Raw genomic sequence first — 57,671 nt, 5'->3', positions numbered from 1 at the left:
ATAAGGTCATCATTATCAGCCGATTGTGTAATTCCCCCAGGAAAACCACCACCATCGCCCGCACCTGGCGCACTATCACCTTCTACAGGCACATAGTTAACTAAATCAAAAGTTTTACCTAAGTTAACAACAAATGGGTCTTTGCGCTGACCAACAAACACTTTGGCCATATTGTCACAGCCCGGTACAGACACTTGGTAAACAAACTGATCGGCATAAGTTTGGTAATCAGCCATTGAACCAAATGTTTTATCGCCTACATAATCTAGCGGTTTGTTGAACGTGGTTGAGCTGGTGGTTGTATTGCTTAGTGTGGTACTGGTACCTGTGCGTTGTGGGCCGTTAATCATGCTTAGTGTATATGACTCACTAAAATTTGCAGCGCTATCATCACCAGCTGCAACGCCACCAACATTTTTAAGCGGTACAGATACAGTGCGTTGATTACCTTCTGGGCCAACAGTTAACTGAACACCCTGGTTATCGTTTGGCAGCATACTGGTAAAATTAAAGGCAAAAGTAATATCTTCTACTGCATCACCATCATTATCAATATGAATACTGTAGGTTGCATCTGGGTCCATAGCGAAGTAGTTAGGGCCGCCATAGGCATCTTGTAATGGAATATAATTGGCAATAAACGTAACGTAATCGTTTCTGCCTGCTTCATAACTATTAAATACGTAAAAGTCGGTAGAGTCTAAGGTTGGAAAGCGGCTAATATTTGGCGCTTCACGATGACTTGATGCCTCGATAGAGGTGCTTACTAAGGTACTGCATACTACTACTGCGAGTATAGATGGAGTTAAAGCTTTCATGACTTTTTCCTTTAGTTTTGATTGGAGTCATAACTAATAACGAAGCAAAAAGCACATTAGATGCAAAAAAGTTAAAATATTTTTAAGTTTGTTAAAAAGGTAGGGTGGGTTGGCCTAAATAGATAAGCCAACCTAATGCGATTATTGAGTTATAAAACCACTAAATCTGTAGTATATAACACTTGGGTTGGTAGGCCGTTGGGCGAGCCACCTAACGGCTCTAAACTTACTGCAAGTAGAGCAATATTTAGGGCATTAAAACGAGCGTCTTTTATTAAAAGCTTTTCACCTTGTTTAGGTAATAAACCAAGCGAAATAGGCGTGTCCTGTCCTTGTAAAATCATCCACAGCTCGTAGTCTTTATCTGTTTGCGCAACCAATTTGGAACTAGCTTTAATTGATAATGCTTGCTCGTCCACATTAATAATCCACAGTGATTGCTTATCTTGGTTTTGTACAAGCGCAATCTGCTGGCTATCTTGCAGTTGTGTTACTGGTTTAATAACTACAAATGCTAAAATAATACAGGCCGCTGTGGCTATAAACGACCAAGTACGCCATACCGATGGCGCCGGTTTTATAACTGTTTTAATAGGCTGAGCATTGCTTTCTATTTTATCTAAAATGTGCTGCCAAACATGCTCATCGGGTGCTTGTGGTGTAATTGCACTGGCTAAGCCATTTAAATTTTGCTCCCACATCATAGTGGCTTCTCGGGCTTGCGGTAAACTGAGCATTAAGCGTTGAAAACGCTTTCGTGCAAGGCCATTTAGAGTACCTAGCACATATTGCCCTGCTAAAGCATCAAGTAGTTCTGGTTTGTTATAGTTCATAATGTTAAACACCTCTGCAATTGCTGCAAACCACGCCTTATCCAGCTTTTAACTGTGCCTAAAGGCGTTTCTATATGATTGACCAACTCACCATGGCTTAAGCCTTTGTAATACGCTAGGTGAATGGCTTGTTTTTGCTGTGGGTCGAGTTGCTCAATGCAATTTACAAGTTCGGTTTGATCATCGTAGTTAATGTCTAAGTCTTGTTCATCATATTCCTCATCGCCTATGGCTTGTTCTTTTCTGACCTTATGATAGCGCAGCGCATCTAAGCTTCTGTACCGTACTATGCTTATCATCCAACTTATTACGGTGCCTTTAGTCGGGTTGTATTCTGACGCGTTATGCCAAATTTTTATAAATGCTTCTTGCAATACCTCTTCAGCGTGCGCTCGATTTGAGAGCATATTTAAACTTATTGCAAATAACTTAGCGCTTGTTTGCCGGTATAAATCGGCAAACGCAGCTTTATTACCTTGTGCTGTTTTACACAAAAGAGGAAGTAGATTGTCGTTTTCCATAGGGTTCCTGTTATTTTTATTATTATTGAGGCGCATTGCGCTGTATTAATTAAATTTTTACCTAGAAACATATTAAGTCTCGCGTGATAAACACTTATCGACTAGATATAAATGTAACTAAAATATAAACACACTCTCAATAAACGTGTGAGAAGGGCGATTGGATGCAAAATGTTGAACTGTTATTTATCTTAGCTGCTCTTAACTAAGAGACAAGTTTTAGCCATAAAACAAACGCATAGGGCGAGTGAGAAAAAATGACCCAGAACTGTGTAAAAAACGGCTAATATGGCCAATTTCTTTAAAGTTGAAGATTTTAACCTGTTTAATATCAACCAGTTATATTTATTTTCAAGTTCTAAATACAATTTTTGTTGGCCTGTAAATTGCAACTACACTTATAAACAGCTGTAAAAATTTGCCAAAACAGTAAAAATAAAGGAGAAAATATGTGGGCTGCAACGAGTTATTTAATTTTAGCGTTAATTTTTATATGGATAGGCTGGGAGGTTAACTCGGTTTACTTTGCAGTGGTGTTTTATTGGAGTGCCTTGTCGTTAATACTTGTCAGTGGCGCTTATATTTTTAATTTGGCAAAAATTTTTAGAAAGCGCGAAAATGGCATCATTCCTTTTTATATTCGTTGGGCTTTTGTGCCCTTTTTATTAGGTGCCCAAATTTACAATGCGTATTCTCGCAAGCACGATAAAGTCCCTCCCATTCAAAAAATTAACGAGCATTTATTTTTAGCATGTCGATTGTTTCCCTCTGATATTGATACGTTAAAAGAAAACGGCATAACAGCAATATTAGATGTAACGTGTGAGTTTGATGGCTTGGAGTGGAGCTCAACCCAAGAAAATATTAGCTATTTAAATATCCCGGTGCTTGATCATAGTGTGCCAACTCATTCGCAATTAAACCAAGCCATTAACTGGATACATCATCATATTAAAGAAGACCGCCGAGTGGTCGTTCATTGCGCACTAGGAAGAGGGCGCTCAGTATTTGTGATGGCTGCATATTTGTTGAGCCAAGATAAAAATGCAGATGTACATCAAATACTTGCACAAATTAAAGAGACACGTGAAACCGCAAACCTTAATAAACACCAACTTCGCCATTTGGCTAAACGACATAAAAAAGGGGAGCTTGTTATAAAAAACAAAGCGGTATTAATAGCAAACCCAGTGTCGGGCACCAAAATGTGGCAAGATAAAGAGCCCTTAATAGTGGCTAGGCTGTCGGAATATTATGATTTAAACGTTTTAACTACCTCTAAAGAAGTAAATGGAATTGAACTTGCTAAACAAGCTATTAAAAATAAGCCAGACATAATAATTGCCTGTGGCGGTGATGGAACCGTGACAGAAGTAGCTAGTGTGTTGGTAAACACTCAGTGCAAGCTGGGTATTATCCCAATGGGTACAGCCAATGCTTTAGCCCATGTGCTTATGGGTATTAGCTCTAAAATAATTCCTGTTGAACAGGCCTGCGAATTAATTATAGATGGGCAAACTCATACAATAGATACCGCCTACTGTAATGACGAGCTCATGCTGTTGTTAGCGGGAATTGGTTATGAGCAATCGATGATTGAAAAAGCCGACAGAGATTCAAAAAATAAATCGGGTCAGCTTGCTTACTTAAACGGCTTTTTTCAGGCATTTAGTGAGCAAAAAGCGCAAACACTCTATGTAACTCTTGATGATAACCAAACCCAAGAGGTGCACACAAATAGCTTTATTGTTGCTAACGCAGCCCCTTTTACCACGTTGTTAGCGCAAGGGGGAGGACAGCCTAATCACGAAGATGGTTTATTGGACATAAATTGGCTGATACCGAGCGAAGAAAACACAACCAGTGTGCTTAGTATTGCTGAGTTGATGTTTAGTAGTATTACACAAACGCAATTAGCTATTAGTTCGCATCATACCAACGCTAAAAAAGTAACGATTACTGCAGATGAAGAAATCAAGTATGTATTAGATGGTGAAATAAAAACAGCTGATACGCTTACTATTACAATTGACCCTGCCTCATTAAATGTAATTAGTAAGGAATTATAAAATACAAAATGCACGTATTTAACGTGCATTTTTGTGTATTACTTTTTAATGCTTGGCCAAACAAAACCGCTGCTATTGCTTGAGCTAGTAGGCTTAGAGCGCAGAGCGCTTTTGGGTTTACGCAGCGGTTTGTTACTTAGCGTATGTAAGTAGAGAGCTTCAACTTTATCGCGTGCCCAAGGGGTTTTACGTAAAAATTTTAAGCTTGATTTAATGCTTGGCGAGTCGGTAAAACATTTAATGTTTACTTGCTCGCCCATGGCTTTAAAACCTAAACGTTGTTCAAGCTCTACTAAAATTTGTTCTAATGTTACCCCGTGAAGAGGATTCTTTGGTTGATTATCCATAGCCATACTACTTATTTAAACTGTGCGCATTGTAGCGTAAATCCGCATATAGCGCTAATTGACCCTAATGGTTTTAGGTTTTATGGGGTAAACAAGATTGCCTTTTTTATCTAATTTTAACCAAATGAGCTTACTGTTATTATGCTGAGGGTTACTAGCCGCACATACTAAGGTAAAAGAATGTACTTGTATCAGCGCACCTTCACTATAACGTTTGTTATCGTACCAACAAATATTACCAGCGTTAATAACCTCGTTAGCGTCAATAATAGAATGTGTTTTAACTGTTTTAGCATCGCTACTAGGGGAAAGAGTTAACGCAATTGTAAAAATAAATAAAACCATAATATGGCGCATGAGCCACCTCGAATTTTGATAGTTTAAAAATAGTACACACGATTAAAAAACATGCTAGGGTAAGTAATAGCGTTATACAACACTGACTTAAACACACAACTATAAAAAGGTGAAGACATGCGATTTAATCAAATAATGATAGATGAATTTACGTTATTAGCTAAGTTTCCTAGGGATAGCAAAATGCAGGGGATAAAGTTACATTCTGACGCAGAGCCTAATTTATTAAGTGCGGCGCAACGCTTATTTGATAAAGGCGTAATAGATAGCCCAGATGGTGGCTATTTGACCGATCTGGGCTTAGATTTAATAGAGCATGTAAGTGTTATTCACAGCGCTTTAAAAAGTTAAACTGCATCGCGTTGATTTTGCGGCGCTGCTTCATTAAAAGCGGGCAGTGCATTACAGCGTGCATAAATGGCTGCAATTTTTGGATACGCAGCCATATCTACATTAAAACGCAACGCATTAAATACCTGTGGCACTAGACAAATATCAGCCAGTGATGGTTTATCGCCTACACAAAAATCACAGTCTTCGCTTAGCATTGATTCAATTTTTTCAAACCCGACCTCAACCCAATGTCTGTACCATTTATTTTTCGCCTCGTCATTAACGTTCAGTTCATTTGATAAATACTTTAAAACACGTAAATTATTTACAGGGTGAATATCACACGCTACGGCATAACTTATGTTACGAATCTGCGCTTTTTGCCATGCATTCCCATAAACCAGAGGCGTTTGCGGATAACTTTCATCTAACCATTCTAATATAGCAAGTGATTGCGCTAATACACCGTCCTCTGTTTCAATAGCGGGTAATAAACCTTGCACGTTTTTATCTAAGTAAGGCTGAGCTAACTGCTCAGATTTAAGTAAATTAACAAATTGTATATCGTGTTCAATGCCTTTTAAATTAAGTGCTATGCGAACACGGTATGCAGCAGATGAGCGAAAGTAGCTGTAGAGTTTCATTGTCATTATTCCTCGCCTGTAAAGTGTTTAGTGATACTACGCCAACATTGAGTGTAATTAGATTGGCGCTCTTTTCCTTCAAGGGCATATTTAGTGGGCGATATTATGTAACGAGACTCAAACATAAAGGCCAGCGTGTTCTCGTATTTTTGTGGTGTGAGCTCAGCATTAGATGCTTTTTCGAATACCTCGGCTTCAGGCCCATGTGGCGACATGCAATTATGCAAACTAGCGCCTCCTGGTACAAACCCGTGCTCTTTTGCATCGTAAACCCCTTCTATTAAGCCCATAAACTCACTCATAATATTGCGATGATAATAAGGAGGCCTAAACGTATTCTCTGCTACCATCCAACGTGGTGGAAAAATTACAAAATCCACATTTGCCATGCCCTCAGTGGCTGAGGGAGAGGTAAGTACAGTAAATATTGAAGGATCTGGGTGATCAAAACTTACAGTGTTAATAACATTAAAACGGGCTAAATCGTATTTGTACGGGGCGCTGTTACCAGTCCATGCAACCACATCAAAAGGCGAATGAGTGACCGAGCAACTAAAGAGATTACCATTAAATTTAGTCACTAATTCAAAGTCACCTTCTTTGTCTTCAAATGACGCAACGGGGTATTTAAAGTCTCTGTCGTTCGCGTAGCCATTTGCACCAACGGGGCCGCGCTCGGCGAGCTCAAACGCATGGCCATAGTTTTCACAAATGTAACCACGTGCAGTTTCATCTATTAAATCAACCGAGAATTTAATCCCGCGAGGAATGACGGCAATTTCCCCCGGTTTTACAGTCAGCTTTCCGCACTCAGTGTGTAATAGCAACTCGCCATGCTGAGGCACAAACAACATCTCACCATCGGCATTACAAAAGTAGCGCCCTTGCATAGAATTATTAGCCACATAAACATGAATACCAATACCCGATTGACCATTGGCATTGCCATTTGCAGCCATTGTAATTAACCCATCAATAAAATCAGTAGGCTTTGAGGGAATATCAATCGGGCTCCAGCGCATCATCGTAGGGGGCGTAATTGCTTCAGTTATAGGTGCTGTTCTGATTAGTGCATTATCTATTGCAGTATAGTCACCTTGTACCACCGATGGACGAAGGCGGTACAGCCACGTACGACGATTAGCGGCACGCGGCGCCGTAAAGGCCGTGCTGCTAAATTGCTCGGTGTATAAATTATATTTAACTTTTTGTGGGGTAAATTGCCCAACAGGCAGTGCGCCGGGAAGCGCTTCGGTTTCAAACTCATTGCCAAAACCGCTCATGTAGTTTATTTCGCTGGCCATAATATGATCCTGTAAAAGTGACAGTGTTTTATCTTTCTAGGGCCGTTTATCTTTCGAGGTTGAATTTGCAGCAGTCTGTTTGGTAATTAGGCAAGGCAGAGCCTATGCAGTGTGGTTGTTCCCCATAAATAGGCGATAATGTAGCATAAATGCCAAACAGGCGCTGCCCGAAGGGTTCTGCCTAGGGGTCATTTACTCTTTGTTGCTCGGTTTTTACTTAGCCCACTAGGTTACAAACCTCGCGCCGCGATTAAATGGCCCCTAGATTGAACAAATTTCAATCCTGAAAGGTCAACAGACCCTAATTAGTTTAAAGTACTCTCATGTGAGAGTAATTTCAAATGGGCGCATGTTTTAGCCTGTAAATTAAAATGCACAGTTTTCATGGTGTGTAAATGTGATGAGAAAGCAATAATGAAAATAGATTTAGAGCACTTTTTGCCCTATCAGTTAAACCAAATGGCAAATCACATAAGCGATGATTTTGCGCGTGTTTATCAGCAAAAATACGACTTAACGATTCCTCAATGGCGGGTGTTGGCAAACTTGGCGCAATATGGCAAAAGTAGTGCTAAAGATTTATGTACACAAGCCAATATGGACAAGTCAACGGTTTCGCGAGCTATTAAATCATTGCTACAAAGAGGGTATATAGAAGCTGAATTAAATCAGCAAGATAAGCGAGTAACTCAGGTTATGTTAAATGAGCAAGGCAATGCAATTTACAAGCTGATAGCGCATGATGCACAAAACTGGGAAGCGCAATTAGCTAAAAAATTTACCAAGCAACAACAAGCACAATTGCTAAATTTACTAAAAGAGCTAAAAGGGGCTTTATAATCCCAACCCTTAAATTCGATCAGTTAATTAGGCGGATTGGTATAAAAAAAGCCCATCAGTTGATGGGCTTTAATAAACATTTAGTCTTTATACTAATGAGATTAGAAGGTGTAACGTACACCTACACGCATTTGCCATAAAGACGCATCAGTTTGTACTGATGTATTTGCATTGTTTTCGTTAAAGCCAGAGTATACGTAACGGCCTTGCTCATCAATTGATGTTGAAATCATGCTAGCGCCAACGAAAGGACCTTTTTTAAGTACGCCCCAATCATCGTTTAATAGGTTAGTTAAGTTATCAATTACGAAGAACGCTTCACCTTTATGGCCATCCATAAAGCCTGGTAATTCTTGAGTAACTTTAAAGTTAAATTTAACAAACCAATCTGAGTTTTCAGCATTACGGCCAGTGATTTCACCGCGCTCTAAACCGTTAGACGCGATAAAGTCGTTAAACGCGTTAATTTCATCAGCGCTCATGTCGTAAACAACGTTAGGATCGTTTTCAAGTGGTACGTAAAGTAATTGACGATCGCCATTCCAGTTAGCATCGCCCCATACATTTTCGTCGCTCCCATCAAATGTGTAGCTGTATGGTAAGCCTTTGTATGCTTCACCGTATAGGTTAAAGCGAGTAGCAAAACCATCAACAAACTCATGCGTGTAGCCAAGCGTCATAGTAAAACGATGTGGGATTTCGTAATCTGATGATGCAACACCAGGGTTACCAGGATCCGTTAGCGCAATATTACCGTAGTTTGAGCCCGCAACAGAGCTTGTCATTGGGTTAACATCGTCTGAATCTGTGTACGCGTAACCAAAGTTAACGCTTACGCCATTGTCAAACATTTTGCTTACAGCTAATGAAATAACCGATGAATCACCGCTATCACCACTTACATTTGTAAGAAGGTATTCACCATCACGGCCTTCGATTGACTCGTAAATAGGACGACCATCAAATGTAGTTTCGCCCGAATCCTGAAGTGCGATGTCGCGCATTAAGGCAGCATCTTTCTTCTTAGAGTATAAGTAATCAAGTGAAATTACATACTCGTTTTCAGTTGTGTATGTTGCACCGATTGAGTATTTCCACTCAGAAGGGATTTCAAAGTCTGGGTCAACTGCATTTACTGTAGCATCACCTGAGCCAATTACAGTGTTAGCAACTTCATCAAACATCTCTTGCGGTACTTCAAAACCAGGCGTGCCGCCATTTACGTTTGGCGTGTTGAATAAATCAACCGAGCTGCGGAATGTACCGATGTTTGTAATACCATCGTTAGAGTAAGAGTTAGATAACCACACATTTGGGTTACCACCAGAGAATAAGCCAACACCAGCACGAACTTCTAACTCGTCTGTTGCATACCACTGGAAGCCAACACGTGGTTGAAGTAAATCAATACCATCAAACGTGCTTTGGTTACTAAAACCATAGCGGTCAGTATAGTTTTGGTTAAAGTTTGGTACGTCATCACTTGTGTATTTATCGTAGCGTAAACCAAACGTGATGTTTGCATCTAAGTCTGTAAATGCGTATTCGTCTTGAACATAAAACGTATGCTGAGCGTATGAGAAACTTGCAGCCGCATCGTTAGGATCATTAGTACCGGCAGCATTGTTGTAGTAAACAGCGTTTGCGATACCTTGCTCAAATAAATCAATACCCGTTACGTCTGAATCTCTTTCGTTATAGAAACGGTACTCGCCTTCAGTATGCTGTACGAATAAGTTAAATACTTCTAACTCTTCAAACTCATAGCCAGCTGTAATGGTATGTTGGTCAAGGTAGTAAGTACCCGCTACTTTAAATGTAGTGGTATCGTAATCTAGATCATTTGATTGACGAGAGTCATCTGGGCCAATGTAAACTGTACCACCGTTACCTGTGCTTATTTGCATTTCACCAAAGCTGCTTGCAGCATCAAGTGATTGTACCGTTGCATCTAGTTCTGATTTACCAATACGAACTTCAGTTGAAAAATCATCTGACCAATCTGAGTATACTGAAGCAATGATTGAAGTAAATTCTGCACTTTGGTCGTAAAAGTGGTTTGATAGTGAAACACGGCTAGAACCAGTGTCTGACTGTGAAACTGTATTACCGTCGTTGTAGTTGTAGATTAAGTTTGCACGGTGATCTTCGTTGATGTTCCAATCTAATTTAACTAAGATTTTTTCATCTTCAACAGGCATACTTGAAGGCATACCGCCTACGTCATAGCCATATACAGTTTGAGCAATGTTTGTAATACGAGCAATATCATCTGCAGTTACACTGCCGCTGCTTAAACCGTCGTAGTTAAACTGTTGTACACCTTCAAGCTTTTCGTATGAAGTGAATAAAAACAGTTTATCTTCGATTAACGGTAAACCAACGTTAAAGCCGTAACGTTTTTCGGTGTAGTTACCGTTATCAACGTCTTCGCCTTCGATTTTATCGCCTTTTAATGAATCGCTTGTGTAATCATAGAAGATGCCACCGTGAACTTCATTTCCACCTGACTTAGTTACCGCATTGATGTTACACGAAGTAAAGCCACCGTACTGTACGTCAAATGGTGCTAGCTCAGCTGAAACCTGTTCAATTGAATCAAAAGAGAAAGGTGCACGAATAGTTGGGTAACCGTTAGAGCTTAAACCAAAGTTATCGTTCATACGAACGCCATCAAGCGTTAAGCTGTTGTAACGAGGGTTACCACCACCACAGTTAATTGAACCACGGCTATCGTCAATTGTGATACGCGGGTCAATACGAATGATATCTTTTAAATCACGGTTAATAGCAGGCGTGTTTTCAAGATCAGTTAATGTAAATGTAGATGCTGGACCAGTTCCACCAGACATAGAGCTGATAGGCGCGCCAGTAACAACAATTTGCTCCATGCTTGATTGTGGCTCAAGTGAAGCATTTACTGGGTAATCGTTACCGATATTAAGGATAATGTTATTGAATTCTTGGTCAGCATAGACATCAGAATCAACAATTACCTTGTACGGACCACCAACACGAAGGCCTTTAGCAGTAAAGTAACCCGCATCATTCGCTTCAGTTGTTTTAACTGAACCAGACGGTACGTGTAAAATTGTTATTTTAGTACCTGGAGCAGGGTTACCATTTGGACCAGTAATTTGCCCTTTAATCGCAGAGGTGGTTTCGTTGGCGAATGCAGCGCCACTTACACTAACACATGCAGCGATAGCAAGTGAGAGTGCTGTTTTTTGAAGTTTAGTCTTCATTTTCATTTCCCGTGAAAGTTATAATTAAATTGTTATTTTAAGTCGTATAACCCCAGCGTTTTTCACTAAGGGTATACTCTTGTAATATGCAAAATTAATTTGCACAATTTATACTTGTATACTTAACTAAATATGGATTAATTACTTATTGTTATGTTACCGACATTATATGACAGTATTATGAAATGTAACTTATATAACTCCCTCTATAGTTAATTACACTTTGTAATCAATGCATTTTCAGCTTTATTATTTTAGCTATACTCTAAACCGTGTATAAACATAAATTAATTCCCGTGTGTAGGTTTTTATTTATAGGTTGATTGTTATTTTATCGTTATTTTTAAGTTTTTATTATCTTCTGATGAATCAAATAAATAGTTTAATACACCCGCAAGTCTAATGCCTGCTTTTTGTAAACGCTGCTTAACAAGAGGATTGTATTTGAAAACATAACTATAGCTCACTTCGTCATCGGTTGAGTTATAAATTTCTTCAGCCAGTTTGTGAGACTCCATAAGCCACGTAGTAGGGCTACTCTGCAAGTAGGTTTTAATGAGTGATGTATCGTTTGTATCTATAAATTTAGCGTATTCAGTATAAGCTAGATTCTCATTTTCTATTAATCCAGTGTCCCAAAGGCTATGCAAATTGGTCTCGTTATCAAAAAAATCGACCTTAATTAAATTGCCGCCTCTATCTTCACTTCGCCCAGCATGAAATGGTTGATGGCTGTCGCCAACCAAGTGAACTAAAAACTTTAAAGCAAACTGTTTTTCTTGAAGTGAAGTAGTCGATGACTGGAGTGTATTAATAGAGAAGTAGATACCTTCTAGAATGTTTGTAACATCATCTTTGCTGTGTGTGTGTGCGTGATTTAGGGAAAGCGTTTTATTTTTGGGAAGATTTATGTAATGCCAGCGAGAAGATTTTTTACGCCAAAATAGCTCAGGGTTAGATCGCATTTCATCAGCCCAAGTCGCTATTTTAGCTAATGATTGACCTTCCAAAAGTGGTGCTAAATTATGAACGGCTTGGTTGGTTAAGTGTTGCTCAGCAATATAACCAACGATACGGTGGCCATTTTGGCCCCATGCATACGATTTACTTGTTGTAAAAACAGCACTAATTATTAACGTTGTTGCTACGAGAGTAGCAATTTTAATGCGCATTAATGTTTTCTGCATTTATTTTTATTCACCTATATAGCTGGTATGAGCATTGTGATTGTTTTTACTTAATATAGGAAGGAGTCAAGAGTATTCATTATTTCTTATTCATAACCCTTTAATTTCAGCTAGTTATGATATATGGGTAAAATTACCTATTGTAATAAGTAAGAAATATTGTTCAAATATAGCCTTTGCATTGTTAGGTACACCTTATTGGTGGGGTTTATAGAGGTCATGTTACATAAACTGTCGTTTGTTACACTTTTGTTTCTGGTTATGGTTGCTGCGTGGTCTGTAGGAAATGTAAGCGTAAACAGTGACGAAATTACTTTTCCAGAATTAATAAAAACGTCAACACAATGTTATACCACGGCAAGTGAGAACAAAAATCAGCTCATTGTATTTACGCCCTCGCAAAGTGTTGCAGAGCGACTTACTGAGTCGCTTTGCGTTGATTCAGTAGTAACTAAGCAATATGGTTCTGTTAAAGGTTATTGGGGCGATAGCACAACTGAAAGCTTTGACTTTGTGGGTAAAGGGATAGCGGATCTGGTACTTGCAAAAAATAATATAATGAACGCTTTTAATGCTGAGCTTACCTACAACTACCAAGCCGTTGTGGGCTTTTCTGATTATACAGCGTACTTTATTTCTTCAAAGGAAAAACCTCGCTTAACAAAACAGTACTTTTTAGATAAGCGCATAGGCTTGTTGGATTACCCTACAAGCCGCTCTGGCCATATATTACCCAAAAAGGTGTTTAAAGATTTAAATATAAACCAAGGCAACTTAGACATTACTTATGCAAGTTCACACAGCGAGCTTCGTGATTTATTAGCTAATGGGCAGGTAGATATTATTGCATCTTTTTGGAAAGAGAGTGACGCCGAGCGTTTTTCAAAAAATTATATAACGCCCTTAAGTAACAAAATTTCAGGTTCACGTTGGTATTTAAAAATGCAGCAAAATAATACTGACCTATTATGCGCTGTGCAGCGTCATATTCTTGATATGTCTAAAGAACAAACATTAAGCTATTACAAAGAAGCACAATCATACTGGGATTGCACCTCAGAACACGTAACAGCAAAAGATGAGAGCATTAAAAATGGATAAGTATAAATATGTTGTTTTTGGCTGTGCTGTTTTTTTTATTAATTGCTTTGTATTCTATGTCTCTGTCATTAGCGAGCAGAATCACGTCATTAAACACCAGGTTATCGAAACGGAAAAACAAGTAGCCCTAGACTTGCCGTTAATTGCGCTTTCTAACGCTCTTTTAAAGCACTCGGGTAATCAGCATGCAGTGCAAGACTATTTAATAAAGCTTAACGATTATTTAGGCAACAACTTACGTTTAGTTAAAATTGTGCCAAAGTCTGCAAAGCCTTTAGTTTTAAAACCAAATCAATTTGTAAGAACACTTAAGTCGAGTACCACGCATGTCTCTTTAGTATTCGAGAAAAACGCACAATTTTGGTCAGAAACTCGGTTTTTGATTTGTTTGTTATTCTTAGTCTTGAGTGTTTTATTCAGTAAATGGTTAAAATCTATTACGGAAATGCCTGCTGAGGTAAAAGGTACGCCACAAAACGCCAATACAGAGGTAAGCACGCCTAAAGAGCTTGTACTGATTATTGATTTAAACACTAAAACGCTCAGCAATAATTACTTTCCAGAAAATACGGTGTGTTTAGCAAACAAGCCGCTATGCTTTTATTTAGCCTTGATAGAGTTTTGCAGAGATAACCGTGATGTTGTGCTAAATCAAAATAAATATGTGCCAGATGAGCTTATAGAGTTGGCTAATAAGTACTTTTACAGGTTGATTGAGCTTGGGCACACTATACGCAAGCGCCCAAATTTTAATAGCAGTTTAGAAAAAACATTAAGCGAGATACGTGCAGCTTTAGATGAGGTATTATCAGAGCACCCTGATATGAAAGATATTTACTATCCGCCTAAAGCCTATGGCGAAGGTTCGAGGTCTCGATTACATAGCTATGCGTTAATAAATATTGCAAAGGGAAATATCGAAATAAAAGGAAAGTAGCCAGCTACTTTCCTTTTTAAAAACTTTTTTATTTAGGTGCAAACTCCGCAGCTTTAAGTGGGCTATGTTGCATGATAAACGTTTTAAGTGCCTGTGCATCGGTTTCGTCTGTGCTCACAAAGCCTTTAAGTTTATTTATTGCGGGGTAACCATCACCACCTGATGCGTTATAACTATTCAAACTCATTCGATAGGTTTTATTTTTATCAAGCGGTTTACCGTTAATAAATACACTGACTAATTTGCCATTTTTACGAGTGAATGCCAATTTGTGATATTGCAAATAGGCCCCCGCATCAACAGGGAAGCCAGTGACTGTCTCTAAGTAATCCCATAGATCATTTCCTTGCCAGTCCATATAGGTAATGCGATTTTTAAACGGGTGCACTTTTAAAATATCTTTATAGCTAATATCACCGGCTTCAATTGAACTTCTGATCCCGCCACCACTAATAAGGCCGAAATCGGCACCGACTACATTCATTTGTGCTTGAATTATCACGCGTGCTAAGTTGGTTTGTTGGTAACGTACTTTGTTTCTATCGCCCTCTAAGCGCGCATCAACACTGCCAATTTTTCCAGCAATTTGTTTTGCGCCTTTGGCTTGGTACGTAGCCAAAAAAGCTTTTAAAGTAGGATCAGGCTCAATGTATTGATTTGCTAATACTTGTTTACTTGACCCATCGGCTTGAACTTCATCTACATATAAATTAACTGGCATTAATTTGTAATCTAGTAAGGTCAGCGTACCATTTTCTAGTTTGAACTCTGCTTTACCTACATATTTACCCCATTCATGCGCTTGCATAATCCATGTGCCGTTTTGCTGATCAGGCTTACATGCAAGTCCAGGTTTAAAATTGTCGTCATTTTTATTTTTTCCAGCCATACAAACAGGCTCTTGCGAATGACCGCCAATAATCATATCTAAAGTATTTGTAGGTAGAGAGCGCGCAAGCGTCACATCACCTGGCGCATTAATACCAAAGTTTGCATCTACATAATGGCCCATGTGTGTCACTGCAATCATAATATCGGGGTTATATTGCGCCTTAATTTTTTTAGCAAGGGATGCGGTGACCTCAGCAGGGTCTTTAAATTCTAAATGCCCAATATATTGAGGGTTAGCTATTTTAGCTGTGTCTGTGGTAGTAAGCCCAATAACCGCGATTTTTAAGCCATTTTTTTCGAAAATTTGATAAGCTTGAAAAGCGTTTTCTCCGGTTGCTTTATCAAAAATATTTGCAGACAGTAATGGAAAGTTAGCCCATTGTTGCTGCTTAGCTAAAACGCTAAGCGGGTTGTCAAATTCATGGTTACCAATAGCCATAGCATCGTATCCCAGTAATGACATACCCTTAAAATCAGGCTCAGCATGCTGCAAGTCTGACTCAGGTATACCGGTGTTTATATCACCCCCTGATAGCAGTAGAACTGCATGGCCTTGCTGTTGTGCTTTGTTGCGTAAAGCGTCAATTAGCGTTTTACGCGCTGCCATACCGTACTCGCCTTTTTCGTTATGCCAAAAGCGCCCATGATTATCGTTAGTATGTAATACAGTAATATACTGTGGGGAAGGGGCCGTGTTTAAAGGCGCGCTTGTACAACCTATGACAGATAAAATAACTGAAAATAAAATAATTATACGCATGAAATACCCGTTTATTATGCTGTGCTTAATTTATTAGACGGTTAGTTTAAACTAATTTTACGATAAATAACGTACTTATTTTATCCTTTTTTATTTGCAGCTAATAAAAGTAATATTAAATTATTAATAACTTTTTATTAAGCAAATAAAGTGAGTGTTATTTAAAATAATATGTAATGAAATGTAACTAAAGCGGTGCTATTTGTAGTTGCGCTCCATTAATGCTCTAGCATGGCGTATAGTGTTGTTTAGTATTAACACTTACTTTAAATAACAATAACAAAAGGACTCATAATGAAAAAGTGCTTGATTGGCTCGCTACTTGCGTTTTCGTGCTTTACTAGCCAAGCCACAATTGTTGAAATGCAAACCTCGCACGGTGTAATACAAATTAACTTGTTTGATCAACAAGCCCCCAATACGGTTGCTAACTTTTTAAGTTATATTGAAGATGACGCATATAACCAAACTGTTATACACCGCTCAGCCAGCGACTTTGTAATACAAGGCGGTGGCTTTACATTTACCGACGAATTAGTGCCAATAACTACTAAACCTGCTGTTGTTAATGAGCCTGTTTTATCTAATGTGAAGGGCACAATCGCGATGGCTAAATTAGCCAACGATGAAAACAGCGCAACGAGCCAGTGGTTCTTTAATATGGTTGATAATAGCGAAGCGCTTGATACTCAAAATGGCGGTTTTACAGTATTTGGACAAATTACAGCGCAAGGCCAAGCGACGCTCGATAGTATTGCAGGGTTGGTACACTGTGGTGATATTCCGTTAGTTGATATAACCAGTGAGCAATGCTCAAGTAGCGATGTCGCTCTGAGCAGCGCTAACTTTGTAACTATTAATAGTGTGGTGGTATTAGATGACGACCCGCTTTCATCTGCCGGCTTAAACCCAATAGCTAATACATTAATAAGCCAAGAGGATTCACCCTCTGAGGCTGGTTCGGTAAGTAGCTCGGGTGGGAGTATGGGGGTTGGCTTTTGCTTAATTGCACTGCTTGGAGTGGGTACACGCTTAAATCGCGCCAAATATTAGGGCCTGTTGACCTTTCAGGATTAAAGTTTGTTCAATCTAGGGGCGTTTAATCGCGGCGCGAGGTTTGTAACCTAGTGGGCTAAGTAAAAACCGAGCAACAAAGAGTAAATGCCCCCTAGGCAGAACCCTTTCGGGCAGCGCCTGTTTGGCATTTATGCTACGTTATCGCCTATTTATGGGGAGCAACCACACTACATAGGCTCTGCTTTGCCTAATTACCAAACAGACTGCTGCAAATTTAACCTCGAAAGATAAACAGGCCCTAACAATGCATTAAACAATAAATAAAAAGCGGCTAATAAAGCCGCTTTTGCTAAAATGCTAAAATTCGCCAAACAATCGCAAGCCATAAAGCAAACACGCTGGCGCAGCCAAGTAAAAAAACATTAAAGCGCATTCTTACATTATTACTGCCAATATGAATAACCGTATGCACAACACGCGAAATAACAAATAAGCACGCAAGCGCAGTTATTAAATAGCTGGCGCTGTTAAGTTGCAGTGCAACAATACAACCGATATAAAAAAGCACAGGTATTTCAAACTGATTAGTAAAGTTTCTATCGGCTACGCGTACGGTATCGCCTGCGTTATCAAGGCGCATGGTTTTAAAATCATTCAACTGTAATTGTTTGTTTTTTGCAGCCGCAAAGCGTCGTTTGCCCATAATTAACATTACAATTAGCGATAACGTTACTTGTGCAAACATGGCGAGTATTATTATTTTTTCCATCCTATTTCCTTCGTTATTATTTTACTGACTTTAAGTATGCAGGTGTTTTTCACAATGTGTTACATAAATTAGTATTATTTTGTGGTAAACCCTTAATTGTTAGTGTTAATTTAGTCCTGTTATGTTGTTTTTAGCGCATCCTAAGCGCAATTTTAATGGAAAAACAAAATGAAAAAAATTCTTGGTTTTAGCGCCATCGCTTTAGCAGTTTTAAGTGGCTGTACAAATACATCATCTACCTCACCGGTTGCTAGTTCTTCGCAGAGCACCTTACTCTCAGACACATTAGTTGTAAGCCCAAATGACACGCGTGAATATAAAACCCTAAAGCTTGAAAACGAAATAGAAGTTATTTTAGTCTCTGATCCAAGCGCTGAAAAATCAGCTGCATCGTTAAGTGTAGGTGTAGGTTTACTGCACGACCCTATGATGCAGCAAGGTATGGCACATTACTTAGAGCATATGCTTTTTTTAGGCACAGAGCGCTACCCAGATACCAAAGGCTACTCCGACTTTATGACTAAAAATGGCGGGGTAAATAATGCGTATACTTGGCTGGATATTACCAACTACATGTTTAAAATTAATAACGACGCTTTTGATGAAGCGCTAGACCGTTTTGCTGACTTTTTTAAAGCCCCTAAGCTTTACCCAGAGTATGCAGATAAAGAAAAAAACGCTGTGAATGCCGAGTGGTCTATGCGCCGAGAAATGGACTTTTTTGGCCAATTTAAACTCGCCCGTAAAATGATGGGGGATCACCCAGCTAACCGCTTTTTAATTGGTAATCTAGAAACGTTAGGAGACAAAGAAGGTAGCAAATTACACAAAGAAACAGTCGATTTTTACAATAAATACTATTCATCTAACATTATGAAAGTGGCGCTTATCTCTAACTTGCCAATTGAGCAAATGGAGCAAAAAGCGAGAACTTATTTTGCCGATATTGAAAATAAACACATTGAAAAACCATCTGTTACCGCAGAGCTTGATTTTGATAAAGCCGGTGGCAAAAAAGTGTACTATTCACCAAATGAAGATGTAAAACAGCTGCAACTTGAGTTTACTATTAATAACAATAGCAGCGACTTTGCGGTTAAACCTAATCGTTATGTTACTTATTTATTGAGTAATGAAATGCCAGGTAGCCCTGCACAATTACTGCGTGACAAAGGCTGGGTATCGCAATTAACCGCGTCACCGTCGCCTAGTCAGTATGGCAATTACGGCGCGCTGACTATTTCGCTAGAATTAACCGATGAAGGCATGAAAAACCGCGAAACAATTGTCGCAACTATTATGCAATACATTGAACTGATTAAAAAAGAAGGTGTAGACGCTAAGTACTTTAACGAAATTCGTACATCGCTTAGCAATCAATTTAAGTTTTTAGAAAAAGGCGATGAGTTTAGTTATGTCAGCGCGCTTACTGGCAGCATGCAAGATTATCCATTAAATCATGCCATTGATGCGCCTTATTATTATGCCAAATTTGACGCAGAGGCGATAAACGCAGTACTTAAACAATTAAATCCCGATACGCTGCGCGTATGGTATATTTCGCAACAAGAAGAAACCGACTCGCAACTGCATTTTTATGACGGTAAATACCGTATTGAAGATATTAGCGATGCCGAAATTGCCAGTTGGAAAACATCAAGCGAGTTTAAGCTTGCTTTACCCAGTGTAAATAACTTACTACCAGAAAGCTTTGCCATTAAAACAGCCAAGTTTAAAGAGCAAGAACACCCTGAATTGGCTTACGACAAAAACGGCGTAAAAGTATGGCGCCAAGCAAGCCAAAAATTTGCAGCCCAGCCCAAGGGGCTGGTTGAGGTATATATTAATACTCAACCTGGCTTAAACGATATTAAGGCTGAAGTACTATACGCAGTATGGGCTGACTTATATAACATGCAACAAAGCCAATTAAGCACCGAAGCCGCCATTGCCGGCATGAGCGTAAACCTTGCGCCAAGTAATGGTTTAGTTTTATCAATGAGTGGCTTTACCGATAAGCAAGATGTACTTTTAAAACAAGCGCTAAGCGGGTTAAAAGCCGAGGTAACAGCACAAGCATTTAACCAAGCAATTGATCGCTACAAACGTGGCTTGTTAAATCAGCAAAAGCAATTTCCGTATGCACAGGCATTTGGCGCTTACTCTAAACTTACCCGCACAGGCAGCTTTGATACAGAGGCACTGATAAAAGCGGCAGAAGCGTTAAGCGTTGCCGATTTAAACAAGCTAAAAACAGCCACGTTTGCCACCAACGATTTACGTGTATTTAGCTACGGTAATTACAACCAACAAGATATAGAATCGATAGCCAATGAATTAAGTGCCACTTTACCAAGCAATCATACATCGAGTGAGTTTGCGCGCAGTAAAGCATGGTTACCGCAGCCTGGCGAAACATGGGTACTTCAAAAAGATATTGATGTAGCTGATGTAGCTGTTGTAGATATGAGCGTACACCCAATAGCCGGCTATAAACAAAAAGCACAAGCTGCAGTACTACAAAGTCACTTTAGAACGGTTGCGTTTGACAAAATGCGTACCGAAGAGCAACTTGCATATGCTGTAGGTGCGTTGGCTCGCCCAATAGAGGATTACTCGGCAATCGGCTTGTTCATACAAACGCCGGTTAAAGGGCCAAAAGAAATTCAGGCACGTTTTGATCAATTCAAAAAAGAGTACGCGGTAGAGCTTGATAATATGAGTTTAGATACCTTTACCCAACTTAAAAACGCTACGCTTGTATCTCTCAAAGAGCAACCTAAAAACTTAAGCGATGAGATGGGGCCTCTCATTACAGATTGGTACCGCGAAAACTTTAATTTTGACTCCAAACAAAAACTAATTGATGAAGTCGAAAAAGTAACGCTTGAAGATATTAAGCAGTATTACAAACAAACTATGTTAAACCCGCAAGCTGCACGTTTAAATGTGCAACTACGTGGTACTAAGTTTACAGAAAGCGACTTTGCAGATTTGCCAAATCAAACGAAAATTAAATCGCTGGAAACCTATTACAAAGGAATAAAATTACAAAAATAATTTTGTATAGATTATGTATTTAACGCAAAACCCAGTGCAAATATGTACTGGGTTTTTTATATTTTCTTTAGGCTATACGCATCAATTAGCTGACAACTTATACCCATGCGCAATAATACGTAATCATTTTATGGGGCTAAACATGTCGCTATATGCGTTATTAATTCTCTTTTATCACAAATGATTAGAATTTTTGGCCAGCTACCAATACGTTCTAAACGCTTCAAAATGGTTCACTTAATTAAGCAAATTGGCATTAATACGAATGTTAGAATGATAATAGCTTGAGCATCGGTAGCAAAATTGGCTGCATTTTGCTCTGTTTAAATAAATAGGGGAGGAGGGCGATTTTTAGTGACCATAAAACCGCCCTATAGTTAGTGTTTAAATACGTGCTTTCTCTATCGCTTTTGCCACATCTAAATTTATGTTGTACCAGGTTTGCTCAAGGGTGGCCACTAAACCATCGTAACCGTCGTCATCTATAGGCACTATATGTGAAAAATTATGTACGCTAATCAAGCTGCGGCCGGTTTCTGGATGGGTGTAATACAAGCGCCATAACCCTGAAATATCAGCGTTGCCTTGCATATCTCCATTAAAGTGGTGTACTTCATACTCAAGCTCGTAAAACGTTTGCTGATCAAGCTCGGTAATTACCGGTAAGCCCTTGATGACCATCCAATTAGGCATGGCATTGAAAAGGGTTTGTTGCGCTGTAGCGGTAAGCATAACATCAGGCGATTCCCCCCACAGATTGTAATTTGCTGCGTGAATTTGATTGTTATCTATTTTCATCGCTATGCCTAAATTATTTAATGCGCCTCTAAGTGCCACAGTTTGTACTCTAAGCTGCGCATCTGTTTCTTTAACATGACGGGATGATGAAGCAATGGGTTGTTCAAACTGATAATACTGCGTTTCTGTTTGAATTGACGCACTGCACCCTGCAAGAGTGATTAACACAGTGATGGCTAAAAATAAGTGTTTCATTATTGCTTCCTTGGTTGTGGATCAGCAGGGAGTGATTTATCAAAAATAAACATATTTGGTTGTTCATTTAAGCCACGTGTCAGCGGCTGAATTTCCTCACTTAAACGTTTAAATTCAAGTAATGTTTGCTGTAATTGATGGTGAAACTCAGAGCCTGCCTGATAGCTAGCCATGGTTTTATCAAATTGACGCATGGTCACTTCAAACTGCTCCATACTTTTAGTCATTTTATCAAAGTTACGATTAAAGTCGCCGGGCAAATTTTGTGTCTCTTTTTGGCTTAATAACGCACGCATTTCGTTAGCGAGGGCTTGGTAGTCACTAAATGTAGCCTGCATTTGCGCGAGACTGTCTTCGATTTTTAAGCTGTTTACCTTGTTAAGCACATCCGAGACCTGATCGGCAAGCACGGTAATGCCGCTGGATATACTTGGAAAAACATCATACTTCGCAAGCTTTGCTAAATGCGCTTTAGGGGCGTCGGGGTATATATCAAAATCAACATACACTGCGCCAGTTAAAAGGTTGCCGGGCTTTAAAGAGGCACGCATACCACTTTTTATCCAACCTGTTAGGCTGCTTTGCCAAAATTCTCTGGCCGCTGCGCTATCGTGATATAAACGGCCATACTCTATTTTAATCAGTACAGGCACCGCTGTATTGTGGTTTTTAAAGTGCGCGGGTTTACCATCAATAATAACGTTAGCGGGCGCTTCTACCACTGTACCAATTCGAGTGCCACGATATTCCACCGGGGCACCGGGGCGTAGGCCTCGTATTGATTGTTCAAAGTCAATAATGTAGTAATCAAAATCGTAAAAGCGCTCTTCCAAGGCTTCTTTGTAGCTTTGACTCAACGAGAAGTTGTGGCCGTTTTGTGCAATATCGCCAGGTGCTTGTTGATCGGGTAAGCCAACCGAAATACCGCCTTTGAGAAGCTTGCTCAGTGAGCCAGTACTTATATTAATACCATCGGCTGATAAGTCGATTTCAATCCCTGCATTAACCCAAAAAATAGAGTTTAATGTTATGAGGTTTTGATACGGCTCATTAATAAAAATGCCGTACTTCATTGCTTGGTTTTTCCAGTCAAAGGTAGCGGTTTCTATTTGGCCTATTTTATAATTTTTAAAAAATATGCCTGTACTAACTTCGAGTACCTCAGCATTGTAGCTGAGTAATTGAAAACGCCCACCTTTTACATCTTTACCAATAAGGGCGGGCTCGTCTTGTAATACAAAACGCTCTTTAAGTTTTTTACTCTCCCCTGGGGAAAACTCTAAATAAACACCCGACAAAAGCGTACTCATGCCGCTAATGCCAGTCTCGTCTATACGGGGTTTAACAACCCAAATTTTGGCATCTTCGGTGAGTAGTTCGTTATAATTTCTGTCTATTTGTGCGCGGGCAATTACGCTATCTTGCGAGTCAGATAGGCGTATAGCGTCAATTTGACCAATTTTAACACTGCGCACCTTTATTTCTGTTTTACCTGCAATAATGCCCTCTGCATGGGGCATTTTTATATAAATAGTAGGGCCTACATTTGCTTGATATTGATACAACATCCAAATACCAACTAATAAGGCTATTAGCGGAATAATCCAAATAGCTGAGATTTTTGGTTTGTTTGTTACATTAGCCGTTTCGGTCATGCTTTATTCTCTGAATGTTTGTTTTTTGGTGTATCCCACAACAAGCGTGGATCAAACGCATGTGCAGCCATCATTTGGCATATTACCATAACAGTAAAAAATACAATGCCTAGCCCAGGCGTAATTGACATTAAATTACCTAATTGCACTAAGGCGACGAGTATAGCAACAACAAATACATCAATCATTGACCATTTGCCAATAAATTCAGTAAGTTGATAAATTTTAGTATAGCCTTTTGTATGCTTGTTAGCAGGTTTTGCCACCATAAAACATAAAAAACTTAGCACAAGGGCTTTGGCTAAAGGCACCACCACACTGGCTAAAAATATAATGGCGGCAATGGGGTAGGAGCCACTTTTCCAAAGTGTCAGTACGCCGCCAATTAAGGTTGACGGTGATGTATCGCCAAGACTGGTGGTATGCATTATTGGTAATAAGTTTGCAGGTATATAACAAAGCACTGAGGTGACTAACCAAGCCGCTGCTTTTTGAACACTGTTGGGGTTTCTTATGTGAGTTTTAGTGTGGCAACGCGGACAATAGTCATCTTTACAAAGTTGGTGGCATACATGGCAGGCTTTTATGTTGCGATCAATAGCGCGTTTAGCATGTGATGTGTCATCAAGTGTTATGGCGGGCTTAATTTGTGCCCATAGACGAGGCTTGTTTACATGAGCAAGCGCGGCAATGTACATAACAACAAAGCCAATATAAGCCCAGAAGCTGGTCCCAAAACTAATGTCGGCAAGCGACATAATCTTAACCATGCTGACCAGTACACCAATTAAAAATATTTCAGACATGATCCACGGCTCAAGAGCCAAGGTAAATTTGAGTAAACGTCTAGCAATACCATTTGGCAAAGATTGTAAAAGCCCAAGGTGCATAGGAATAAGAATGAGCAGTAAGCTCATTGGTAGCGCAATAATACTTAAGTCAATAAATAAACCAAGTAACTGACTATCGTAATTAAATAAAATTCGGGCGGCATCGGGTAGGGTGATGGTTTGCGTAATACCGCTACTACTAAACGAAATAAACGGGTAAAACATGCTACTTAATAGCATAAGTAATGAGCCAATACTGAGTGCGACCACTTTAGTGTCGTTATTTACATCGCTTTCGCACAACTTATGGTGACAATGCGGACACACAGCCATTTGCTTATTGGCTATTGCAGGTATATCAATTATTAAATCGCAGCACGGGCAAATCGTTTGCAAGTTATAACCATCAAAGAAGAATGTTTATGCAATTTTGCTATATTTGGGTTATTAATACAACGCGATTCATCATTAGGCGCAATAACACTTTGTTAAGGGTAGGTATGAGGCTGTTATAACTTAGCTTTAATAGCTATTTTTTATAAACCCGGCAATGGATGCTGCTCAGTGAAAAGCCTGCTGTGATTGCTGCCAGCGCGACAATTCCGCCATAAGAAAACAGGGTAGATGTAATTATCTCCAATGAGCGCATATTCCATTACTATAACAATACACACTCATTACCCGTTAATATTCACCCAATTTACTAAAAGCCCAGTGCCTTGCTTATTTTAGCAACTTAGTACTTAAAAAAAGCATTTAATAATGGCGGCCAAATATAAAAGTAAAGGGTAAATATCAACAAATAATAAGTGGTTAACAGCAAGCCAAGCGGTGTTTAATCAAATAAAGCAACGGTTTGACGCGTTAATGCAATTAACTCCCCTGACTGCGACCAAATACAGCCATCTTCTAATCCGTAGCCACCTTTTGCATGATGTGTGATTGCTTCAAAGCCTAACCACTCTCCAGGTGTAAGTGTTGGCTCTTGCACAAATTCTAAATACCACGACATGCTACTTGCTGGCGCAGGTTGCTTAAACATTTGCAGTAATGTGGGTGGCCAAGCATCTGTTAGTGCAATGATATGCGCTTCTGTAATGGTTTCGGGAGTGTGTTTAAAACGCATCCAACCACCTAAATGCGAAGTCTCAGCAGCACTAAATGGCATAGCGCCTTGCTGCGGGCATAAATCAACATGCTGGAAAAACTCAGGCATTTGCCCTTGAATAAATGGCAATGTATGTCGTGCATCTACAGGCTTTAATCCCATTTCTTTACTTACTGGTACGTTAACACCTGATTGCCTATCAATAGCGAAGCACGCTTGGACAATTACACACACTTGCTCACTTTGAATCACTTTAGCTAATACCTGAGTACTGCTTTTACCTTGGCGTAAAATTTCAACTGACATCGAAAAAGGCATGTCAGCAAGCAATGGCCCCACAAAATTAGTACTCAAAGAAAGTAATCGTCTACTTGGGTCAATGTGTTTTCTGATTGCTTGATAAAGTAGTGCAGCAGAAAGGCCACCAAAGGCGGTTCTACCTTGGCACCAATTAGCCGGAAATTCCATTGTGTTGCTGTGAGCGGTGAGCGCAGCCGAAGACGTGCTAGAAATAGCAGAGGCTTGTTTTAATAAGTCATCAAAATGCATCGTTAATATCCTTGAAATTATCATTATTAAACATATATAACACATATCAACTGGTCAGACTAGTTGAGTTGAAGGGGTGTATTTGGCGCAAAAAACATCAAACCCTACTTTTATTAAGGTTTTTTGTTAAATAAATTACAAAAAATGAATTTTTTTTCATTTTTACAGTTGAATTCACTTTGTGGCATCCCTATTTACTAGTCATCGAACGTATTAACGAATTTGAAGTTGGAGAAGATTCATGGGTAAAATTATTGGAATCGATTTAGGTACTACAAACTCTTGTGTTGCAGTACTTGATGGTGATAAAGCACGTGTTATTGAAAATGCGGAAGGCGATCGCACAACCCCGTCTATTATTGCTTACACGCAAGACGGCGAAACACTAGTAGGTCAGCCTGCTAAGCGTCAAGCGGTTACTAACCCAACTAACACGTTATTTGCAATTAAGCGTTTAATCGGTCGTCGTTTTGAAGACGAAGAAGTACAACGCGATATCGGTATTATGCCGTTTAAAATCATTAAAGCTGATAACGGCGATGCATGGGTAGAAGCAGGCGGTGAAAAACGCGCTGCACCACAAATTTCTGCAGAAGTACTTAAAAAAATGAAGAAAACGGCAGAAGACTTCTTAGGTGAAGAAGTAACTGAAGCTGTAATCACAGTACCTGCATACTTTAACGATTCACAACGTCAAGCAACAAAAGATGCTGGTCGTATTGCGGGTCTTGAAGTTAAACGTATCATCAATGAGCCAACAGCTGCTGCCCTTGCTTACGGCATGGACAAAAACAAAGGTGAAAACGTTGTTGCAGTATACGACTTAGGTGGTGGTACTTTCGATTTATCTATCATTGAAATTGATGAAGTTGAAGGCGAGCACACATTTGAAGTACTTGCTACAAACGGTGACACTCACTTAGGTGGTGAAGATTTCGATAACCGTGTAATCAACTACCTAGTAGCTGAGTTCAAGAAAGACCAAGGTATCGATTTAGAAAACGATCCGCTTGCTATGCAACGTGTTAAAGAAGCGGCTGAAAAAGCGAAAATCGAACTATCATCTGCACAATCTACAGAAGTTAACCTTCCGTACGTAACTGCCGATGCATCAGGTCCTAAGCACATGAACGTTAAACTAACGCGTGCTAAACTTGAGTCATTAGTTGAAGACTTAGTAACTAAGTCAATTGAGCCACTTAAACGTGCACTAGCGGATGCTGATTTATCTGTAAATGATATTAACGATATCATTTTAGTAGGTGGTCAAACACGTATGCCACTAGTACAAAAAACTGTTGCTGAGTTCTTTGGTAAAGAGCCACGTAAAGATGTTAACCCTGATGAAGCTGTAGCAGTAGGCGCGGCAATTCAAGGTGGTGTATTAGCAGGCGACGTTAAAGACGTACTACTATTAGACGTGTCTCCATTATCGCTAGGTATTGAGACAATGGGCTCTGTAATGACACCGCTAATTGAGAAAAATACAACGATTCCAACTAAGAAATCGCAAACTTTCTCTACAGCAGAAGATAACCAGTCTGCGGTTACGATTCATGTACTACAAGGTGAGCGTAAACGTGCTAGCGACAACAAATCTTTAGGTCAATTTAACCTAGAAGGTATTCGTCCAGCACAACGTGGTACGCCACAAATCGAAGTAACTTTTGATGTAGATGCGGATGGTATCTTACATGTATCAGCGAAAGATAAAGATACAGGTAAAGAGCAAAAGATCACGATTCAAGCGTCTTCAGGCTTAAGCGATGAAGAAGTAGAAAAAATGGTTCGTGATGCAGAAGCGAATGCTGAAGAAGACAAAAAGTTTGAAGAGCTAGTAGCAACTCGTAACCAAGCTGATGCAATGGTACACGGCACTCGCAAGCAAATTGAAGAAGCGGGTGATGCATTACCAAGCGAAGACAAAGAGGCAATTGAAGCCGCTGTTGTTGACCTTGAAGCAGCTATTAAGAGCGATGACAAAGCTGAAATTGAAGCTAAAACGCAAGCACTTGCTGAAAAGTCTCAAAAGCTAATGGAAATTGCTCAAGCTAAAGCGCAACAAGGTGGCGCAGATGCAGGCGAGCAACCACAACAGTCTGCTAAGCAAGACGATGATGTAGTTGATGCTGAGTTTGAAGAAGTAAAAGACGACAAGTAATTGTCAGCTAAGCTTCTAACTAGCCTAAACAACATGATTTGCTCACGTTTTTAGGGTAGGATGAACTTTTGAGGCGCGCAGGCTACAGCTTGTCGCGCCTTTTGTATGTATTTAAGGTTTAAAATTTTCATGATAAATCGATGTGATTTATCGGTTTATCCCGCAGCTTAGCTGTAAATAGAAAAGAGTAGTGTGATAGATATGTCAAAACGCGATTATTACGAAGTTCTCGGCGTAAGCAAAGATGCAAGCGAGAGAGACATAAAAAAAGCGTATAAACGCTTAGCGATGAAATATCACCCAGATCGTACCGCCGGTGATAAAGATCTCGAATCAAAGTTTAAAGAAGTAAAAGAAGCATACGAGATATTAACCGACGATCAAAAACGTCAAATGTATGACCAATACGGCCATGCTGCCTTTGAACAAGGCGGTGGCGGCGGTCACGGTGGCTTTGGCGGTGGTGGTCAAGGCGATTTTGGTGATATTTTTGGTGATGTGTTCGGTGACATTTTTGGTGGCGGTGGTGGCCGTCGTCAATCGCGCCAGCAACGTGGTTCGGACTTACGTTACAACATGGACCTAAGCTTAGAAGAAGCGGTTCGTGGTAAAGAAGTAGAAATAAAAGTACCGACATGGGTTAGCTGTAAGCCCTGTGATGGCAGTGGTGCTAAAGCAGGCTCTAAGCCTAAAACATGTACTACGTGTCATGGCGCTGGGCAAGTACAAATGCGCCAAGGATTCTTTGCTGTGCAACAAACGTGTCCAACATGTCAGGGACAAGGTCAGATTATTTCAGACCCTTGTAACAAGTGTCATGGGCAAGGGCGCGTTGAAAAAACAAAAACGTTGTCAGTCAAAATTCCAGCAGGCGTAGACACGGGCGATCGCATTCGTTTAAGTGGTGAAGGCGAAGCGGGCATGCACGGGGCGCCAGCAGGCGATTTATACGTACAAGTATCGGTTCGCGAACACCCAATATTTGTTCGTGAAGCAAATAACTTATACTGCGAAGTGCCTATTAGCTTTACTACTGCCGGTTTGGGTGGCGAAATTGAAGTACCTACACTTGATGGCCGTGCAAAACTTAAAATACCGTCTGAAACACAAACGGGCAAAATGTTCCGTATGCGTGGCAAAGGTGTTAAATCTGTACGTAGTGGTGCTCAAGGTGACTTAATTTGTAAAGTCGTGATTGAAACGCCAGTTAATTTAAACGAGCGTCAACGCGAGTTACTTAAAGAGTTAGACGAGAGCATGGGCAAAGATAGCTCAAAAAACCGTCCTAAAGAGCAAGGCTTTTTTGACGGTGTTAAAAAGTTTTTTGACGATTTAACTAAGTAATTAGTTATCGTAAAAACTAAATAACGGTGCTTGATGCACCGTTTTTTTTGGCTCAAATTCATGTAATTTATACCTATCACTGGGCACTACCTAACACTCTTATAAAGTGCGTATACCCAATCGATTAATTCACTGAGCTTATTTTGTTGTCTTAGGTAATTCCCCTGCGCGTCTTTACCCTTTGCACCTATATCCTCGTCAATAAGCGGCTATTAACGTATCTGCTATTAAGTAACCCTTCAAAATGATTAGCCCTTATTGTAGATTAATAATGCGCTTAAATAACAGGGCTAACTTGAATGACCCCAGCAATAGAGTTACTGAAAAAACAAAATGTGCCTCACGATGTACTTAGTTATCAACACGATGCTAATACAACGCGTTATGGCCAAGAAGCCGTTGAAAAGTTAAACCTTAACAGTGAGCAGGTATTTAAAACCCTTGTGCTTGAAACCAGTGAAGGGAAGTTAATTGTTGCCGTTACACCGGTATCCCAGCAAGTAAATTTAAAGCAATTAGCCAAATTGAGTCATGCTAAAAAGGTCGCAATGGCAAGCGCACCAAAGGTACAAGCCGCCACGGGATACATTTTAGGAGGGGTTAGTCCGCTTGGGCAAAAAAAGCGCCTACCCACCTTTATTCATTCAAGCGCTATAGCCTTTAATACAGTGTATGTAAGTGCAGGTAAGCGAGGGCTTGAGCTAGCGCTTTCGCCAACTGATTTAAAAGAACAAACACGTGCCATTTATGGTGATTTTTAAAAAGATCCACGCAAACTAATATAGCCTAAGCCGCAAATTTTAAAGGCGATAATTTGCTGCTTAGGGTATTTTTAACTACAGTCAGAATACCCTTGTACACTATGTATTATGGCAGTATGTATGAATTTTACTGATGTTGATTTTTTTGCCGTGCTTGTGGCGGCACTTTCCTCTTTTATGCTTGGCGGTATTTGGTATTCAAACGCTTTTTTTAAAAATGCCTGGTTAGAGTGCACAGGTCTTACTGAGCTTGATTTACAAACAGCAAAACCGGCGTTAATTTTTGGCGGCAGTATGGTACTTGCACTTGTGTCGGCGGTAGTACTTTCATTATTTTTGGGTAAAGAAGCCGGTATGGGAGAGGGCGCATTTACAGGCTTTGCCATCGGTTTGTTTTGGGTAGGTAGCTCGCTTGGACTTAGTTATATTTATGAGCAGCGTCCAATCAAGCTATTTTTAATTAATGCAGGGTACTACACATTACAGTTTACATTAATGGGTTTCATTATAGGTGTATGGCCGTAAGCGCTTAATTCTGGCCCCCTTTGAGAGCTCAATACAGTAAAGATAATTATGAAAATATTAGTCGTAGGTGACGTGCCTCTCATGCGCCACGTATTAATTAATATGTTGAGGCAGCTAGATTATAAAAACGTGGTGGAGGCAACTGATGGCTACCAGGCGTTGAAAATACTGAATCAGCAAAAGTTTGATTTAGTTATAACCGACCTACATATGCCTAAAGTAGATGGTGTAAACCTACTCGATAAAATACGTCATGATGAAGCCTTAGTCGACTTACCCGTTATTATGATCACGTGCGAAGATAACGCAGATACAGTAAAGCGAGTTATAAAAGCAAAAGTGTCGGGGGTTATTATTAAGCCATTTAATATGAATGTGTTATCAGCGCAATTAAACCGTCTGTTTTTTAGAGATTAATGTAAACGCTTGTAAGGCGTTTTATATTGCACCTATTATTTTAACCCCTGTGTTCTCTCCACCGCTTATTAGGCACTTTGCCAAGCGTCTATAACGTTTTTATTTATTAACTGCTAAAATGCCTGCTTTGCAATTACGTAGGTATGTTAAAGACGTATATGGCTAAGCCAAATAAAAAAGGTCCGACTAAAACAGTCGATATTTTTTGCTCTGCTTGCAAAGCGGCGCTATTTAGATATAGAAAAGGCGGCAAAGGCGCTTTAGTTAAATGTTTTATAGAGCGAATAACTCAGGACTACACAACAACACCGTGTATTTGCCCTAAATGCGAGCGCCCGTTTGCGCGCCCAGCAATCATACGTGGCACGCCAGCCTACAAAATAATTGGTGGTAAGGTTACCTTTAAATAACCTTATTTATCAAAAAACATTTAATTACAATAGATTAGCCCTGATATAGATTGGGGCGGACAATTGACCTTGTAGCAATAAATAAGGTTGATATACTCGCCCGGTTTTGCTGTTTCAATGATTGAAAAACACCCTCCCCAAGGATAGGGCCAGTTAGTTGGGTTTTTTAAGCAAAGGATAAACGTGTGATAGCACTGTTATTTGATATTGTAGGTATGGCGGGTACTTTCTTAGTTGTTGGTGCGTTTTTTTTATTACAACTGAATAAAGCATCCCCAACGGGGTTATTGTACAACACAATGAATTTGTCAGGAGCAATTTTGCTGCTAATCAGTTTGTGTTACAACTTTAACCTTGCAAGCTTTGTAATCGAGATTTTTTGGATTGCAGCTTCGCTGATCGGCTTATACAAGTACGTTAAAAATAAGCCTAAATTAGCCACTAACGCTTAATTTTAGTGTTGCTAATTGTGTTGACTGTTGCGAGTCAGTATAGACTTGCAGCAGTTTATAAATAAATTAAGCTTTATTGTATTTGTTAACACAAAGTTTCTGTTGTTAGCGCTCATAACCCGTTAAACTAGCGCCCTTAAATTTTATAGCTATTATGTTGTGAGCTAGGGCATGTTCTCCTTTTCTAAAAAACTTCTTTTAATTTTTGTTGTACTGATAGTGCTATTATCGGTGGTGTTTTGCTATGGCCGAACTCATTACTATAATCAGGCCGAGCAAAAAGCAGCCCAACAAGCAACTCAGTTAAAGCACTACATTGATACCGAGCTTGCACGTTTTTCAAAAATCCCACAGCTTCTTACCTATAACAATGCGGTTATTAATTTTTTAGGTGCGCCGCAAAATAACGAAAAAAAAATTAATAACTATTTAGCCGATATACAACAAGCCAGTGGCGCTTCAGACATTTATATCCTTGATGAGCAAGGCGCTGTAATCGCAAGTAGTAACTGGCAGGCTGATCATAACTTTTTGGGTAGTGACTTGTCGTTTAGACCTTACTTTAAACGCGCATTTGCAGGCGAAAAAGTCGCGTACTTTGCCGTGGGCATGCGTACAAAAGAGCGAGGTATTTACTTTTCTCAAGCCATTTATAACAACAATAAGGCAGTAGGTGTTGTTGCGCTAAAAGTTAACGTAAATAAATTTGAAAGTGATCGCGAGCTATTAAATACCGCCAAAGGTAGTCACTTTTATGTGCAATTAGAAGATAGCGTGATTGCAATCTCAGATATGAAAGACTGGCGCCTTAATACGTTTTCCACTCTCGATATAACGGATCGTAGGGATATAGCTCAACGTCAAGCATATCTAGATTATCAACCTACGCTGATAGCGCATTCAAATTACACATCGCAAAGATTATTGTTTAACACAATTGGTGAGCACAAATATCTATCGGTAGAGCAAAAATTACGCTTTTTGAATGCATCGGTCACTGTATTAGTAAATGTATCTAACGCTAATATTGCTCAATTACCTGCGTTATTTGGCTTTTTGGTCATTTATGCACTTGTTATTGCGTTAGGGTATTTAGTTTTAAGACGCTTTGCAGGCGTAAAAAAGTTGGTGTATTCACATCACAGTGTTAGCCAAGAAATTGATGCGCGCACCAATGCGTTTAAAGCTCACCAAGAGGCACTAGTGCAATCAACGAAGCTTGCCACAATTGGCCAACTAAGTATGGGGTTTAACCATGAAATCAATCACCCACTTAATACTATAAACACTTACTTAGCCAGTGCTAGACGCTTGTTAGCTAAAGGGAAGTTTGAAGCCCTAAACGAAAATTTACAGTTTATTGAAGCTTTAGTTGCAAGGGTACAAAAAATAGTTGCACAGCTAAATTATTTTTCTGATTCTACGCAAACGACTATTAATGAAGTGCCATTAAGTGAATCAGTAGCCAGGGCACTTGATATAAATAAAAACCAGCTAAAGCAAGACAATATAAGTGTGTTATCCCCTAAAATTGACAGCCAATTAAACGTGTTAGCAGATAAAGCAGCCCTTGAAGAAGTGTTAGTTAACTTAATATCGAATGCCAGCCAAGCAATGCAAGGCTGTATCACCCGCGAGCTCAGCATTAGCGCGGGTTATGTTAACAAAGAGATTCAACTGTGTATTGAAGATACTGGGCCAGGCATAGAGGTGCACGATATAGATAAAATTTTTGAGCCTTTTTACAGTACTAAATCGGTCGATGGGCTAGGACTTGGGTTGTGTATATGTAAGCAAATTATTAGCGCACTTAAAGGAACGTTAAGTGCGCAGAACCGAGAGCAGGGCGGCGCTAAGTTTATTATTACACTGCCTAGTGGGAGCTAACACGCTAAATAAAAGTAATTTAAGGGGTAAATGATTGAGCAAGTAGTGGTTATTTGTGGCTATTTGTTCCTACAAAAACGGTAATTTTTAGAGAGTTAGTGTTATTGCTCGAAAATCAGAACGGCGTTATAGTCGTAGCAAAATGATACACGAGTAGCACCTTTGGATACTGATAACACATACACACCGTCACTCAGCGATACGTTTAATGAGCTGCAAAATAGCTTTTTAGCCCAGTCGTACCTCCCGATAGATAAGCGTATCGTATTATTAAAAACGCTGCACAAACGAATTGTTAGTCACGAACAAGCGCTTATAGATGCAGCATCAAAAGACTTTGGTTACAGAACCGCGTTCGATACGTTACTTGGCGATATCTTGCCAACGGTTCAGGGGTTAGCGCACATTATTAAAAAATTGCCAAAATGGGCAAAACCCAGTAAGCGCTCAGCGAGCTTAAGTTTGTGGCCATCAAAAGTGAGTGTGACATACCAGCCACTTGGTGTAGTTGGGGTGATTGCGCCTTGGAATTACCCCATACAATTGGCATTAGTGCCTGTTATTACCGCTATTGCCGCGGGCAATAGGGTCATGCTTAAGCTCAGCGAATTTACCCCGCATACTAATGCTGTCATCGAGAAAATATTTGCAGATGAGCTACAAGCGCATTGTAAAGTGGTATTAGGGGCAAGCGATGTAGCAAGTGAATTTTCGTCATTGCCATTTGCACATTTACTGTTTACTGGCTCAACGTCAGTGGGCAAGCTGGTGATGAAAGCAGCCAGCGAAAATTTAACCCCTGTTACCTTAGAGCTAGGTGGAAAATCACCTGTAATTATTACTGAGCAGGCGGATATTAAAAAAGCAGCGCAAACATTACTGTTTGGTAAAATGGCAAATGCAGGACAAATTTGTGTAGCCCCAGATTATGTATTTGTGCCTAAATCCCTTAAGCATCAGCTGGTACAGCAATTGTGCGAGCTTTATAAAAAGCACTTTAAAGACGGGGTTGAAGGAAAAAATTTAACGTCAATTATTAGCGATGCGCATTACACTCGCTTAGAAGGGTATTTAACACAAGCACAGGAGTTGGGTGCGCAAGTTATTAAGCCACTCAGCCAAAACCAACAAGACAAACAAAAGCATAGAATGGGGTTGCATATTGTTATCGCGCCTAGCGATGATATGACGCTAATGCAAGATGAATTATTTGGCCCCATTTTGCCGATTAAAACCTACGAAAAGCTCGATGAGGCAATTAGCTACATTAAAGCGCATAATCACCCTTTAGCGCTATATATTTTGGGACAAGATAAGCACGCTCAAGATTACATAATGCAGCAAACATTAAGCGGTACAGTTGCTGTAAACGATGCTTTAGTGCAGGTGACAGCAGATGATGTGCCATTTGGTGGCGTTGGGCATTCTGGAATGGGGCATTATCATGGCAAAGAAGGGTTTTTAACCTTTAGTCATGCAAAAAACACCTTGGTGTCTGGCTCGTTTAACCCACGTACCGGGCTTTTACTAAAACAGAGTAACCTTATTATTAAGCTGCTTAAGTTTTTATATATTAAGTAAATTGGTATAAAAAAGGGCTAATGCGAGACGCATTTGCCCTTGTGTAATGCTTTGTTTAGCAATGCGAAAATTAAAATAAACGTCCTTCACCGGCGTAAGTGCCCGCGAGTATTTTTTCGTAAATTTTGTCGGCTTTTTCTTTTGCTTCTTCTATTTCTTTAGGGAGCATTTTACGCTCATCTAGCTTGCGGCTATGGCTTGCTTGCATGTTGCCGTTGTATTCGGCAATGGTGTTCCATACATATGATTTCTCTAGATCTTTAGGCATGCCTAGACCTTCGAAATACATGAGTGCCAAATTAAATTGCGCCAGTGAATAGTTATTAGCAGCGGCTTTTTCGTACCATGTTCTGGCTTGTTTGTAATCGCGCGTGACGCCCTCGCCATTTGCGTACATAACACCTAAATTGAATTGTGCGGCAGGGAGGTTTTTTTTCGCTGCTTTTTCGAATAACGTCACCGCCATTTGCTTATCAAGCTTTACGCCTTTGCCTTCATCGTATAAAACGGCTAGTGCAAACATTGAGTCAGCGTGATTTTTTTTAACGCCTTCTTTATAAAGCTCTGCCGCTTTAAAATAGTCGCGCGTAACGCCATAGCCACCTTCGTAAAGTTTACCTAGTTCGTAAATTCCCGGCGCAAAGCCTTTGTCAGCTAAATATTCAAATTCTTTTAGTGCTATAGCAAATTTGCCTTCGTTGGCCGCTCTTATACCATCTTCAAGAGTTGCATGTGCAAATGGGCTTGAAAGCAAAACGCCAGTGAGTATTAATGCTTTTAAATTAAACTGTGACATAGCCATGTCTCCAATAGGTAATAGTTGCAATGTGTATGTATAAAAACCTGTTTTATTGCAACACTTTGTACTTACTATTCAATAGCCACGTATAAAATGGTGCAAGTGCTTGGTTAAAGTAAATTAAAATCGCTTCCATGATTATGTGTACGTTTAATATATAGCCAAGCTGTAGTGGTAATTATAGCTTAAATAAGCAATTATATTGCTAATAATGCGGTGTTTATAAGCGTAAGATACAGATATTACAGAAAATTTAAAGCAGTAAAAAAGCGCAAGCCAAGGCCTGCGCTTTTAATGTCATATTAACCGTCACTAATATGAGCAATGTAGCAAGTAGAGATGAACTTTTATGCTATTACTTGGGTCGAGTAAATAATAGTCAATAAGCAGTCATGTGCTTAAAACAAAATGCCAGCATCCATGCTGTATTTCTTCCTTGGGCACTGAGGTCGTTACACTTTGTTTATGCGATTAATTATTATTTAGATTTAACTATGTGTCAATAGTAAATAATAATTATTATCAATTAAGTGCTGCCTTTACGGAATATCTGAGAGTATGAGTGATAGAAGGGGTTTACATGTTTAAAATAAAAAATATAAAAGTATCACGCGCCACCATCGTGCTTAGCCTACTGTTTTTGTGTAGTTGTTCAGCTTCGTTTACTTATAATAATTTAACGTGGCTTTCGTCGTTTTGGATAGATGACTATATAGACCTTACTAAACAGCAAAATAAACAACTTAAAAATATCATCAATACCACTCAGCAGTGGCACCGCAGTACACAGTTACCAAGGTATAAGCAAGATATATTAAATTTAAAAACGTTATTTAATAAACAGTTAGATTATCAACAATTAAAGGCCCAAGTGGTCTTGGCAAGAGCTCACTTTCAAAACATTCTCGAACAGGCACATATTGAGCTTGCGCAATTAGGGTTTACGCTTTCGTATGAACAGCGTGCCGAGCTCATTGCTAATATCCAAGCGCAAATTAACGATGAATACGAAGAGTTTAATGAATTAACAGCGCAAGAGCGTAAAAGTGAGCGCCTAGAAAGGCAGCTAGATTACTATAAACAATGGCTAGGAAACTTAACGCCTGTGCAAACGCAGCTTATTACTCAAGCTAACAATGCTCATTATGATTCCTCACTGCTTTGGCATCAGTACAAGCAAACGCGTTTAAATGCAGCGCAACAGGTACTTTTAAATGAAACTCTCAATGAAGCTGATTTTGTTAAACAATTGAGCCATGTAATTACTCAGCGAGAAGCGTATATGAGCAAAGAGTTATTAGCCAATAATGAAGCGAATTTAGAACGTTATGTAAACTTGCTCTTAAAGCTAAATGCGACGTTGAGTGAGCAGCAACGAGAACGTGTAAATGAGGAGTTTGATGACCTTGTTAATACGCTCACCGATTTAATAGAGGATTAAAGCCGCCTTGTTGCTTACTAATTAGGCATGCATGCTGGTTTATAAATTTTACGCTTATTGAGCTAACTACATAAATGCTAAAATAATAATTTAAAGTTGAAAACGTCCTAGCTGATCGCTTTTAAAATATATCACGTACGCTTTTCACTTATTTATCGCTTGTGCAACTTAGCTATGTCCATAAATCTAGCAAAGTGACAGCATTATGATAATCGAAACACACGCATAGTAAGGTTTGTAATGGCAGTAGTTTATGGTTACTGATTTAAAAGGCATACTCAATACGTGGTATCCGCTTCGTAATGAGCAACAATGGGTGCTTGCTACTTTATATAAAATAGAAGGGTCGAGTTATCGAAAGCTGGGGGCGATGATGCTCATTTCAAGCCTAGGACAACGTTTAGGTATGCTTTCGGGTGGCTGTTTAGAGGCTGATATTCAGCGTCACGCCAAACAGGTTATGACCACCTTACATTCTAAAACAATCACTTACGATGCAACTGATGAAGACGATTTAACGTTTCAGCTGGGTATAGGCTGTGGTGGCGTGGTGCATATTCTTTTGCAAAGTGTTAATCGTGAAAACGAATACTTGCAATTAGATGCCATGTTTAATGCGCTAAAAAACAAGCAATCGGGGCACTACACACAGCAAATTAAACCTTTAGTGGCAAAGGGGGCTGGCGTTTTTAAAACCGTGGCGCAGCAACACAACTTATCTTTAAACCGCAAAGCAATGCTTGTAGAGCAAGATAAAACCCAAAGTTTACAAGTGGCTATTTACCCCAGCGCACATTTATTAATTGTCGGCGGTGGCGCGGATGCAATACCGGTATATGCGTTTGCTAAGCAGTTAGGTTGGATGGTGAGTGTATGGGATAGCCGCGCTGCAAATGCTAAAAGAGACTATTTTACGCATGCCGATCATATTTTGCGTTGTCCCGCTTCACAATTAAAGCAGTTTTGCGAACAACATAAAGTGGATGCTGCCGCTTTAATGGCTCACAGTGTAGAGCTTGATGCACAGGCGTTAGCCGCTCTTGAGCAAAGCCCACTAAAGTACTTAGGGTTACTTGGACCTGCACATCGCCGAGCGCAAGTTTTTGAGCATGCAAACACATCTGTAAACAAGGTGGTTGCCCCTGTATTTGGCCCTGTAGGGCTTAATTTAGGAGGAGACACCCCAGAGAGTATTGCCTTATCGCTCATTAGTGAAATACACGCAGTATTAGCGAGTAAAGATGCTACATCGTTAAGTAACTGGGGTAACTAAGGTGCGCGTAGCAAAGGTTATATTGGCCGCAGGACAATCGTCGCGATTTAACGGGTGTAAGCTAATAGCCGATGTAGGTAATAAACCAATGATTTGCCGCGCCGTAGATACCTTACAAGGGTATGACACATTACCCATATACGTTATTAGCGGTGCTTGGCATGCGCAAATTGAAGATGCGTTACATAGCTACAAAAATGTTGAAATACTGCATAACCCGCACTGGCAAGTAGGTTTAGGAAAATCCATTGCACGGGCAACGCAAGTTATAAGTGCTGCGCACGCATTGGATGGTATTTTATTTATGCTGGCAGATCAGGTTGAGCTTTGTACTGCAGATATAAATACATTAATTGATCATTTTAAAAACAAACCCTCGCGTTGGTGCGCTGATTATGGCGAGCGCATTGGCGTGCCTGCTGTATTTCCTGCCTGTGATTTTAAAACGTTAGCAGCGCTAAGTTGTGATAAAGGCGCCCAACATCTATTGCGAGACACAAAGGTCAAGGTAAATACCATTTTACTTAAGCAGGCAAGCACAGATATCGACACTCAGCAGCAATTAAAGCAGTTTATTGATAATAACAACAACCTAACGGCACGCGAATAAACTAAAAATATAGCCTAAACTTAAGGTTTGAATATTCAAATCAAAATTAAATTTTCAGAATTCATTACAGCGCGTTTGTAAATGTGCGCTGTAATGCAAAGGGTAATAATTTCAACGTACGTTGGTGTAAAAAGTAACGTGTATGGGTCATGCGTTATTTTAATTTTATTTAGGCTTAATCAAGGGGCAAGCTATGGTGACGTTTACAGTTAACGGCAAAGAGGTTAAATCGCAAGCAAGTGCAGATACACCTTTGCTGTGGGTTATTCGCGATGAAATAGGGTTAAAAGGAACTAAGTTTGGTTGTGGTATTGCCATGTGCGGTGCATGTACCGTGCATTTAGATGGGCAAGCGACACGCTCATGTGTATTACCCGTGGGCGCAGTGGCAGGAAAAAACATTACCACCATAGAAGGGCTCAATAATGAGCATCCGCTGCAAAAAGCATGGGTAGATGAGCAAGTACCTCAGTGTGGCTACTGTCAATCTGGGCAAATTATGCAAGCTGCTACGTTATTAGCTGACAATCCAAATCCAACCGAGCAAGAAATAGTAAATCATATGAACGGCAACTACTGTCGTTGTATGGCGTACAAGCGCATTAAATCGGCTATACAACGCGCCGCTGATGAATCGCAAAGTGCAGTTCAAATGTTTAACCCAAAAGAGCTAGACGTGTAACTGGAGCCGACAATGAAAAAACTATTTCAAAAAAATACCGAAACCGTAGACTTAAACCGTCGCTCTTTTATGATTAGCACAGCAACAGCTGGCCTAGTTATGGCATTCGCGCCTGCTTTCTTTTCAGGTGAACTTAGCGCGAAAGAGTCGATTTCACAACAATCGTTTTCACCCACAATTTGGTGGACTATGAACCCGCAAGGTGAAGTAGAGGTGAGCATTGCCAAAGCCGAAATGGGTCAGCACGTTGGCACTGCTTTAGCACGTATTGTGGCAGATGAACTGGAGTGCGACTGGGATAAAGTATCAATCACGTATGTAGATACGCACGAGAAGTGGGGCTACATGGTTACAGGTGGTTCATGGTCTGTATTTCAAAGCTTTAAACCGCTTTCTCAAGCCGGCGCAGCAGGGCGCATAGCTCTTATAGACGCTGGGGCTAATATGCTTGGAGTTAAACCTGAGCAGTGCCACGCTAGTAAAGGGCGTATAATTGCAGGCGATAAGTCGCTCAGTTATGCCGATATTGTTAAACATGGTGAGTTTAACCGTACCTTTAGCAGCGAAGAAGTTGCAAAACTACCGATAAAGCCTGCCAACAAGCGCCACTTAACGGGTTTAAAGCAAGACTTTAAAGCCCTCGATATTCCGGAAAAAACAAATGGTATGGCTGTGTATGGCATAGATGTAGAGCTTGAAGGCATGGTGTATGCGCGCCCTGTGATCCCACCAACACGTTATGGTAGTGAAGTCACGCAAATAGATGATAGCGCCGCAAAAGCAATAAAAGGCTATAAAGGGTATGAGATTTTAAATGACCCAAGTAACACTGTACAAGGCTGGGTGGTCGCTTTAGCTGACAATTACCCCAGTGCAATTAAAGCGGTAGATGCCCTAAAAGTAACTTATAAAAAAGGCCAAACAGCTAATGTTACAGAGGCTGATATTCAATCCCTGGGCGAAAAATTATGTAACGATAGCAACGCTGGCACCTTATTTGTTAATGAAGGCGATACCGCTAAAATGCAGGCTGAGGCAACGCAGTCGCTAGAGTCATTGTATACCACGGCAACAGCAAGTCATTATCAATTAGAACCGCTTAATGCGGTGGCAGAGTTTAAACAAGGCAAGTGGATTATTCATACTGGTAATCAGTGGCAGTCTTTAACACTACCTGCGTTGGCCAAAGCATTAGAGGTTGAACAAAATAACGTTATTATTCGTCCTTATTATTTAGGTGGTGGGTTTGGGCGTCGCCTATTTGGTGATTGGACTGTGCCCGCAGCGCTAACAGCCAAAGCGATTGGCAAACCTGTTAAACTGGTATTTACACGCGCTGATGATAGCTTATTTGATCAGTCTCGTTCTGCCTCCACCGCTAAATTAACAGCTTCGTTTAATGAAAAAGGCGAGTTAAGCGCTATGGAGCATGCATTTGCAGCAGGCTGGCCAACAAAAGCAATGGCGCCTGGCTTTTTATCACCTGGGGTTGATGGCAAAGGCAAGTTTGATTCGTTTTCAGCTTCTGGAGCCGATCACTGGTACAGCATGGATAATCACCGTGCTCGCGCAATTAATAATGAATTAGCGCAAAGCACATTTACCCCCGGCTGGCTTCGCTCGGTAGGCCCTGGCTGGATTGTATGGAGCTTAGAATCGTTTATTGATGAAATTGCTCATAAACAAGGGCTTGATCCGGTGGAGTTTCGTTTATCAATGCTCGATGGCAAAGGCAAGCAAGCAGGTAAAGCCCCTGAAAGCGTAGGCGGCGCACTGCGCTTAAATGCGGTACTTAAAAAAGTGTCAGCGAAGGTCGCAAATGTTAAGCTGGGTGAAAACGAAGGCATTGGTTTTTCAGTTAGTTCTGGTCAAGAGCGCCATATGCCTGCGTGGATTGCTACAGCGGCGCATGTGCATGTAAATAAAAGTGATGGCAAAATTACGCTTAAAAAACTGTATGCCGTGGTAGATGCAGGCTTAATAGTTCATCCTGATGGTGCATTAGCTCAGCTTGAAGGTTCGTTATTGTGGGGCACAAGCCTTGCTTTACACGAATCAAATAATTATCAAAACGGGCAAGTGGCGGCCACTAACTTTAATACTTACTTGCCACTTAGAATGCAAGATGTGCCCGATATGGACATAGAGTTTGTGCAAAGTGACGAGTTTCCTATGGGCTTAGGTGAGCCGGGTGTTATTGGTGTGGCACCCGCTATTGGCAACGCGGTATTTAATGCAGTTGGCGTAAGGTTACGTAATTTACCCATGAAACCGAGTGAGCTCAAAAAAGGCTTAACCGCCTAGTTAAACGCTAATAAGAGTGTATGGCGCAGGCTGTACACTCGTGTATTTAGCGATGTATTTTAAAATTGTTAAAGGCTTATTTATGCTAGTCGACCCAGCAGGGCGAAAATTTAGTTATCTGCGTTTATCTATTACCGATGTTTGTAATTTTAAGTGTGTGTATTGTTTACCTGATGGGTATCAATGCGATCACGACCGAGACTTCCTGTCACTAAACGAAATTAGTAATACTATAAAAGCCTTTGCCCATCATGGCATATCAAAGTTACGCATTACTGGCGGCGAGCCCACCCTCAGAAAAGACTTTATAGATGTAATTCGTGCAGCAAAAGACACGCAAGGCATTACCAAAATAGCCGCTACTACTAATGGCTACTCTATGCATAAGCATATTAATAATTGGGTAGATGCGGGTTTAAACGCCATCAATGTCAGTATTGATACCCTTGACCCACGTATGTTTAATACGATTACCGGTCACGATAAATTCTCGCGCGTAATGCAAGGTATAGAAAGTGCGCTTGAAAGCGGCATCGAATCGGTAAAAATAAACAGCGTACTTATGAAACAGTACAACGGCCGAGAGCTTGATAGCTTTTTAGATTATTTAAAGCACAGACCCGTGACAATGCGCTTTATTGAGCTAATGCAAACTAACGATAACAAATCGTTTTTTGATGCTAACCATATATCGGGGCAATCCATAAAAGAGCAGTTGCTTCGCGCTGGTTGGCAGCCCATTATACGCGATGTAACGGCAGGGCCTGCACAAGAATTTTTCCACCCTGATTATATGGGGAAAATAGGGTTAATAATGCCCTACAGTAATGACTTTTGTAACACCTGCAATAGGTTAAGAATTTCGTCACTAGGGAAATTGCATTTATGTTTGTTTTCTGAGCAAGGTATATCACTTAGAGAATACATGAGTGATAACACCAATCAGGCATTAATTAATCAGTTAGCACGTTATATAAAAACAAAAAAACCAACCCACTTATTGCATCAAGGTAATACGGGGGTTACAACAAACTTATCTATGTTAGGTGGTTAATCCTTATAGTAAGCTGTTTGGTTGGGTGCTCGTGCCTTTGTAGTGAGTAAAGTTAATGTTTTCTTATATCTACTTGTTATATTTAATTTTAGCGTTACACTAAATTTTTTATTATTTTAAGTTTTTTGAATGGATATAGCAGCGCTTAGTAGTACTAAATCATTAAGAAGGAACGTCCTGAAATGGATGTGCTTGTGCTTTGGTTTTGTCTCACTGTTTTTTGCTGCATTTAATATTATTGTAAATAACTTTGCTTTATTAGGGTATTTAGAAATAGCACTCAGTGTATTTTGTGCTTACACCTACTACCGCTTAAACACGCATGCGCTAGAGGTATGGCAATCTGTAGTTATGTGCATATTTGTCACCTTTGTTATTGTATTAGGCAACTATTTAGCTAAACCAATAAATGGTGTGTATGTGTGGTCTTTTGCGTTACCTATATTGTATTACCTGTTGCTAGGTAAGCGTTATGGCATTGTATTATCGGCTTTGCTCTTTGTACTTCAAGGTGCCATATTAGTAACAAAATCATCGCAACTTCCTCTAACTACGCTTAATTTCAGTTTAAATCTTGCCTTTGTTTATATCAGTATTTGGGCTATTTCTCATGTTTTTGAAGGTAGCCGTGCTTTATCATCTAAGCGGTTAAAAAATCTTGCTTTGTTAGACCCACTTACCGGGGCTGCAAACCGTTTATCAATGAATCATTACTTTGAAGTAGAGCTTAGAGATAAGTCGCAACTTTATTTATTTTTACTCGACCTAGACTATTTTAAACAGGTTAACGACACCTATGGCCACGCTGTAGGTGATAAAGTGCTAATTGAAGTAGCCACTTTATTACGAGTCCTATTAGCAAAAGGGTATGTATTTAGAGTAGGTGGGGAAGAGTTTGCTTTACTGCACTCTTTTACTTCTCAAAATGACGCTCTAACCATGGCCGAAACAATTAGATCAAAACTTAACAATACGGCACTTGATATTGATGGGCTAAACATCAAAGTGACCGCAAGCATTGGCGTTGTAAAATACCACCAAGGCGATACCCTTGAAAAATTTGTTATTAAAGCAGATAAACAACTTTACAAAGCAAAAGAATTTGGCCGAAATAAAGTATACTTTCAGTCAAGTGCCCATTTAAATGAAAAGCCTCAGGTAGCTTAACGAGCAAATTAGTACATTTGTTCAAAATTAGGGATGTTGTTTTCCCAAATTGGTTTGTCTTTCCCTAAATACTCCTTTACTGCATCAAAAAATAAGCGAGTTCTTACTGGTAAGTCTCTGTGCGGGTACAGGACATACATATGGCTAAACTCCTTTAACTTTACATCCGTTAAAATGGGCACTAATTGGCCTTGCGTTATTTCCTTATCGATAATAAACGCCGGAGCCACGAAGTAGGTAGTCCCTGAAATAGCTTTCATTAGCAGTACCTCGGCATCGTTTGCTCGGTACACACTGTTAATTTTCTGCTCGCATGGCTCGCCCTGACTATTGTAGTAATCTATGGTTTCAACCCGCATTGAATTACTTGCATAACTTGCGGCAGGTAACTTCGCCAATTCTTCTATGGTTTTTGGCATGCCATAGGTTTGTATAAATTCAGGGGCCGCTACAATAAGTAATCTATTGCGGGCAATTCTACGCGCAATTAACGAAGAGTCTTTAGGTTCTCCAATTCTAAATGCTAAATCAAAGCCTTCAGCTACAATATCAACAAGCCTGTCATCAAGGCGTAGCTCTACTTCTACTTGAGGAAAACGTTTTTGAAAGTCGTTAAGTACAGGCTGCAAATAACGTCTACCAATGAGCGTTGACGATGTGATTTTTAATACACCCCGTGGCTCAAGGTGATAGTTTTCTGCCATGCGTACGGTTTCACCAAGTAGCTCTCTTAGTTCACTTGCTTTTTTTATCATTTCGGCGCCGGCGGCCGTTAACGAAAACGAACGGGTGGTACGGTTTAATAGCCTAACGCCTAGTTCGTCCTCTAATCGACTGATTTGCTTTGATATAACGGAGCGGTCTATGTTTCTTATTTCTGCAGCTTTGGCAAAAGAACCTTGCTCAACGACCTCTAGTAGCATTAAAAGTCGGCTTGTTGTATCCATCACGATGACTCATTAATTTTTATTGATGCCATTTTGGCATTAATGAATTTATAAATCTATGGTTTTTGTCCGCAGGTATAGTCCGTAATATGCACGCTAATCAATAAAGGAGCGTCTACATGAACAAACATTTAATTGCTGCTGCACTCGCTGCGGCATCATTATCACTTGCGGGCTGTGCTGATGAGCGCGCGCCTCAAGCTCAGCAACAACAATTGCAGCCTATCGATGTTGCACCTGTGCTGGTAAAGCCGGTACAAAGCTGGCACACCTACACTACGCGCTTAGAGTCGCCAGAAGAGGTGGCGTTAATGCCACGTGTGTCAGGTATTATCGATAGTATTGAGTTTAAAGAAGGTGATGTGGTTAAGCAGGGCGATGTGCTTTTTCAGCTTGATAAACGTCCTTTTGCTGCTGTAGTTGCAAGTTTAGAAGCGCAAATTCACAGCGCTGAAGCAGCCCTTGAACAAGCTGTAAGTGAAGATAAACGTGCAATGCGATTATTAGAGCGTAAAGCTATTTCTACAGAGCAGGCGCAAGCACGTACTTCAACGCTTCGCCAGCGCGAAGCACAACTTGCAGCACTACAAGCACAACTTACCTCTGCAAAGCTCGATTTAGAATTTACCTCGGTGGTATCGCCAATTGATGGCATTATTTCTCGTGCAAACATTACTAAAGGTAATAACGTTTTAGCAGGGCAAAGTGTATTAACGTCTATTGTCTCTAACGCAGCAATGTATGCCTACTTTGATGTTGATGAGCGTACATGGAATAGCGCTTTTAATGATGTAACCGCCCAAAGCCGCCAAACCGTTGTTATGCAAAAAGTAGGGCAAAAAGAGTTTGCCTACCAAGGCCATATTAATTTTATTGATAACCAAATTAACTCAGCCACAGGTACTTTACGTGTTCGTGCGGTATTTGAACAAGACAGTAATCAACTTCGCGCAGGTTCTTTTGCTCGCATTAAATTGGCAGCAAATGAGGTCAGTGAAAAAGTAATAATTCCTGAGCGTGCTATTGGCACAGATCTAAAAAATCGCTTTGTATTAACCGTGGGTGAAAACAACGTTCTTGAATACAAATTGATTGAAGTAGGCGAACGTTATGGGGCGTTACGTGCTGTTACATCAGGCCTAAATGAAGGTGATGTTATTGCGGTAAATGGCCCAGCACGTGTAGGCCCTGGTATGCCTATTTCGCCTAATACAGTCACAATTGATACCGATGGGGTTGCCTTTACACTGTCAAACGACAACGCCCAGTTAATGGCTAAGCAATAAGGTTTATCGATGAAATTTTCACACTTTTTTATTCAGCGACCAATATTTGCAGCCATGCTGTCGTTGGTTATTTTAATTGCTGGTGGTATATCACTGTTTCAACTTCCTGTAAGTGAATACCCAGAAGTGGTACCACCAACGGTTGTAGTAACTGCAAATTACCCGGGCGCAAACCCTACCGTTATAGCGCAAACAGTGGCAACGCCACTTGAGCAAGAAATCAATGGTACTGAAAACATGCTTTATATGTTTTCGCAAGGTACCAGCGATGGCCGCATGACATTAACGGTAACCTTTGCGTTAGGTACGGATTTAGACCGTGCACAAGTACAAGTACAAAACCGTGTAAACAGTGCATTGCCACGTTTACCCGAGGAAGTTCAGCGTTTAGGTGTTGTGGCCGAAAAATCATCACCCGATTTAACCATGGTAGTGCATTTATATTCGCCTGAAAAAACGCACGACACAGCGTACTTATCTAACTATGCCGACATTCATATTAAAGACGAGATTGCCCGTTTACCAGGTGTAGGCGACATTCAATTATTTGGTGGTGGCAAATATTCAATGCGCGTGTGGCTAAACCCAGATGCATTAGCAGCCCGTGAGCTTACTGCAACGGATGTTGTGGCCGCTTTGCGCTCGCAAAATCAGCAAGTTGCCGCGGGTAGCTTAGGTGCACAGCCAATTTCTAACGACAGCCAATTTCAAATTTTATTAAACGTAAAAGGGCGTTTAAATAGCGTTGAAGAATTTGAAAACGTTATTATTAAAGTAGGTGACGAGGGTCAGTTAACACGCTTATCTGATGTAGCACGTGTAGATTTAGGTCTAGATACGTACGCACTTCGCGCCGAAATGGATAACCAGCCAGCACTTGCAATGCCAATTTTTCAACGCCCAGGTTCAAATGCGATTGAGCTTTCAGACCAAGTACGTGAAACAATGGCGCGTTTGTCAGAAGATTTCCCAGCGGGTGTTGAGTACGACATTGTATATGACCCTACGGTATTTGTTCGTGGTTCAATTGATGCGGTAATCGCTACATTGCTAGAGGCAATAGTATTAGTTGTTATTGTTGTAATTGTATTTTTACAAACATGGCGCGCATCTATTATTCCACTGATTGCAGTGCCTGTATCATTAATTGGTACGTTTGCGGTTATGCAGTGGTTTGGCGTGTCTATTAATACACTCTCGCTATTTGGCTTAGTTTTGGCAATTGGTATAGTTGTGGACGATGCCATCGTTGTGGTTGAAAACGTAGAGCGTAATATTGAGCAAGGGTTATCGCCACTAGAAGCAACACGTGTAGCCATGAGTGAAGTTACAGGCCCAATTATTGCTATTGCTTTAGTATTAAGTGCGGTGTTTATTCCTACGGCGTTTATTACTGGGTTGTCTGGTCAGTTTTATAAGCAATTTGCGCTTACAATCACAATTTCGACTATTATCTCTGCGTTTAACTCACTGACGTTATCGCCAGCGCTTGCTGCATTGTTATTAAAATCGCACGATGCAAAACCAGATGCGTTTACTCGTTTACTGAATAAATTGTTTGGTCGTTGGTTGTTTGAACCGTTTAACCGCGTATTTAATCGCGGTGCCAAAGGGTACGAAAAACTAGTACAAAAGCTTATTCGTATGAGTGTAATTGTTATGGTGGCCTATGTTGCGCTGGTGGGCGGTACAATTAAATTGTTTGATACCGTACCTGGTGGCTTTATTCCACAACAAGATAAGCAATATTTAGTGGCCATTGCGCAACTACCCGATGCAGCAAGTTTAGACCGCACTGAAGATGTAATTTCGAAAATGCAAAAAATTGCGTTAGAAGTACCTGGTGTTGCTCACACTGTTGCGTTTCCTGGTTTATCGGTTAATGGGTTTACGAATAGCCCGAACAGCGGCATTGTATTTACACCACTTGAAAGCTTTGATAAACGCACAGACCCTAGCCAATCGGCAATGGCTATTGCTGCGCAGCTAAACCAACGTTTTGCGGCCATTGATGAAGCATTTGTAGCTGTATTTCCGCCACCGCCAATTCAAGGCTTAGGTACAACCGGTGGCTTTAAATTGCAACTTGAAGACAGAGCAAATAAAGGCTTCGACGCGCTATTTAACAGCTTACAAACTATTATTGGTAAGGCTCAGCAAGACCCAGCGTTAATGGGTATGTATTCAAGTTTCCGTATTCAAGTGCCGCAAATGGACATAGACATTGACCGTGAACAAGCACTTATACAAGGTATTCCACTTGATGAAGTATTCGACGCACTGCAAGTTTACTTAGGCTCAGTGTATGTAAATGACTTTAATATGTTTGGTCGTACTTACCAAGTAAATGCGCAAGCTGATGCTGATTACCGCCTTGATCCTGAGCAAATTCTTAACCTAAAAGTACGTAACAGTGCAGGGAACATGGTCCCACTTGGTTCTGTACTAACGGTGACACCAACAATAGGGCCTGACCGTGTAATGCATTACAACGGTTACCCAAGTGCAGAACTAAACGGCAGCCCAGCACCAGGTTACAGCTCTGATCAAGCACAAACCGCGATCGAAACAATACTTGCAGATAATCTACCGACGGGTATTGAATACGAGTGGACAGAAGTAACCTACCAGCAAGTACTTGCCGGTAATACCATGGTTTATGTATTCCCGTTAGTTGTATTGCTTGTATTTATGGTACTTGCAGCGCAGTACGAAAGCTTACGTTTACCACTGGCAATAATATTAATTGTACCTATGACTATTTTCTCTGCGTTATTAGGTGTGTGGCTTGTCGGTTCAGACAACAACATATTCACGCAAATAGCGTTAATAGTACTGGTGGCCTTGGCTTCTAAAAACGCGATATTAATGGTTGAGTTTGCAAAAGACAGACACGACTCAGGATTAACGCACATAGAGGCAATACTTGAAGCATGTCGTATGCGTTTGCGCCCAATATTAATGACATCAATTGCCTTTACAGCAGGGGTTGTACCACTAGTACTTGCAACGGGGGCAGGTGCCGAAATGCGCCATGCTATGGGTAACGCCGTGTTTGCAGGCATGATAGGGGTAACCGTATTTGGTTTACTATTTACCCCCGTGTTTTACATGTTAGTTGTTAAAAAGCAGCAAAAAGAGCAGGAGTTATCACATGACTAAGTTAATGACTAAACGTGTAAAAACGCGCTTAACGCTAAGTGCTGTGTTAGTGGCTGCTGCTTTATCTGGTTGCGCAAGCAAAATAGATACACGCAGTGAGCAAAACGCCATTAACGATTTTGTAGCACAGGCTAATATTGCAAGCAATGTGGCGACAGCTGATGAAACTAACTGGTGGCAAAAGCTAGAGTCAGAGCAGCTCAATGCCCTTGTTAATAGCGCGCTTGCTAATAACTACGACTTAAAAACGAGTCAATTAACGCTGAAAAGTGCACTTGCAAGATTAGGCGAGCAAAAAGCGCAATACTTACCACAAGGTGGTGTTGAAGTAGGCGCAGCTCGAAGCGATGCGCCCAGTGTGTATGAGCGCCAATCAAGTGCAAATGTCGCTCTTAACTGGCAACTTGATTTGTTTGGTCGAATTACAGCCTTGGTTGATGCCGCAAATGCATCAACCATGAGCCAAGCCGAGCAAGTGCGTTTATTGCAAATTGAAGTTGTATCGTCAGTGGTGAAAGGCTTTGTAAGCTACCAAGGCAATGTTCAAAAACAGCAGATCATTGCGATGCAAATTGAAGCACTTGAGCAAAGTATTGACGTATTGCAAGCACGTGTAGACGAAGGCGTTGCTAACGAGCTTGATTTAAACCGCACTATGGCACAGCTTAGGCAGCAAGAAGCCCTAATGCCTGCTATAGAGTATGCTAAATACAGTGATTTATCGGCACTGGCCGTGCTGAGTGGTAAATTAACCAAAGATCTAGCTATAAACGATGAGCAAAACATACTTGAACACGACTTTAGCGTAGCGCTTAAAAATGCCAATGAAGCTATTGCACTGCGCCCTGATATAAGCCGCGCACTTTATGATTTTAGCCAAGCTAATAGCTTGAGCGTAGCTGCAAGCAAAGCGCTACTGCCAGACATTAGCTTATCGGCCTTTGCAGGCGTGGTGAGCATAGACAGCACAGGATTAAAAAATACTGACCAACAATGGCAAGTTGCGCCACAGTTACAGTGGTCAATATTAAGTTATCCAGCTCTACTTGCTCAGCGCGACGCACAGCAGTTTTTAAGTGAAGCTGCTTACAACGACTATCAGCAAATAGTATTAAGTGCGGTGACTGAAAGTGAACTTTCACTGCAAATGTTGGTCAACCAACAGCAACAAAAAACGTTTGCAGATGAGCGTTTTGACTTTGCTAATAAAGCGTTTTTACAAGCACAAGCCATGTACGAAGAAGGACAAATACCGTACTTAGAGTTGTTAGATGCGCGTCAGGATGTTTTAATAGCCCAAGAAAATGCGGTTGATACAACTATTACAGCTTTGCTTGCGAAAGTTAAAGCTTATCAAGCATTTAATGGCCAATGGAGCTATGCACTTAACAGCGCAAAATAAGTAGAGTTAATTGAATGAGCAATACTGAACTGTCAGATAGATACGATATTCCGCAAACAATGCGGGCAATTGTACTTCCTCAACCCGATGAGCAAATTTGCTTACACGATGTTGAAGTGGATGTACCTGATTGCGTCAACAACGAATTGTTGGTAAAGGTGGAATACGTGGGCCTTAACCCTGCGGATGCGCATTTTGCTAAAACAGGCTTTTGTAACTGGCAATACCCACACATACTAGGCCTTGATGCTGTAGGTGTGGTGGTTAAAGCTAACAAAGGCGTGTTCCCCAATGTGGGTGAGCGAGTAATGTGGCATGCCAATATTGGCGAGCAAGGGGTATTGAGTGAGTACACTAAAGTACCTAATTTTGCTGTATCGGTTGTGCCCAATGAGCTCAGTCCTGCGCAAGCGGCAACATTACCTTGCGCGGGTATGGCAGCACTTATCAGCTTAGATAAAATTGCAATTGCCGAAGGTGATACAGTATTAATTGAAGGTGGCTCTGGCGCGGTAGGTCAGTTTGCCATTCAATATGCCAAGCAACGTGGCGCTGATGTATTTGCTACTGCATCTAAACGTAATCACAAATTGGTTAAGAAGCTAGGAGCCGATACTGTTTTTGACTACAACGATAAAAAGTTGTGCGACAAAATTCGCCGTGAGCTTGGTCCACAAGGTTTTGATGCTGTAATTGATACAATGGGCGGTGCATCAACGCTGCGAAATATAGAATTAATGCGCTTTTGCGGTCGTATTGCGTGTTTAAACCCATTGCCTCATTTTGATCAAAATTTAATGTACCGCCGAGCACCAAATATTAGCGTGGTTTCAATTGGTGGTGCATGGCTTGCAAACAGTTTATGTGCGCAACAGCGTTTAAGTTTTATGGGCAATTTGTTACTTGAAGGCGCGCTTTCGGGCGATATTAAAACACCAGCAATAACTGCGGTTGATTTTACTGCAGAGTCTGTAAGTGCTGCTTTAAACAATCAAATAGCGGGTGGCTTTACAGGCAAACACATAGTGCAAATAAGCAGTTAACTCTCTCTAGTTTAATTTAAAAACGCAGCCCAAGTGGCTGCGTTTTTTTATGGCTAAATAAAATTTGGTGTTTTTAGGCATAACTGCGGCTAAAAAATGTATTTCAGCGCACAAGTGTAAGCCTTTTAGTTTCAACAGTTTACGTCACCGTAAAGAAAATAAATTGAAAAAACTGTTAATTAATTGAATAGAGTAATTGATCTAAACCGATTTTTATGACGTAATGTAAGTATTATTTATCTGGTCGGATGAGTTCAATCATGAGTTTACGTACAAAATTAAAAAAAGTATTACCAAGTATTTCAATCACTGAACAAGAAGCGCTAGACGCGGGTGATGTGTGGTTAGAGGGCTCTATCTATCAAGGTAAGCCAGATTTTAGTGCACTACGCGACGTGCCGGCTGCTACCCTAACTGCAGACGAGCAAGCATTTTTAGATGGCCCAGTACAAGAGCTACTAGGCATGATTGATGATTCAGTTATTCAAAACGGTATTCACTTACCAGATGACATATTAGAATTTTTGAAAAAAGAGCGTTTTTTCTCGCTTATCATCCCTAAATCATTTGGTGGTTTAGAGTTTAGCCCTTATGCAAACTCGACTATTGTGGCAACCATTGCAACAAAAAGCTCTGCAGTAGCAGTGACCGTTATGGTTCCTAACTCTTTAGGCCCAGGTGAATTATTACTGCACTTTGGTACGCAAGAGCAACAAGCACATTACTTACCGCGCCTGGCAAACGGCAGAGACATTCCCTGTTTTGCACTAACTAGCCCAGAGGCGGGCTCTGATGCAGGCGGTATTCCAGATATTGGTACTGTAACCAAAGGCATGTACAACGGCGAAGAAGTACTTGGCCTTGAAATTACATGGGACAAGCGTTACATCACACTGGCACCAATCGCTACAGTACTTGGTTTAGCGTTTAAAGTAGTTGACCCAGAAGGCCTACTTGGCGGCAAAGAAAATCTAGGTATTACCTGTGCGCTTATTCCTAAAGATCACCCAGGTGTAGAGCTTGGCAACCGCCACGATCCTATGGGTATTCGTTTTTATAATGGTACTACACGCGGCAACAAAGTATTTGTGCCAATGGACTTTATTATTGGCGGCCAGAAAAACATCGGTCGCGGTTGGCAAATGCTGGTGAGCTGTTTAGGTGCTGGCCGTGGTATTTCACTACCTGCACTTGGTGTAAGTACATCACAAGTGGCGTTTAAATCTGCATCTGAATACGCAGCAGTACGTGAGCAGTTTGGTTTAGCCATTGGTCAATTTGAAGGTATTCAAGAAAAGTTAGCCGACATTGCAGGTAAAACATACCTTCAAGAAGCAATGCGTGTGCTTACAACTGAAGGCCTAGGCATGGGCTTAAAACCATCAGTTGTTACAGCAATAGCTAAATACCACATGACAGAGCTTGGTCGCGACGTGCTAGATTCTGCAATGGATATTCAAGCAGGTAAAGCAATCCAAAATGGCCCGCAAAATACCCTTGCAAGCGGTTATGTTGCACAGCCTATTGCAATTACTGTAGAAGGCGCGAACATTCTTACTCGTAACCTGATGATTTTTGGTCAAGGTGTTATGCGTTGTCACCCATATTTACAATCTATGGTTGAATCAATCCATAGTGAAGATAAAGGGGCAGATAAAGAATTTAACGGCATTTTACGTAAAACAATTGGTTACAGCACAGCAAATAGCTTACGTGCGTTCCGTTTAGGTGTTTTACCATTTACTGCAAGCGCAAACTCAGCGCTACCAGAAGTACGTGAATACGAAAAAGCCATACATAAACTATCTGCAAAATTGGCAGTGTATGCAGACTTCTCGCTACTTGTACTTGGTGGTAAATTAAAGCAGGCTGAAATGCTATCAGCTCGTTTAGGCGATGTAATGAGCTTTTTATACGCGGCAATGGCATCAATTAAGTATTACGAGCAAAAAGTAGCAAGCAGCGAGCGCGAGCAAGCAGCACCGTACTTCCATTACGCAACTCGTTTTGCACTGCAAAGCGCTGAAGAAGCACTGCATAAGTTTTTAGATAACTTCCCTGCAAGTGGTACTCGTAAGTTTATTCGTTTTGTAACAATGAACTACTCAACCAAAATGCCAAAAATTAGCGATGACTTAATTCGCGAATTAGCTAAACAAGCGCAGCTTGATACTGCATTTAAAGCGCAAATTACGCATTTAGTTAAACCAGTTGAAGGCGATGGTCATTACATTAATGAGCAAGCTTACAAAGCTAAAATGGCATCACTTGGTGAGCTGGCTAAAGTTAAAAAAGCACTGCGCGCTAAAACAATTAAGCCAGGTACACGTTTTGCTATTACGCTTGACAATGCACTAGCGGCAAACGTAATTACCGCGGCTGAGCACGCGCAATTAGTTGATTACAACAAAAAGCGTGAAAAAGCGATTCGTGTAGATGAGTTCGACTTTGATATGAACTTACTAGATGACAACGCACAGCCAGTTAACCCACTTAAAAGTGTAGTTAATCAATAAAGTTGAATTCAATGATGCTAAGCGCCCGCAGTATCGGCGCTTTTATTCATGGTTAAAAATTAGTGTGGAGCCTCGTTTGTTTAAAACCAAGCGGGGCTTTTTTATGTATTTTTTAAAGTAGAGATAGATAGCAGTATTGGTTTGTAAGCGAGTATGTATGTGCAGAGGTTTAAAAGAGGCACTTACAATCTTGAAAAAGGGCTAATAACCCCGTCGGCACCTTTTATAGGAAGTGGATTGATACCCGCAGTATTGAAATGGATATAGGCAGTAATCAAAGCATATGATTTTAAATCTTTATTAACAGTATTTTTATACAACTTTTGTGTTTTCCTACTGAATCATGAAATGAGGAAGTTTTCCTTTTTTTACACATTATTTAATTAACAGTCGGGCATAAAATTTAAAGCTGGCAAAGTGTTACAGGTTTTGTTACTAATATTATAAAGTAACTATGGGGACGCCCATTGCTCATGAAAAGAGGAAAGTGTCCTTTGATAAAATTGTTATAAGGTCATCCTAGTTGCATATGAATTCAAATAAAATTTTAACTACTGAACGATTGATCTTAAGACAATGGAAAAGCGAAGATCATGCCCCTTTTGCCGAACTAAATTCATGTAAGGAAGTTATGGAGTATTTTCCAAACACATTGAATGAAGTTGAAAGTACAAATTTAGCTTTAAAGCTTGCGCAGCTTATATCTGAGCGAGGTTGGGGGCTTTGGGCTGTAGAAGAGAAAAAAACAAGTAAATTTATTGGTTTTGTTGGTTTACATAATTCACCTGCAGAACTTGAGGTAAGTCCTGCAACCGAAATTGGTTGGCGTTTATCAAAACAATTTTGGGGTAAAGGTTATGCTACTGAAGCTGCAGAAAAAGTATTAGAGTTTGCGTTTAATGATTTAAATATTGAGAGTGTTATTTCATTTACTGCTGTTGTGAATAAACCTTCACAGAAAGTTATGTGCCGTTTAAAAATGACTAATACTGAGCAAAACTTTAAACATCCATTAGTTAGTAATACTCAATTAAAAGAACACGTCCTATATAAAATAACAAAGGACGAGTGGGTAGCTACAACCTTATAACAAGGCCTTTAAACGGAACAAAAACAGTTGGCTTTGTTTCGTGCCTCAACAAGTGTAGCCAACTTTTTTTGTCCGCTTAAGGCGGCGTTATATTTTTCAAGGAAGATTTGGTGAAAAAATCATTAAAATTAATTTCAACTTCATTAATCACTATTTTAGTTTTAGTGGGAGCTTCAGTAATTTCATCGAGGTATGTTGAGCACTACACTTCAGAGTTCATTGAACATGATATTTCTTCAGAATACCTTTCAGAAGAAAGAAGAATATTTGTTCGATTGCCAAAGGGATACGATAAAAGCAAGAGTTATCCCTTAATAATAAAATCAGATGGCAATTTTAATTTAAGCCGCTGGCATGAGACTGTTACAATACTATCTGATAAAACGTTAATTGAAGACTCTATTATTGTCGCAATTCCCAACTTGTTTTGGATAGATACAAGAAATAGGGATTTGGTGCCACCATATGCCAGAAAAGATGTTCAAATCGAGGCAAGACCAGATACTGAAAATTCTCCAAAAATTTTTGGTAAAGCTGATTTGTTTTTATCTTTCATTGAAAAAGAAGTAATCCCTTTTGTAGAACGAAAATACTCGATTAATAATAACCGAGTGCTTAGTGGCTTCTCGGCCGGTGGAAGCTTTGTACTTTATACGATAGTTACCAAGCCTGAGCTATTTACTGGGTATTTTGCTTTTAGTCCCGCAGCTTGGTACGACAACTCAGTTGTTGTTCAAGAGTTTAAAAACGGCTTATCTAAACTTAGTAAAAAACCTTTATTTATATATTTAAGCATTGGTGGTAATGAAAACGAGATTATCACAGGTTCATTTAAAGGTTTATTATCTGCAATTGAATCAAACGCACCAACAAATTTCAATTATGCATATCATTACAGTGAAAATGCAGGTCATTCTGAGAATCCATATTATTCAGTTCCAAAAGCCTTGCTGGCATATTATGAATTCAGAGAAAAAAATATAACAAGTCACTCAAGCGGGACAAACAAAAAATAAACAAGACACTCATCTTAAATTTTGCACTTAACGCAATTAGAGGCTAGCTTTTATTTAGTGCAAAAAAAAAGCAGGGTGTCTTATGGAAAAATAAACAAGACACTCATCTTAAATTTTGCACTTAACGCAATTAGAGGCTAGCTTTTATTTAGTGCAAAAAACAAGCAGGGTGT

The 57,671-nt window shown here is 40.2% G+C and carries 47 protein-coding genes (1 of these 47 running past the window's edge); 30 read left to right on the top strand and 17 right to left on the bottom strand.

The annotated features are described in order from the left end of the window. The 3 genes from AN393_RS10605 to AN393_RS10595 all read right to left on the bottom strand — a co-directional run. Window positions 1-818, bottom strand: the 5' portion of a protein-coding gene (locus AN393_RS10605; RefSeq protein ID WP_055018018.1) for a DUF4331 domain-containing protein. Its footprint begins 775 nt before the window's first position; the window shows 818 of its 1,593 coding nt (coding positions 1-818); its start codon is at window positions 816-818; its stop codon lies off the left edge, out of view. Window positions 819-967: 149 nt separating this feature from the next. Beyond that, window positions 968-1,651, bottom strand: coding sequence for an anti-sigma factor domain-containing protein (locus AN393_RS10600; protein ID WP_055013806.1), 684 nt, complete (start codon window positions 1,649-1,651; stop codon window positions 968-970). After that, window positions 1,648-2,172, bottom strand: coding sequence for a sigma-70 family RNA polymerase sigma factor (locus tag AN393_RS10595; RefSeq protein WP_055018017.1), 525 nt, complete (start codon window positions 2,170-2,172; stop codon window positions 1,648-1,650). The genes AN393_RS10600 and AN393_RS10595 overlap by 4 nt, the downstream gene beginning before the upstream one ends. 449 nt (window positions 2,173-2,621) lie before the next feature. Here AN393_RS10595 and AN393_RS10590 point away from each other — a divergent pair, with 449 nt between their 5' ends. After that, window positions 2,622-4,241: a diacylglycerol kinase family protein gene (locus tag AN393_RS10590; protein ID WP_055018016.1), complete on the top strand. Its 1,620-nt coding sequence runs from the start codon at window positions 2,622-2,624 to the stop codon at window positions 4,239-4,241. A gap of 38 nt (window positions 4,242-4,279) precedes the next feature. Here AN393_RS10590 and AN393_RS10585 read toward each other — a convergent pair whose 3' ends face one another. Beyond that, window positions 4,280-4,588: a VF530 family DNA-binding protein gene (locus AN393_RS10585; protein WP_055018015.1), complete on the bottom strand. Its 309-nt coding sequence runs from the start codon at window positions 4,586-4,588 to the stop codon at window positions 4,280-4,282. 54 nt (window positions 4,589-4,642) lie between these two features. Further along, window positions 4,643-4,945, bottom strand: coding sequence for a DUF1496 domain-containing protein (locus AN393_RS10580; RefSeq protein WP_055018014.1), 303 nt, complete (start codon window positions 4,943-4,945; stop codon window positions 4,643-4,645). 117 nt (window positions 4,946-5,062) lie between these two features. Here AN393_RS10580 and AN393_RS10575 point away from each other — a divergent pair, with 117 nt between their 5' ends. Next, on the top strand, window positions 5,063-5,296 hold the full coding sequence (locus tag AN393_RS10575) for a TIGR02647 family protein (RefSeq protein WP_055013801.1): 234 nt from the start codon (window positions 5,063-5,065) through the stop codon (window positions 5,294-5,296). Here the strand turns inward: AN393_RS10575 and maiA are convergent. Both maiA and hmgA read right to left on the bottom strand, forming a co-directional pair. Beyond that, window positions 5,293-5,922, bottom strand: coding sequence for a maleylacetoacetate isomerase (gene maiA, locus AN393_RS10570; protein ID WP_055018047.1), 630 nt, complete (start codon window positions 5,920-5,922; stop codon window positions 5,293-5,295). The genes AN393_RS10575 and maiA overlap by 4 nt on opposite strands. Before the next feature lie 5 nt (window positions 5,923-5,927). Further along, entirely contained in the window at window positions 5,928-7,226 is a 1,299-nt protein-coding gene (gene hmgA, locus AN393_RS10565; protein WP_055013799.1) for a homogentisate 1,2-dioxygenase, read from the bottom strand. Between the two features lie 414 nt (window positions 7,227-7,640). Here hmgA and AN393_RS10560 point away from each other — a divergent pair, with 414 nt between their 5' ends. Beyond that, window positions 7,641-8,066, top strand: coding sequence for a MarR family winged helix-turn-helix transcriptional regulator (locus AN393_RS10560; protein WP_055013798.1), 426 nt, complete (start codon window positions 7,641-7,643; stop codon window positions 8,064-8,066). Window positions 8,067-8,167: 101 nt separating this feature from the next. Here AN393_RS10560 and AN393_RS10555 read toward each other — a convergent pair whose 3' ends face one another. Then, a complete protein-coding gene (locus AN393_RS10555) occupies window positions 8,168-11,311 on the bottom strand; it encodes a TonB-dependent receptor (protein WP_055013797.1) in 3,144 nt (1,047 codons plus the stop codon). A gap of 326 nt (window positions 11,312-11,637) precedes the next feature. Then, complete coding sequence (locus tag AN393_RS10550) at window positions 11,638-12,483, bottom strand: S1/P1 nuclease (RefSeq protein WP_055013858.1); 846 nt, start codon at window positions 12,481-12,483, stop codon at window positions 11,638-11,640. A 234-nt stretch (window positions 12,484-12,717) separates the two neighbouring features. Here AN393_RS10550 and AN393_RS10545 point away from each other — a divergent pair, with 234 nt between their 5' ends. Continuing rightward, window positions 12,718-13,599, top strand: coding sequence for a hypothetical protein (locus AN393_RS10545; protein ID WP_055013796.1), 882 nt, complete (start codon window positions 12,718-12,720; stop codon window positions 13,597-13,599). After that, window positions 13,592-14,536 carry a hypothetical protein gene (locus AN393_RS10540; RefSeq protein WP_055013795.1) on the top strand — a complete coding sequence of 315 codons (945 nt, stop codon included), beginning with the start codon at window positions 13,592-13,594 and terminating at the stop codon, window positions 14,534-14,536. The genes AN393_RS10545 and AN393_RS10540 overlap by 8 nt, the downstream gene beginning before the upstream one ends. Window positions 14,537-14,564: 28 nt before the next feature. On the opposite strand, the gene ushA is transcribed toward AN393_RS10540, so the two are convergent. After that, a complete protein-coding gene (ushA, locus tag AN393_RS10535) occupies window positions 14,565-16,187 on the bottom strand; it encodes a bifunctional UDP-sugar hydrolase/5'-nucleotidase UshA (RefSeq protein ID WP_055018013.1) in 1,623 nt (540 codons plus the stop codon). A gap of 294 nt (window positions 16,188-16,481) precedes the next feature. On the opposite strand from ushA, the gene AN393_RS10530 reads away from it, so the two are divergent. After that, window positions 16,482-17,240 (top strand): peptidylprolyl isomerase, encoded by a 759-nt coding sequence (locus tag AN393_RS10530; protein ID WP_055013793.1) that lies wholly within the window; start codon window positions 16,482-16,484, stop codon window positions 17,238-17,240. A gap of 313 nt (window positions 17,241-17,553) precedes the next feature. Here AN393_RS10530 and AN393_RS10525 read toward each other — a convergent pair whose 3' ends face one another. Continuing rightward, window positions 17,554-17,973, bottom strand: coding sequence for an MAPEG family protein (locus AN393_RS10525; protein ID WP_055018012.1), 420 nt, complete (start codon window positions 17,971-17,973; stop codon window positions 17,554-17,556). A 168-nt stretch (window positions 17,974-18,141) separates the two neighbouring features. Between AN393_RS10525 and AN393_RS10520 the strand changes: the two genes are divergently transcribed. Continuing rightward, window positions 18,142-21,033: an insulinase family protein gene (locus AN393_RS10520; RefSeq protein WP_055018011.1), complete on the top strand. Its 2,892-nt coding sequence runs from the start codon at window positions 18,142-18,144 to the stop codon at window positions 21,031-21,033. A gap of 384 nt (window positions 21,034-21,417) precedes the next feature. Here AN393_RS10520 and AN393_RS10515 read toward each other — a convergent pair whose 3' ends face one another. From AN393_RS10515 to AN393_RS10500, 4 genes are all read right to left on the bottom strand, one after another. Next, window positions 21,418-22,026: a membrane integrity-associated transporter subunit PqiC gene (locus AN393_RS10515; RefSeq protein WP_055018010.1), complete on the bottom strand. Its 609-nt coding sequence runs from the start codon at window positions 22,024-22,026 to the stop codon at window positions 21,418-21,420. Next, window positions 22,026-23,681: an intermembrane transport protein PqiB gene (pqiB, locus tag AN393_RS10510; RefSeq protein ID WP_055013789.1), complete on the bottom strand. Its 1,656-nt coding sequence runs from the start codon at window positions 23,679-23,681 to the stop codon at window positions 22,026-22,028. The genes AN393_RS10515 and pqiB overlap by 1 nt, the downstream gene beginning before the upstream one ends. Next, window positions 23,678-24,844, bottom strand: a complete 1,167-nt coding sequence (locus tag AN393_RS10505) for a paraquat-inducible protein A (protein ID WP_235576197.1) — start codon at window positions 24,842-24,844, stop codon at window positions 23,678-23,680. Before AN393_RS10505 ends, pqiB begins: the two co-directional genes overlap by 4 nt. 502 nt (window positions 24,845-25,346) lie before the next feature. After that, window positions 25,347-26,168, bottom strand: a complete 822-nt coding sequence (locus tag AN393_RS10500; RefSeq protein WP_055013787.1) for a thioesterase family protein — start codon at window positions 26,166-26,168, stop codon at window positions 25,347-25,349. A gap of 241 nt (window positions 26,169-26,409) precedes the next feature. On the opposite strand from AN393_RS10500, the gene dnaK reads away from it, so the two are divergent. From dnaK to AN393_RS10455, 9 genes are all read left to right on the top strand, one after another. Then, window positions 26,410-28,329, top strand: a complete 1,920-nt coding sequence (dnaK, locus tag AN393_RS10495; RefSeq protein WP_055013786.1) for a molecular chaperone DnaK — start codon at window positions 26,410-26,412, stop codon at window positions 28,327-28,329. Window positions 28,330-28,530: 201 nt separating this feature from the next. Further along, window positions 28,531-29,673: a molecular chaperone DnaJ gene (dnaJ, locus tag AN393_RS10490; RefSeq protein ID WP_055013785.1), complete on the top strand. Its 1,143-nt coding sequence runs from the start codon at window positions 28,531-28,533 to the stop codon at window positions 29,671-29,673. 299 nt (window positions 29,674-29,972) lie between these two features. Then, window positions 29,973-30,434, top strand: coding sequence for a Cys-tRNA(Pro) deacylase (gene ybaK, locus AN393_RS10485; RefSeq protein ID WP_055013784.1), 462 nt, complete (start codon window positions 29,973-29,975; stop codon window positions 30,432-30,434). Between the two features lie 120 nt (window positions 30,435-30,554). Further along, entirely contained in the window at window positions 30,555-30,959 is a 405-nt protein-coding gene (locus AN393_RS10480) for a DUF1761 domain-containing protein (RefSeq protein ID WP_055013783.1), read from the top strand. 48 nt (window positions 30,960-31,007) lie between these two features. After that, on the top strand, window positions 31,008-31,376 hold the full coding sequence (locus AN393_RS10475; RefSeq protein WP_055018009.1) for a response regulator: 369 nt from the start codon (window positions 31,008-31,010) through the stop codon (window positions 31,374-31,376). Window positions 31,377-31,534: 158 nt separating this feature from the next. After that, window positions 31,535-31,786 (top strand): hypothetical protein, encoded by a 252-nt coding sequence (locus AN393_RS10470; protein ID WP_055018008.1) that lies wholly within the window; start codon window positions 31,535-31,537, stop codon window positions 31,784-31,786. A gap of 185 nt (window positions 31,787-31,971) precedes the next feature. Beyond that, window positions 31,972-32,238 (top strand): CBU_0592 family membrane protein, encoded by a 267-nt coding sequence (locus tag AN393_RS10465; protein ID WP_055013780.1) that lies wholly within the window; start codon window positions 31,972-31,974, stop codon window positions 32,236-32,238. A 171-nt stretch (window positions 32,239-32,409) separates the two neighbouring features. Continuing rightward, window positions 32,410-34,125, top strand: coding sequence for an ATP-binding protein (locus AN393_RS10460; protein WP_055018007.1), 1,716 nt, complete (start codon window positions 32,410-32,412; stop codon window positions 34,123-34,125). Window positions 34,126-34,287: 162 nt separating this feature from the next. Then, the gene (locus AN393_RS10455) at window positions 34,288-35,706 is read left to right on the top strand and encodes a coniferyl aldehyde dehydrogenase (protein ID WP_055018006.1); all 1,419 of its coding nucleotides are present in this window, start codon (window positions 34,288-34,290) and stop codon (window positions 35,704-35,706) included. 70 nt (window positions 35,707-35,776) lie between these two features. Here the strand turns inward: AN393_RS10455 and AN393_RS10450 are convergent, their stop codons facing one another. Next, the gene (locus tag AN393_RS10450) at window positions 35,777-36,502 is read right to left on the bottom strand and encodes a tetratricopeptide repeat protein (RefSeq protein WP_055013777.1); all 726 of its coding nucleotides are present in this window, start codon (window positions 36,500-36,502) and stop codon (window positions 35,777-35,779) included. 583 nt (window positions 36,503-37,085) lie between these two features. Here AN393_RS10450 and AN393_RS10445 point away from each other — a divergent pair. The 7 genes from AN393_RS10445 (at window position 37,086) to AN393_RS10415 (ending at window position 45,036) form a co-directional block, all read left to right on the top strand. After that, window positions 37,086-37,946, top strand: a complete 861-nt coding sequence (locus AN393_RS10445) for a DUF6279 family lipoprotein (RefSeq protein ID WP_055013776.1) — start codon at window positions 37,086-37,088, stop codon at window positions 37,944-37,946. A gap of 253 nt (window positions 37,947-38,199) precedes the next feature. Continuing rightward, window positions 38,200-39,219 carry an XdhC family protein gene (locus AN393_RS10440; protein ID WP_055013775.1) on the top strand — a complete coding sequence of 340 codons (1,020 nt, stop codon included), beginning with the start codon at window positions 38,200-38,202 and terminating at the stop codon, window positions 39,217-39,219. 1 nt (window position 39,220) lies between these two features. Further along, the gene (locus AN393_RS10435) at window positions 39,221-39,829 is read left to right on the top strand and encodes a nucleotidyltransferase family protein (RefSeq protein ID WP_055013774.1); all 609 of its coding nucleotides are present in this window, start codon (window positions 39,221-39,223) and stop codon (window positions 39,827-39,829) included. A gap of 193 nt (window positions 39,830-40,022) precedes the next feature. Further along, window positions 40,023-40,511: a (2Fe-2S)-binding protein gene (locus AN393_RS10430; RefSeq protein WP_055018005.1), complete on the top strand. Its 489-nt coding sequence runs from the start codon at window positions 40,023-40,025 to the stop codon at window positions 40,509-40,511. Window positions 40,512-40,523: 12 nt separating this feature from the next. Then, window positions 40,524-42,815, top strand: a complete 2,292-nt coding sequence (locus AN393_RS10425; RefSeq protein ID WP_055018004.1) for a xanthine dehydrogenase family protein molybdopterin-binding subunit — start codon at window positions 40,524-40,526, stop codon at window positions 42,813-42,815. Window positions 42,816-42,897: 82 nt separating this feature from the next. Continuing rightward, entirely contained in the window at window positions 42,898-43,869 is a 972-nt protein-coding gene (gene moaA, locus AN393_RS10420; RefSeq protein ID WP_055018046.1) for a GTP 3',8-cyclase MoaA, read from the top strand. 129 nt (window positions 43,870-43,998) lie between these two features. Further along, complete coding sequence (locus AN393_RS10415) at window positions 43,999-45,036, top strand: GGDEF domain-containing protein (protein WP_055013772.1); 1,038 nt, start codon at window positions 43,999-44,001, stop codon at window positions 45,034-45,036. An 8-nt stretch (window positions 45,037-45,044) separates the two neighbouring features. Here the strand turns inward: AN393_RS10415 and AN393_RS10410 are convergent, their stop codons facing one another. Continuing rightward, entirely contained in the window at window positions 45,045-45,983 is a 939-nt protein-coding gene (locus tag AN393_RS10410) for a LysR family transcriptional regulator (RefSeq protein ID WP_055013771.1), read from the bottom strand. Between the two features lie 119 nt (window positions 45,984-46,102). Here AN393_RS10410 and AN393_RS10405 point away from each other — a divergent pair, with 119 nt between their 5' ends. The 7 genes from AN393_RS10405 (at window position 46,103) to AN393_RS10375 (ending at window position 57,498) form a co-directional block, all read left to right on the top strand. Further along, complete coding sequence (locus AN393_RS10405) at window positions 46,103-47,269, top strand: efflux RND transporter periplasmic adaptor subunit (protein WP_055018003.1); 1,167 nt, start codon at window positions 46,103-46,105, stop codon at window positions 47,267-47,269. 9 nt (window positions 47,270-47,278) lie between these two features. Continuing rightward, entirely contained in the window at window positions 47,279-50,431 is a 3,153-nt protein-coding gene (locus AN393_RS10400; RefSeq protein WP_055013769.1) for an efflux RND transporter permease subunit, read from the top strand. Next, entirely contained in the window at window positions 50,424-51,833 is a 1,410-nt protein-coding gene (locus tag AN393_RS10395) for a TolC family protein (protein WP_055018002.1), read from the top strand. Before AN393_RS10400 ends, AN393_RS10395 begins: the two co-directional genes overlap by 8 nt. 14 nt (window positions 51,834-51,847) lie before the next feature. Next, window positions 51,848-52,876: a zinc-binding dehydrogenase gene (locus AN393_RS10390; RefSeq protein ID WP_055013767.1), complete on the top strand. Its 1,029-nt coding sequence runs from the start codon at window positions 51,848-51,850 to the stop codon at window positions 52,874-52,876. 260 nt (window positions 52,877-53,136) lie between these two features. Further along, a complete protein-coding gene (locus AN393_RS10385; protein ID WP_055018001.1) occupies window positions 53,137-55,392 on the top strand; it encodes an acyl-CoA dehydrogenase in 2,256 nt (751 codons plus the stop codon). A gap of 529 nt (window positions 55,393-55,921) precedes the next feature. Next, entirely contained in the window at window positions 55,922-56,482 is a 561-nt protein-coding gene (locus AN393_RS10380; protein ID WP_082422704.1) for a GNAT family N-acetyltransferase, read from the top strand. 110 nt (window positions 56,483-56,592) lie between these two features. Next, the gene (locus AN393_RS10375; protein WP_055018000.1) at window positions 56,593-57,498 is read left to right on the top strand and encodes an alpha/beta hydrolase; all 906 of its coding nucleotides are present in this window, start codon (window positions 56,593-56,595) and stop codon (window positions 57,496-57,498) included. Window positions 57,499-57,671: the final 173 nt, after the last annotated feature.

Source organism: Pseudoalteromonas sp. P1-25, assembly GCF_001401805.1.
GTDB lineage: Bacteria > Pseudomonadota > Gammaproteobacteria > Enterobacterales > Alteromonadaceae > Pseudoalteromonas.
This window is presented reverse-complemented; position numbering and strand designations above follow the sequence as displayed.

Excerpts from the sequence above, each read along its gene's own strand:
- AN393_RS10600 (WP_055013806.1), bottom strand. The coding sequence starts at position 1,651 with ATGAACTATAACAAACCAGAACTACTTGATGCTTTAGCAGGGCAATAT.
- AN393_RS10595 (WP_055018017.1), bottom strand. The coding sequence starts at position 2,172 with ATGGAAAACGACAATCTACTTCCTCTTTTGTGTAAAACAGCACAAGGT.
- AN393_RS10590 (WP_055018016.1), top strand. The coding sequence starts at position 2,622 with ATGTGGGCTGCAACGAGTTATTTAATTTTAGCGTTAATTTTTATATGG.
- AN393_RS10585 (WP_055018015.1), bottom strand. The coding sequence starts at position 4,588 with ATGGATAATCAACCAAAGAATCCTCTTCACGGGGTAACATTAGAACAA.
- AN393_RS10580 (WP_055018014.1), bottom strand. The coding sequence starts at position 4,945 with ATGCGCCATATTATGGTTTTATTTATTTTTACAATTGCGTTAACTCTT.
- AN393_RS10575 (WP_055013801.1), top strand. The coding sequence starts at position 5,063 with ATGCGATTTAATCAAATAATGATAGATGAATTTACGTTATTAGCTAAG.
- maiA (WP_055018047.1), bottom strand. The coding sequence starts at position 5,922 with ATGAAACTCTACAGCTACTTTCGCTCATCTGCTGCATACCGTGTTCGC.
- hmgA (WP_055013799.1), bottom strand. The coding sequence starts at position 7,226 with ATGGCCAGCGAAATAAACTACATGAGCGGTTTTGGCAATGAGTTTGAA.
- AN393_RS10560 (WP_055013798.1), top strand. The coding sequence starts at position 7,641 with ATGAAAATAGATTTAGAGCACTTTTTGCCCTATCAGTTAAACCAAATG.
- AN393_RS10555 (WP_055013797.1), bottom strand. The coding sequence starts at position 11,311 with ATGAAGACTAAACTTCAAAAAACAGCACTCTCACTTGCTATCGCTGCA.
- AN393_RS10550 (WP_055013858.1), bottom strand. The coding sequence starts at position 12,483 with ATGCGCATTAAAATTGCTACTCTCGTAGCAACAACGTTAATAATTAGT.
- AN393_RS10545 (WP_055013796.1), top strand. The coding sequence starts at position 12,718 with ATGTTACATAAACTGTCGTTTGTTACACTTTTGTTTCTGGTTATGGTT.
- AN393_RS10540 (WP_055013795.1), top strand. The coding sequence starts at position 13,592 with ATGGATAAGTATAAATATGTTGTTTTTGGCTGTGCTGTTTTTTTTATT.
- ushA (WP_055018013.1), bottom strand. The coding sequence starts at position 16,187 with ATGCGTATAATTATTTTATTTTCAGTTATTTTATCTGTCATAGGTTGT.
- AN393_RS10530 (WP_055013793.1), top strand. The coding sequence starts at position 16,482 with ATGAAAAAGTGCTTGATTGGCTCGCTACTTGCGTTTTCGTGCTTTACT.
- AN393_RS10525 (WP_055018012.1), bottom strand. The coding sequence starts at position 17,973 with ATGGAAAAAATAATAATACTCGCCATGTTTGCACAAGTAACGTTATCG.
- AN393_RS10520 (WP_055018011.1), top strand. The coding sequence starts at position 18,142 with ATGAAAAAAATTCTTGGTTTTAGCGCCATCGCTTTAGCAGTTTTAAGT.
- AN393_RS10515 (WP_055018010.1), bottom strand. The coding sequence starts at position 22,026 with ATGAAACACTTATTTTTAGCCATCACTGTGTTAATCACTCTTGCAGGG.
- pqiB (WP_055013789.1), bottom strand. The coding sequence starts at position 23,681 with ATGACCGAAACGGCTAATGTAACAAACAAACCAAAAATCTCAGCTATT.
- AN393_RS10505 (WP_235576197.1), bottom strand. The coding sequence starts at position 24,844 with ATGGCTGTGTGTCCGCATTGTCACCATAAGTTGTGCGAAAGCGATGTA.
- AN393_RS10500 (WP_055013787.1), bottom strand. The coding sequence starts at position 26,168 with ATGCATTTTGATGACTTATTAAAACAAGCCTCTGCTATTTCTAGCACG.
- dnaK (WP_055013786.1), top strand. The coding sequence starts at position 26,410 with ATGGGTAAAATTATTGGAATCGATTTAGGTACTACAAACTCTTGTGTT.
- dnaJ (WP_055013785.1), top strand. The coding sequence starts at position 28,531 with ATGTCAAAACGCGATTATTACGAAGTTCTCGGCGTAAGCAAAGATGCA.
- ybaK (WP_055013784.1), top strand. The coding sequence starts at position 29,973 with ATGACCCCAGCAATAGAGTTACTGAAAAAACAAAATGTGCCTCACGAT.
- AN393_RS10480 (WP_055013783.1), top strand. The coding sequence starts at position 30,555 with ATGAATTTTACTGATGTTGATTTTTTTGCCGTGCTTGTGGCGGCACTT.
- AN393_RS10475 (WP_055018009.1), top strand. The coding sequence starts at position 31,008 with ATGAAAATATTAGTCGTAGGTGACGTGCCTCTCATGCGCCACGTATTA.
- AN393_RS10470 (WP_055018008.1), top strand. The coding sequence starts at position 31,535 with ATGGCTAAGCCAAATAAAAAAGGTCCGACTAAAACAGTCGATATTTTT.
- AN393_RS10460 (WP_055018007.1), top strand. The coding sequence starts at position 32,410 with ATGTTCTCCTTTTCTAAAAAACTTCTTTTAATTTTTGTTGTACTGATA.
- AN393_RS10450 (WP_055013777.1), bottom strand. The coding sequence starts at position 36,502 with ATGTCACAGTTTAATTTAAAAGCATTAATACTCACTGGCGTTTTGCTT.
- AN393_RS10445 (WP_055013776.1), top strand. The coding sequence starts at position 37,086 with ATGTTTAAAATAAAAAATATAAAAGTATCACGCGCCACCATCGTGCTT.
- AN393_RS10440 (WP_055013775.1), top strand. The coding sequence starts at position 38,200 with ATGGTTACTGATTTAAAAGGCATACTCAATACGTGGTATCCGCTTCGT.
- AN393_RS10430 (WP_055018005.1), top strand. The coding sequence starts at position 40,023 with ATGGTGACGTTTACAGTTAACGGCAAAGAGGTTAAATCGCAAGCAAGT.
- AN393_RS10425 (WP_055018004.1), top strand. The coding sequence starts at position 40,524 with ATGAAAAAACTATTTCAAAAAAATACCGAAACCGTAGACTTAAACCGT.
- moaA (WP_055018046.1), top strand. The coding sequence starts at position 42,898 with ATGCTAGTCGACCCAGCAGGGCGAAAATTTAGTTATCTGCGTTTATCT.
- AN393_RS10415 (WP_055013772.1), top strand. The coding sequence starts at position 43,999 with ATGGATATAGCAGCGCTTAGTAGTACTAAATCATTAAGAAGGAACGTC.
- AN393_RS10410 (WP_055013771.1), bottom strand. The coding sequence starts at position 45,983 with ATGGATACAACAAGCCGACTTTTAATGCTACTAGAGGTCGTTGAGCAA.
- AN393_RS10405 (WP_055018003.1), top strand. The coding sequence starts at position 46,103 with ATGAACAAACATTTAATTGCTGCTGCACTCGCTGCGGCATCATTATCA.
- AN393_RS10400 (WP_055013769.1), top strand. The coding sequence starts at position 47,279 with ATGAAATTTTCACACTTTTTTATTCAGCGACCAATATTTGCAGCCATG.
- AN393_RS10395 (WP_055018002.1), top strand. The coding sequence starts at position 50,424 with ATGACTAAGTTAATGACTAAACGTGTAAAAACGCGCTTAACGCTAAGT.
- AN393_RS10390 (WP_055013767.1), top strand. The coding sequence starts at position 51,848 with ATGAGCAATACTGAACTGTCAGATAGATACGATATTCCGCAAACAATG.
- AN393_RS10385 (WP_055018001.1), top strand. The coding sequence starts at position 53,137 with ATGAGTTTACGTACAAAATTAAAAAAAGTATTACCAAGTATTTCAATC.
- AN393_RS10380 (WP_082422704.1), top strand. The coding sequence starts at position 55,922 with ATGAATTCAAATAAAATTTTAACTACTGAACGATTGATCTTAAGACAA.